Raw genomic sequence first — 56469 nt, 5'->3', positions numbered from 1 at the left:
GTTGCCGTCGGAGACGTACTCCCGCCAGGTGCCCGAGGTGATGAACCGTGGGATCGGCTCCCGCTCGTCGGTCAGCAGCGGGGTGGGCAGCAGCGGCAGCAGGGCCACCGCGAACCCGATCGCCCAGGCCAGCTCCGTCGAACGGTGCCGGGGTGGCGCGGCCCGCAACTGATCGACGGCGTACGCCAGCAGCACCCCGATCACCGGGGCCACCACCAGCGCCAGCCGGGCGGGCAGCGCGGCGTTCACCACCGGCAACTGGCCGAGGATGTCGAACGGCATGGGCAGGTCGGTACGACGTCCGTCGACCTTCGCGACCGGCCCGAAGGACAGCACCGAGAAGATCACCGCGACGGCGCCCAGCGCCCAGAGGACCGCCCGACGGCCGGGGTCGGCGCGTCGCCACAGCGCGACGAAGCAGACCACGGCCAGCACGAGCAGAGGGACGCCGAAGAACGAGTTCTCCTCGGTGGGGTTCGGCGCCAGCGCGGTGCCCAACCCCGCTTCACCGGCCAACGACCGGCGCGGAAACGCGACGAACGCGGCGATGTCCTCCGAGTGGATCACCGGGTCGAAGCCGGTGCCGTGGAACCGCTGCGGCCCCGCGAAGTGCAACCACAGCGGGTACGCCAGCAGCACGCCGGCCACCACGGCGGTCACGCCGAGCCCGCGCAGGAACGTGGGTAGCGCGGCGCGGGCCTCGGCCCGGTGGACCGGGTGCAGCGCCCAGACGGCGACGAACACGCCGAGCGCGAGGGCGGCGAAGAACAGGCCCTCGGCAGCGATCGAGAAGGCCACCGCGACCAGCGCGCCGAGGATCACCCCGTCGCGCAGCCAGTGCCCGGGCCGCCGCAGCGCGAACAGCCGCCAGATCAACAGCGGGACCAGCCAGCCCGCGGTCCAGTTCAGGTGCGCGTTGGCGTGCGAGACCATGCCGGGGGAGTAGGCGATGAAGAGGCCACCCACGGCGGCGGCGAGCCGGCTGCGTACGAGGTGCCGCGAGAGCAGCCAGTACCAGGCCAGCGCGGTGGCGAACAGGTTCAGGGTGAGGATCACGAGGAACGTCACCGGCGGCCCGACGAGGTAGGTGAGCGGGGCGAAGACCACCGCGTACACCGTGATCGAGGTGTTGACCGCGAGGTTGACGCCGTCCGGGACGTTGATCAGGTACGTGAAGAAGGGGTTCTCCCCGTGGGTGACCGCGTGCCCCCCGAAGGCCAGCAGCCACTCGAAGAGCGCCTGGTCGCTGGAGTTGACGGTGATCGTGCGGACGTTCGGGTCCCGCCAGAGCCCACTGGTCACCCAGACGGCGAGCGCCAGCGCCACCAGCGCGACGGTCAGGTCGGCCCGGAGGTCCCGACGGGTACGCGGTGACGACGCTGGTGCGGGCCCGGTGGCCAGCGACGGGGAGGACGGCACGCAGCGGACGTTACCAATCGGACCTGGACGAGCCGGTCAGACCGGCGGTTGTCGTCAGCTCCGGTGCGGCTGCGGCGGGAGGAGTTCGGCGTACACAACGGCTGTCGTGAATGTGTGAACGCGCCCCATATCGGGTCGGCGACACACCGTCGTAACGTCTCGGCAACTTGACCGTGACCCAGTTCACAGTCTGCCCCCTCAGGAGGCCGTCGTGCGCCGCTCCTCGTCCACCCTCACCCGGCTGATCGGCGCGGTCGCCGGGCTCGTCCTCGCTCTGGCGGGCGCGATCACCCTCGCCGCGCCCGCCCAGGCCGCCACCCTCACCCAGGTCACCGGGTTCGGCTCGAACCCGGGCAACCTCGCCATGTACGCCTACCGGCCGGACAACCTGCCGGCCAACTCACCGGCCGTGGTGCTGCTGCACGGATGCGTCCAGAACGCCTCCGGCTACTTCGCCAACTCTGGTTGGCAGAAATACGCGGACCTCTGGAAGTTCACGCTGATCGTCGCCCAGCAGCCCTCCGGCAACAACGCCAACTCCTGCTTCAACTTCTTCGAGACCGGCGACACGGCCCGGGGCCAGGGCGAGGCGCTGTCGATCAAGCAGATGGTCGACCACGCCAAGGCGAACTACGCGGTCGACGGCTCGCGGGTCTACGTCAGCGGCCTCTCCGCGGGCGGCGCGATGAGCGCCGTCATGCTGGCCACCTACCCGGACGTCTTCGCCGCCGGATCGATCATCGCGGGCATCCCGTACCGCTGCGCCACCAGCATGGTCAACGCGTTCAGCTGCATGAACCCGGGCACGGACAAGACGCCGGCGGCCTGGGGCGACCTGGTCCGTGGCGCCTACTCCGGCTACACCGGCCCGCGTCCCCGGGTCGCCATCTGGCACGGCACCTCGGACACCACGGTCACCCCGCTGAACGGCACCGAGTCCCGCGACCAGTGGACCAACGTGCGCGGGATCTCGCAGACGCCGACCAGCACGTCGTCGCTGCCGGGCAACACCAGCCTCGAGGTGTACGGCAACGACGAGGTACGCCTCTACCGCGTCTCCGGCATGGGCCACGGGACGCCCGTCGACCCGGGCTCCGGCACGGACCAGTGCGGCACCGCCGCCGCCTACTTCCTGGACACGATCTGCTCGACGTACCGCGACGCGCTCTTCTTCGGCCTGAGCACCGGCGGCACCACCCCCACGACCCCGCCGGCCACCTCGACTCCGTCGCCCACCCCCACCGCGACGCCCACGGCGAGCCCGACCCCGACCGCGTCGCCGACCTGCGTGACGGCGACCAACTACGCCCACGTGACGGCCGGGCGGGCGTACCAGTCCGGCGGTTACGCCTACGCCAACGGCTCGAACCAGCGCATGGGCCTCTACAACACCTTCTACACGAGCACCCTCAAGCAGACCGCCCCGAACTACTGGGTGATCGGCTGCTGACCCCCCACCCACCCCTCACCCCCACACCCACCCACCGAACGTCCCGGTGATCAAGAGGTTTGCGTCAGAATCCGGCCTCCGGATGACGCGAACCTCTTGATCAACTGGGGCATTCGGTGGGGGTCAGTCCTGCAGGGCTGCCATCAGGGCTTCGGGGAGGGTGGGGTGGACGTAGGGGTAGGCGGCCTCGGTCAGCACTCTGGGGTGGACTCTCGTGCTGGTCAGGGCTTCGTGGGCGAAGCCGCCCAGGGCCACCTTGAGCGCCAGGGCGGGGATCGGGATGATCGCCGGGCGGTGTAGTTGCCGGGCCAGCTCGCGGGTGAACTCGGCGTTCGTCACCGGGTTCGGGCCCACCACGTTGACCGGGCCGGCGATCTCGTCGTGCGTCAGCAGGAAGAGCGTCGAGTCCAGCCAGTCCCGCATGGAGATCCACGGCAGCCACTGCCGGCCACTGCCCAGCCGCCCGGCGATGCCCAACTTGAACGGCAGCAACTGCGGCTTCAGCAGACCCCCGTCGCGGTGCAGCGGCAGGCCGGTGCGGAGCCGGACCACGCGTACCCCGGCGTCCTCGGCCGGCCGGGTCGCGGCCTCCCACACCCGGCAGACGTCGGCCAGGAAACCCTCGCCGGCAGGCGCGTCCTCCTCGACCACCCGGTCGCCCGTGTTGCCGTACCAACCGACGGCGGACGAGTTGAGCAGCGCCCGGGGTCGATCGCTGTCGGGGAGGCCGGCGATCGTCGTCGCGAGCGTGGTGGTGCTGTCCACCCGGCTGGTGCGGATCAACCGCCGGTAGTCGTCGTCCCAGCGCTTGTCGCCGACGCCCGTGCCGGCCAGGTTGATGACCGCGTCCGACTCGGCGACCACGGCCGGGTCGAGCTGACTGGCCGCCGGGTCCCACTGCCGCTCGTGGGGGTCGCGCGGCGCGCGTCGCACGAGTCGGGTGACCTGGTGCCCGTCGGCGACGAGCCGGTCGCCCAGTCGGGTGCCGAGGAAGCCGGACGCGCCGGCCATGAGGATCCGCATGCCGTTATCTTCGTCGAAAACCCCTTCCCCGGACGCGCCCCGCCTCCACTCCTCGTCGATCTTGCACATTCTGTCGTCGTTATGTCGGGCCAGACCCGTTTCGTCGCCACCGAAACTGCAAGATCGACGAGGTCAGGGGGTGGCGCGTAGGTCCGCTAGGAATTTCTCCACCTTCTGGTACGCGTCTGGGGGGAGGGGGCTTAGGTTCAGGGTTGCTAGGTTCTCGTTGGCTTGGGCCACTGTGCGCAGGCCGGGGATCGGCACCGTACGTGGGCTGCGGGCCAGCAGCCAGCCGAGCGCGCCCTGGGCGAGGGTCCGTCCGTCGGCGGTGAGCGCCGCGCGGACCTGCTCGACCCGTGCCGCCCACTCCGGCGTCGGACGACCGTCGGTGTACCACCGCAACCACTCGGGCGCGCGGCCGCGTACGTCGTCCGCGCCGACCGCCCGGGTCGAGCCGGTGAGAAGCCCCATCGCCAGTGGGCCCCGGTTGAGGCTCGCCAGGTCGTGACGGTCGCAGACGGCGAGGACCGCCGCGTTGTCGCTCAGCACCGACTCGTCGTGCTGGATGGCGGCGCAGTGCGCTCCGGCGGCCGCGAACGCCTCCGCCGAGGCCGCGTTGTCGGTGCTCCAGCCGTACGCCCGGATCTTGCCCTGGTCGACGAGACCCTCGAGGGTGTCGACCAGGTCGAGCGCGGCGGACACCGGCAGTTCGTTGATGTGCAGTTGGTAGAGGTCGACGTGGTCGGTGCCGAGGCGGCGCAGCGAGTCCTCCAGGCTGCGCACGGCGAACGTTCCGCTGGCGTCGGTGCCGAGCCACCGTCGGGTGTCCTCGTCGCTGACGTTGCCGAACTTGGTGGCGATCACCGCCTCGGACCGGCGCCCGGCGAGGGCCCGGCCGAGGATGCGCTCGCTGTGCCCCGCGCCGTAGTTGCTGGCCGTGTCGAAGAGGGTCACGCCGAGGTCGAGAGCCCGGTGGATCGTACGGATCGACTCGTCGTCGTCGACCTCGCCCCAACCGAACGGCTGCCCGCCGTCACCCCAGAGCGGACCGCCGATCGCCCAGCAGCCCATCCCGATCGCGCTCACCTCGATGCCGCTGCGTCCCAGCGTGCGTGTCGTCGTCATGCGGACCAGCCTCCAACCTGGAGTGCGCTCCAGGTCAAGGGGTGGCTAGCATCCGGGGGCATGACCGGTTACGCCCCCGCCGAGGCCGCCCGGCGCAGCGGCTTCAGCCTGGACACGCTGCGGTACTACGAGAAGATCGGCCTGCTGGCCGACGTGGGTCGTACGTCGGGCGGTCGGCGCGTCTTCACCGACGACGACCTGAGCTGGCTGCTGCTGTTCCGCTGCCTGCGGGACACCGGGATGCCGATCGCCCAGATGTGCCGGTACGCGTCGCTGGCCCGCGCGGGTGAGCACACCGTCGACGAACGGCGTGAGCTGCTGCAACGGCACGCCGCGCAGGTCGAGGAGCAGATGCGCCTGCTCCAGCGCCAGTACGACCATCTGCGGGAGAAGATCCGCTTCTACGAGCGGCTGCCGGGCCCTCCCGCTGCCGACGAAGGCCGGTGATCGCGGGGGAGCGAGCACCGGCGACGCGTGGCTCAGCTCGGCGCGGTCAGGCCGAGCAGCTGCTCGGCTGTCCCTGGTCGGCCGGCGAGCGCGTTCAACGCGCTGACCAGCCGCTTCTCCTCGTAGCGGAAGTGTGTCTCCAGCAGGGCGGCCAACCCGTCCAGCTCGGCGCGTACCTGAGCGGTCGGCAGCGGCCGGTCGTCGCCGAGCAGTTCCTCGACCCGGGTGAGAATCCCCGCCACCACCTCGTGGTCGACGATCAGGTTGGCCAGGACCGGGCGTAGCTCGGGCACCTCGTCGGCCAGGACCTGGAACGCGCCCGCGTCCTCACCGGTGTGGTGGCGGCCGAGCGCGGCACAGAAGCTCAGGCAGTGGGCCCGCAGGTCCCGCGAGGGGGTGTCGAGGTCGGCCCGGAGGCGGGTCAGTTCCGCGCGGAGCCAGAGGTGGATCTCGATCATCTGGTTGCCGACGGCGGCGAGCCGATCGGCCGGTGAAGCGGTTGGGTGCACGTCTGTCCTCATGCTGTCCCCGCGCCTCCATGCCCTCGGCGGCCATCGTGCCGGGTACACCGCGACGCTGTCCGCAGTCTAGACGGGCGTCGTTACGGGGTGGTCGGCTCGTCGGGCTCCCGGAGGTCGTGCCAGCGGGCACGCCACGCCGCCTCGTGGGCCTCGTGCGTCGTGCGTTCCTGGAACACGGCGGCCCGCAGCGCGTGCCGGGAGTCCGCCATCACCAGCACCTCGACGGCCACCAGCCCGACGCAGATCACGGTCGCCAGGGTGAGCGCGCCCAGCACCGGCAGGTACAGGCCGATGGGCAGGGCCACCGTGAGCGCCACGATGACGCCCACCCGGGCCCAGGTGGCGGTGTGCAGGGTGCGTAGTTGGAACAGCATGTTGACGGCGAAGTAGGTGATCAACCCGCCGAACAGCATCGGCACCGCCGGCCCCTCGATCCGCTCCGCGATGCCGCCGGCCGGATCGGTGATCTTGTGCAGGATCTCCTCGTTGCCGATCGAGAAGAGGATCACCCCGGCGATCATCGGCAGGTAGAGGTACGCGTACGCGTCGCGGGCCATGGCCACCCGGGGAGCGCCCTCCGCCGCGTGCAGGGCGATCCGGGCGGCAGGGCCGACGAAGTCGAAGTGCGCCCACCAGAGCGCGGCGGTGATCACGATGCCGAGGGCAGCGGCGGCCACCGCCGGCCAGGTCACGGGTTTGCCGAGCAGGTTGCCGCCCACTCCGGTGGAGATGATCGACTCGCCGAGCGCGATGATCAGGATGAGGTCGTAGCGCTCGGTCCAGTGCTCCGCGCTGGTCACCCCCCAGCCCCAGGTGCCGACGATGAAGCCGGTGGCGTACTGCACCACCACCACGGCGATCCACAGACAGTCGCGGACCAGGGCGGCCCGGTCGGGGTCGGTGATCTGCGGCGGGATCAGCGCGGCGGCGAGCAGCAGGAGGATGCTCACCGCCAGCTCCGGGGCGAACCGTCGGAGTTGGCGTCGCTCCTGCGGGCTGTCCCGCACCACGTGCTGGTACAGGACCATGTGCACGGCGCGCACCACGACGTAGCTGATGGCCACCAGCATCGGGCCGGCGGCGCTGCCCTTCGGGTCGCTGAACGCCTGCGGCAGCCCCAGCGCGAACGCGAACAGCGCGACCATGGAGACCACCATGAGCGCCGGTACGTAGCCCTCGCCGAGCCGGACCCGGGTGGCGACCAGGCTGTGCACCACCCAGATCCACCAGAGCACGGCGAGCACCAGGGCGGCGTGCAGCAGTTGGCGACCGGAGATGTTCGCGGCCGTCGCGCGGGTGATGATGAAGAACGAGAACACGAAGACCAGGTCGAAGAAGACCTCGAACTTGTCCACCCGGGCGCCGGGAGCGATGGGGACGGCCGGTCCCAGTTGTCCACGCCGCCGGTTACCGCCCACGGTCCCACTCTGGCAGCGTCCGGCCTGGTGGGAGGACGGAACGGGTCAGCCCGCGGCGCGCGAGCGCAGCCCGTCCATCAGCAGGTCGAGCAGCCGGTCGGCCTGGGCGGGCTCGCCGGCGGCCAGCGAGATGCCACTGAGGCCGGCCAGTACGTCGCCGGCGGCGACGTCGGCCCGGACGGCGCCCGCCGCGACGCCCGCGGCCAGCAACTGGCCGAGCGCTGCGAGCAGCAGGTCCCGGCTCTGCGCGTAGGGGTTCGCGCCGGACGCGATGACGAGGCGCAGCGCGTCGGCCATGCCCCGCTTGGTGGCGAGGTAGTCGATGAAGAGGGACATCCACTCCCGCAGCGCCCGTTCGGGCGACAACCGGTCGAGGAGCTGCGGCGCGGCGTCGCAGAGCCGGGCCAGCTCGTTGCGGTACGCCGCCTCGACCAGCGCCTCCCGGGTGGGGAAGTGGCGGTACAGGGTGCCGATGCCCACCCCTGCCTCGCGGGCGATGGCGTCGAGCGTTACCTCCGGCCCGGGGCGGGAAAAAGCCTGGACCGCGACCCGAAGCAGGCGTTCGCGGTTGCGCAGCGCGTCCGCCCGCAGTGGGCGGGGGCTGGACTCCGGCACCGTCTCCTCCTCGCTGGGCGGGTGTAACGCACAGGACATGGCAAGCGGAGGGAACTCCGGTTAGTCTCGACCGCAGCGGAGGATCCTCCGCTTCCATCGTACCGGCGGGCCGACCGGCCCGCCCCAGCCTGGACAAGGATGGATCATGACGACGAGCAACCCGATCACCACGTCGTTCGCTCACGACTCCACCGCCATGGACGTGATCCGGGGCGTGGACCTGGTCGGCCGACGGGCGATCGTCACCGGCGGGTCGTCCGGCATCGGCGTGGAGACCGCCCGTGCCCTGGCCAGCGCCGGCGCGGAGGTCACCCTGGCCGTCCGCAACCCCGACGCCGGCCAGAAGGCCGCCGACGACATCACCGGCACCACCGGCAACGACCGCGTCCTGGTCGCCCCGCTCGACCTCGCCGACCAGGGTTCGGTCGCCGACTTCGTCGCCAACTGGGACGGCCCCCTGCACATCCTGGTCAACAACGCCGGCATCATGGCCGCGCCCCTGAGCCGCACCCCGCAGGGCTGGGAGATGCAGTTCGCCACCAACCACCTCGGGCACTTCGCGCTCGCCACCGGGCTGCGCCCGGCGCTCGCCGCCGCCGACGGGGCCCGCATCGTCTCGGTCAGCTCCGCCGCCCACCTGCGCTCACCGGTGGTCTTCGAGGACATCCAGTACGACCGCCGCGAGTACGAGCCCTGGCAGGCGTACGGGCAGTCGAAGACGGCAAACGTGCTCTTCGCCGTGGAGGCGACCCGCCGCTGGGCCGACGACGGCATCTACGCCAACTCGCTGATGCCCGGCGCGATCCGCACCAACCTCCAGCGCTACGTCAGCGAGGAGGAGCTGAACCGCCTGCGCGCCGGCAACGCGGCGGCGTGGAAGACCGTCGAGCAGGGCGCCGCCACGTCGGTGCTGGTGGCCGCGTCCCCGTTGCTCGACGAGGTCGGCGGACGCTACTTCGAGGACTGCCAGCAGGCTGCCCCGGCCCGACCCGACACGCGGACGGGCGTCGCGGACTACGCGCTGGACCCGGAGGCGGCCGAGCGACTCTGGAAGGTCTCGACCGACCTGCTCAAGGGCTGAGCGGCCACCGGGCCTGTTTCCCAAGACCCGGCTCGACCGCCCTTGTGAAACAGGCCCAGACGAAGGGGCGCCCCGGTCGACGACCGGGGCACCCCTTTCGGTGTTGCGGCGGATCAGGCCAGGCCCAGCTCCGACTCGAAGTTGCCGCCCTCCAGGCGCTCCTTGACCGAGGTCAGGAAGCGGGCCGCGTCGGCGCCGTCGATCAGGCGGTGGTCGTACGACATGGCCAGGTAGACCATCGACCGGACCGCGATGACCTCGCCCAGGTCCGGGTCGTTGACCACGACCGGACGCTTCACCACGGCGCCCGTGCCGAGCATCGCCGACTGCGGCGACGGGACGATCGGCGTGTCGAAGAGCGCGCCCCGGCTGCCCGTGTTGGTCAGCGTGAACGTCGCCCCGGCCATCTCGTCTGGGGTGATCTTGTTGTTCCGGGTGCGCTCGGCGAGGTCGGCGATCCGCTTGGCGATGCCACCCATGTTGAGGTCACCGGCGTTGTGGATGACCGGCACGAGCAGCCCGCGCTCGGTGTCCACGGCGATGCCGAGGTGCTCGGCGGCCGGGTACGTGATCGTGCCGCCGTCCAGGTCCATGCTGGCCTGGATGATCGGGTGGGTCTGGAGTGCCTCGATGGCGGCGAGGGCGAAGAACGGCAGGAAGGACAGCTTCACGCCGTGCTTGGCCAGGAACGAGTCCTTGGCCTGGGCCCGCAGCTTGGCGACCTTGGTGACGTCGACCTCGACGACCGTGGTCAGCTGTGCCGTCTCGTGCAGCGACTGCTGCATCCGCTTGGCGATGGTCGCCCGGATCCGCGGCAGCTTCTCCGTGGTGCCCCGCTTCGCGCTGGGCTGCGGCTTGGCGGCCGGCTTCGGCGCGGCAGCCGACGGCGCGGCGGCCGGCTGTGCCGCCGGAGCCGGCGCGGCGGCAGCGGCCTTGGCCTTCTCGGCCGCGTCGAGGACGTCCTGCTTGCGGATCCGGCCACCCACACCGGTGCCGTTGAGCGCGGCCAGGTCCACACCGTGCTCGTTGGCCAGCTTGCGGACCAGCGGCGTGACGTACCCGGCCGCCTCCTCGCCACCCTGAGCCGGCGCGGACGGACGCTGCGGCGCGGCGGTCGGCGCGGACGGCTGGGCCGCCTGCTCGGTCTTCGCCGGCTGCGCCGACGTCTCCGCCTCGGCGGACGGCTCGTTGTACGACATGCCCGGGGTCGGCTCCTCGACCTTGGGCTCCGGCTTCGGCTCGGCCTTGGGGGCCGGCGCGGCCTCCGCCTTCGGCTCGGGCTTCGACTCGGTCTCCGCCTGGGCCGGGGCCCCACCGGCGACGCCGATGACCACGAGGTCGGCGCCGACCGCGGCGGTCTCGTCCTCGGCGACCTTGATCTCCAGCACGGTGCCGGCGACCGGGGACGGGATCTCCGTGTCCACCTTGTCGGTGGACACCTCCAGCAGCGCCTCGTCCACCTCGACGGTGTCGCCGACCTGCTTGAGCCAGCGGGTGACCGTACCCTCGGTGACGCTCTCGCCCAGTGCCGGCATCTTGACCGCGGTGCCCTCGCCCGACGATGCGGCGGCCGGAGCCGGCGCCTCGGCCGGGGCCTCGTCCTGCGCCACCTGGTCGGCGGTGCCCTCGGCGGCGGCGGTGGGCTCGGCGGCGGCCTCGACCGACTCGGCCGGCGCCTGCTGCTGCTCCTGCGGCGCGGCCTCGCCGCCGCCGGTCGACTCGCCCTCACCGGCGATGACGGCCAGCTCGCTGCCGACCTCGGCGGTCTCGTCCTCGCCGACCACGATGCGGCTCAGCACACCCGCCGCGGGCGACGGGATCTCGGTGTCGACCTTGTCGGTCGAGACCTCGAGCAGGGGCTCGTCGACCTCGACCGTGTCGCCCTCCTGCTTGAGCCAGCGCGTGACGGTGCCCTCGGTGACGCTTTCGCCGAGCCGGGGCATGGTGACCGATACCGGCATGTTCTCCAGACTCCTTCATTCCCCTAGGGGATCTTCGCCCGTCGCCGGACGCCGCGGTTTGGGTGATCAGGCGTGCGCGTGCAGCGGCTTGCCGGCGAGGGCCAGGTGCGCCTCGCCCAGGGCCTCGTTCTGGGTCGGGTGGGCGTGCACGAGCTGGGCGACCTCCGCCGGGTAGGCCTCCCAGTTGTAGATGAGCTGCGCCTCACCGATCAGCTCACCCACCCGGGCGCCGACCATGTGGACGCCGACCACCGGCCCGTCCTCGACGCGGACCAGCTTCACGAAGCCGGTCGTCTTGAGGATCTGGCTCTTGCCGTTGCCACCCAGGTTGTAGTTGTAGGTCTTGACCTTGTCGGCGCCGTACTGCTCCTTGGCCTTCGCCTCGGTCAGGCCCACCGACGCCAGCTCCGGGTCGCAGTAGGTGACGCGCGGGATGCCCACCTCGTCGATGACGGCCGGGGTCTGGCCGGCGATCTCCTCGGCGACGAAGATGCCCTGCTGGAAGCCCCGGTGCGCGAGCTGGAGGCCGGGAACGATGTCGCCGACGGCGTAGACGTTCGGCACGCTCGTGCGCAGCCGCTCGTCGGTCAGCACGTAGCCGCGGTCCATCTTGACGCCCTGCTCCTCGTACCCGAGGTTGGCGGTGCTCGGACCGCGACCAACGGCGACCAGCAGCAGCTCGGCCTCGACGGTCTCGCCGCCGGAGATGGTCAGCTTGACGCCGTTGTCGGTCTTCTCGACCTTCTCGAACGGCTTGCCGACCTTGAAGTTGATCTTGCGCTTGCGGAACGCCCGCTCCAACGCCTTCGACGACTCCTCGTCCTCGGCGGCGACCAGCCGGGGCAGCGCCTCGACGATCGTCACGTCCACGCCGAAGGACTTCCACACGCTGGCGAACTCGACGCCGATCACGCCACCGCCGAGCACGATCGCCGACGAGGGGATCCGGTCCAGGGTGAGGGCGTGGTCGCTCGTGATGATCCGCTCGCCGTCGACCTCCAGGCCGGGCAGGCTCTTCGCGTACGAGCCGGAGGCCAGCACGATGTTGCGCCCGGTGTAACGCTTGCCGTCGACCTCGACGGTGTTCGGGCCGACCAGCTTGCCGGCGCCCTGCACGACGGTGATGTTCTTCGAACCGCCGATGAGGCCCTGCAGGCCCTTGTACAGGCGGGAGATCACCCCGTCCTTGTACGAGTTGACCCCCGCCATGTCGACGCCGACCAGCTCGGCCTTCACACCGAACTGCTCCGACTCGCGGGTCTGGTCGGCGATCTCGGCGGCGTGCAGCAGCGCCTTCGTCGGGATGCAGCCGTTGTGCAGGCAGGTGCCCCCGAGCTTGCCCTTCTCGACCAGCGCGACCTTCAGGTCCAGCTGGGCGGCGCGCAGCGCCGCCGCGTAGCCGCCGCTGCCACCTCCGAGGATGACGATGTCGAAGGTCGCTTCGTTCGGCTCGCTCACGTCCAACTCCCAGGTCGCGTCACTGCATCGGGGGTCACGGAGGTGTAACACGGACACACCCCACCTCGGTCATCTTGTCACCACCGGGCACAGGGTGCGTAGTGAGGTGCCCAACGACACGTCATCGACACGTACCCTTGGCACCGTTGTCGATGACGTGTCGTTGGGGGAGAGGTCCGGTGGGGTTGTTCCGGCGTCGCAAACAGGCGCGTGTGGCGAGCCACGATCGTGCGGCCGATCGTGGCGATCTGGCCCATCTGGAGAGCTTCATCCAGAGCCGGCGAGGTGTCGAGGCGTTCATCGAACCCCGGACGACGGTCACCGAGACCACCGTCATCCTCATCGCCGACGACGGGGAGTGGACCCGCCGCCGCATCGACGGACCGGACGGCGCGCGCCGCTTCGCGTACCGGATGGGCATCCCGGTGTACGACGTCCGGCTGATGGGCTACCCGCAGCGGATGCGCGACTTCAACGAGCGCCGCAAGCGCCGCCCCGAGCTCTACTGACGGCGGGAGCCCCCGGTGTCGACCGAGGGCTCCCGCCGTCCGGGTGTGTCTCAGCCGTTGGCGGCGACGTCCTCGACGAGCTGCACCAGGGTGCGGACCGGCACGCCGGTGCCGCCCTTGGTCCAGTAGCCGGTCGGCTCGCCCGAGTGGTAGCCGGGACCGGCGATGTCGATGTGCGCCCACGCCACGTCGTCGGTCACGAACTCCCGCAGGAACACGCCGCCCTGCAGCATGTGCCCGGCCCGGTCCATCCCGGCGTTGACCTGCGAGATGTCCGCCACGTCGGAGTCCATGCCCTTGCGCACGTCGTCCGGCAGCGGCATCGGCCAGGCCGGCTCGCCGACCGAGTCGCCGACCGTGCGGACCCGCTCGCACAGCTCGGGCGTACCCATGACGCCGGCGACCCGCTTGCCCAGCGCGATCACCTGACCGCCGGTCAGCGTGGAGGTCTCGAACAGGTAGTCCGTGCCGTCGGCGCAGGCGCGCGCGATGGCGTCGGCCAGCACCATCCGGCCCTCGGCGTCGGTGTTGAGCACCTCCACCTTCTTGCCGCTGAACATGCTGATCACGTCGCCGGGCCGGTAGCTGGTGCCGGACGGCATGTTCTCGGCCATCGGCAGGTACGCGCTGACCGCCACGGACGGCTTCAGCGCGGCGATCGCCAGCATCGCCGCACCCACCGCGGCGGCGCCCGCCATGTCGGACTTCATCTCCCACATGCCCTGCGCCGGCTTGATCGAGATGCCGCCGGTGTCGAAGGTGATGCCCTTGCCGACCAGCGCGACCCGCTTGCCGTTACCGGCGTCCTGCGGCGTGTAGGTGAGCTTCACCAGCCGCGGCGGGGCCTCCGAACCCTGCCCGACCGCGATGATGCCGCCGTACCCGCCGGCGGCCAGCGCCGCCTCGTCCAGCACCTCGACGCCGAGGCCGGCGTCCCGTGCGGCGGTGGCCACGGCGTCGGCGAACGACGGGGGACGCAGCTCGTTCGGGGCGGTGTTCACCCAGTCCCGGCTGGTCCGGACCGCACCGGCGACCGCCTGTGCGCGGGTGATCTCCGCCTGGGCGCCCGTGTCGGCGGCGTCCGGAACGGCGACGAGCACCTCGGCCACCGGCTCCCGTCGGGCCGGCTGCGGCCGGGTCTTGTAGCCGGCGAACCGGTAGCCGCCGAGCAGCGCGCCCTCGGCGACCGCACGCAGCGCCGCCAACGCGTCCGCGTCGTCGGGCAACGGCAGGCTGAGCGCCACCTTCGGCGCGCCCGCCAGGGCCCGCACCGCCGCGCCGGCCGCGCGGCGCAGCGTCTCCGGCGCGGGGGCGGCGCCCGTCGGCTCCGGGCCGAGCCCGACCGCGACGACCAGCGGAGCCGTGACGGTGCCCAGCGTGGCCAGCTTGATCACCTCGCCCGGGCCACCGGTCGCGCCGAGCAGCGCCAGCGTCTCGGTCAGCTTGCCGTCGAACGCGGCGGCGATGCTCTCCGCGCCGCTGCCGAGCAGCAGGGTGCCGGCGAGGCCGCTGGTGGCGTCCTGCTCTCCGGTCTGGTTGTGCAGGCCGATCACGATCGCGTCGACGGCGAGCTCCGCCGGGTCGGTGTCGACCAGGCTCAGGGTGGTCGTGCGGGGGGCTGTCACTGAAGCTACTCCGGGCGGGCCGGGCCGGTCGCGTCGTCGCGTACCAGCGGTGGAGGTCTCCGGCGGAACCTACCCGCCGGACGTCAGGGCTGTCCCGTCGATCACACCAACGGGGTCCCGCCGATGCTAACCAGCGGTGTAACCCCCGGTAAGTTGCCACCCATGACCGACGTGACCTCCGCCGCCGCCGAGACCCGGCTGCGACGTTCCCCGCTGCACGAGCGGCACACCGCCGCCGGCGCCAAGTTCGCCCCCTTCGGGGGCTGGGAGATGCCGCTGGAGTACGCCGGCGGCGGAGTGCTCAAGGAGCACACCGCGGTGCGTACGGCGGTGGGGGTCTTCGACGTGTCGCACCTGGGCAAGGTCCGGGTGACCGGTCCCGGGGCGGCCGAATTCGTCAACTCGTGCCTCAGCAACGACCTGGGCCGCATCGGGCCCGGCCGCGCCCAGTACACGCTGTGCTGCGACGACGCCACCGGCGGCGTGGTCGACGACATCATCGCCTACCTGTACGCCGACGACCACGTCTTCCTCATCCCGAACGCCGCGAACACCGCCGAGGTCGTACGCCGGTTGCGCGCCGCCGCGCCGGAACGGATCACCGTCACCGACGAGCACGAGGCGTACGCGGTGCTGGCCGTGCAGGGCCCTCGCTCGGCCGAGCTGCTCGCCGTCCTCGACCTGCCCACCGAGCACGGCTACATGAGCTTCGACGCCGCCAGCCTCGCCGCCGTGGAGCTGAGCGTCTGCCGTACCGGCTACACGGGCGAGCTGGGCTACGAGCTGGTGGTGCCGGCGGAGCACGCGGTGACCGTGTGGGACGCGCTGTTCGCCGCCGGCGAGGCGTTCGAGCTGCGCGCCTGCGGCCTCGCCGCCCGGGACACGCTGCGCACCGAGATGGGGTACCCGCTGCACGGGCAGGACCTCTCGCTGGACATCACCCCGGTGCAGGCCCGCTCCGGTTGGGCGGTCGGCTGGGACAAGCCGGCGTTCTGGGGCCGTGACGCCCTGCGCGCCGAGAAGGCCGCCGGCCCCCGCCGTACGCTGCGTGGCCTGGTGGCCGTCGACCGCGCCATTCCGCGCCCCGGCATGACCCTGCACGTGGGCGACCGGCAGGTGGGTGTGGTGACGAGCGGCACGTTCAGCCCCACGAGGAAGCAGGGCATCGCCCTGGCCCTGGTCGACACGGACGCCAACCTCCCCGAAGGCGCCGAGGTCGAGATCGACATCCGCGGCCGCCGCGCCCCCCTGACCGTGACCAAACCCCCCTTCGTAACCCCCTCAACCCACTAACCCCACCCCCGCCCGTCCCCGGCGAACCCCGCCCGTCCTCGTTGATCAAGAGGTTCGCGTCAAAATTCCGCCGGAAACTGACGCGAACCTCTTGATCACCGGGGCGGAGCGGGGTGGGACCTGGGGACCCGGGGACCCGGGACCGGGGGACGGTGGGGGCGCGGGGGTGGGTCAGGGGGTGGGGGGTTCGCCGGAGTCCAGGACGGCCTGGGTCCAGCCGCCTTCGATGACTCCTGTCGCGTCCAGGACCGCCCAGTCGACGACGTCGGTGGACTCCACCACCACCGGGGCGCCGATCCGGACGCTCTCGTCGGTCGCCGCGTCGCTGGCGCTGACGCCGACGATCCGCTCCGGCGTCTCCCACGAGGTGACGCCCGCCCAGACGTACTCCGGGCCGTCGTCGCCCGGCAGGCCGTACTTGACGACCAGCTGCGACTCGGCCGGTAGCCGGCCGGCGACGAAGCGGGCCCGCGCGTCGCCCAGCGCGGCGCGGGCGGTGGCCACCGCCCGGCTCATCGCGTCACCGGAGCGGGCGTAGCGCACGTCCGGCTGGATGCCGGAGAACAGGGTCGCGCAGGCGGCGGCGTAGTAGCGCCCGTCCGGGCCGGGGTGCCCGGCCGGTGGGCGCAGGCTCAGGAACGAGTCGGCCTCCGGATCGGTGGCCGGGTCCAGCTCCAGGCGCAGCAGCACCGGGGCGGTCGCGCCGTGCTGCTCCGGGTTGCCGTACGCCACGGCGATGTCGTGCCCGGTGACCGTGGCGAGCACCGGTAGCTGCACGAACGCCGGCACCTCCTCGCCGTTGAGGCCGTCGGTCCAGTCCCGCAGCAGTCGGCGGGCCGCGCCGGTCATCACCGCGCCCCAGGCGCGGGTGAGATGGTCGGGCACCCCCTGGGTCTGCAACTCCAGCAGCCCGAAGCGCCGCAGGCCCTTCGTGGTGAACCACAGTCCCTCGGCGTCCGACGAGTACGGCACCAGCACCCAGTCGACCAGCCGGATCCGGCCCTGCTCGTCGGGGAGCGAGCGCAGCGCGGTCGCCGGGTCGAGGAACTGGAGACCGAAGACGTCGACCACGTCACTGTCGACGGACTCGGCGACCGCCGCCGCCACCGCCCGTGCCGCCCACTCGTGCGCCGGGGGCCAACCGGGCCGGTACTCGGCCTGCACCACCACCAGGTGCGTCGCCGCCGCCAGCCGGGCCAACTGCTCCTCGGTCGCGCCGAACGCGGTGAGCAGATCCGGCGGCAGCGCGGGGAACTCGGTGATCGGCCGGGTGTCCACGCTCATCAGCGGGCTGTCCAGCATCTGGGTGGCGAGCCCGTGCACCGGGTCGGCCAGTCGCCCGGCCAGTGCCGCCACCGCCGTCTTCGCGCTGACCTTGGGCAGCCCTGCCATCGGCACCAGGTAGGTCGCGCTGAGCGACTCCGGGACCGGTACGGGCAGGAAGTCGTCCGTGATGAGCATTTTTCGTTCCCCCGGTGGCCGCGCCGGTGTTGTCGAGCCGAACGCTACCCGGCCGCCCGTGCCGGCTTCAGCCGGACAGCACCACACCCAGGTAGACCAGCGTGGTGACCACCTCGACGGTCGCCCCGAGCACGTCGCCGGTGACGCCGCCGAGCCGTCGTACCACGTGGGTCAGCAGCGCCGCCGCGACGGCCAGCGCGGCGACGACGGCCAGCGGCCCCTGCCACGGGCGGCCCGGCACCGCGGGCACCGCCAGCAGCACGACGGCCACCGCGCCCACGGTCAGGGCGACCGGGCCGACCGTGCCGGCCACCAGCGCGCCGAGGCCGTCCGGTCGGGCGGCGGGCACGCCCCGCCGGCACGCCACCGTGACGCCCAGGCGGCCGGCGGCGGTCGCCGCGACCACCGCCGCGAGACACGCCGGCCACGACCGCCCGGCCAGGTCGGCGAGGGCGGCGGCCTGCACCAGGAGTACGACCACCAGCGCCACGACACCGAACGGTCCGACGTCCGGCTTCTTCATGATCGCCAGTGCGGCCTCGCCCCGCCGGTACGAACCGAGCGCGTCAACTGTGTCGGCCAGCCCGTCCAAGTGCAGTCCCCGGGTCAGCAGGGCGGCGGCGGCCACCGTCACGCCGGCGGCCACCAGCGGGGGAGCGAGCAGCCCGGCCAGGAGCAGGACACCACCCAGGAGTACGCCGAGCAGCGCGCCGACGGCCGGGGCGAGCGCCATCGCCGTACCCGCCACCGGGCGGTCGATCCGTCCGGCGCGTGCCGGCAGCGTGCTGAAGGTGGTGACGGCGAGCCGGGCGCCCGCGACGAACCGCGACTCAGCCGGCACGCCAGCCCGACGCCGGCTGCTCGTCCGCCCCGGTGCGGGTGGGACCCGGCCCGGCCGGCTCCGGCTCGACGAACTCGGGGTCGGTGTAGTCGGGCCCGGTGTACGCCGGCTCGTCGTCGGCGTAGTCGGGCTCCGGCTCGTCGGTGCCGTCCGGGTCGGCGTCGCCGCCGAGCGACGGGTGGACCGGCAGGGCGGCGGCCAGTGCCAGCACCGAACGCAGCATCGGCAGCGCGACCAGGGCGTTCGCGCCCTCGCCGAGGTCCAGGCGGAGGTCGAGCAGGGGCTCGAGGCCGAGCACGTCGGCGGCCAGCCGCACCGCGGGGTGCTGGCCGTGGTCGGCCAGCAGGCACCAGTGCCGGGCCTGCCCGGCCAGGTCGCGGCTGATCATCCCGGCCGCCAAACCGACCGGCCCGTCCAGCAGCACCGGCACCCGGCGGGCGGTCGCGCCCAGCAGCACGCCGGTGGCCACCGCCACGTCGCCGCCACCCAACTCGGCCAGCACGTCCTTCGCGGAGCGCGGTGAGCGGCGGGTGCGGTGCAGGGCGTCCCGTACGGCCGCGCAGCGGACCATCCAGGCCGCGTCGTCGATCTCACCGGAGTCGGTGATCACCCGACCCAGCACCGACGGCGGTTCCGCGCCTGCGGTGGCCGCCAGCACGGCCGCCGCCGCCGCTTCGGTGCCGGCGCCGCACGCCCCCAGGACCAGCAGCTGTACGCCCGCGTCGGCCGCCTGCTCGGCCAGCCGCCAGCCGTAGCGCAGGGCCGACTCGACCTGCTCGCCGGTCAGCGCCGGCTGGGTCTCCATCGGGGCGGCGGCCGGAGTGTCCACCACCTGGAGGCTCGCGCCGGCCTCGGCGGCCAGTCGGGCCAGCGCGCCCCGGCCGGCGCGGGCCTGCGCGGCGCGGCGTGCCGACTCGCCGGCGACGGTGCCGGCGGACGCGCCGCCCGCGTGGTCGCCGTTGACCAGCAGCACCCGTACCGAACCCCAGGCGGACGGGGTCGACGTGCCCTGCGTGGCGGCGGCGAAGCCGACCACCCGGTCCAGGACTCCCAGCCCGGCGCCCGGCACGTCCAGGGAGGCCAGCCGGTCCACCGCCTGCGGGCCCGCGTACTCGTCGGGCATCGGCAGCTCCATGCCCGGCTGGATGACCAGCCCGGTGGCCACCATCGGCAGCGCCATGGTCGGCGCGGCCCACGGGTTGCGGGGCTCCTGGCTCGGCGCGACCGGCGGGGTGTGGGTCAGGACCTCGGGGAGCTGCACCTCGGGCGTGGGAGCGGTGTCGTCCAGAGTCGGGGCGGCGCTCCGGACCTGGTCGGCAGTGACGGCGTGTCGTCCGGTCGCGCTCGCCGGCGCGGACGGGGCCGAGGCGGCGACCGCTGCCGGCTTCAACCAGGCGGGCTGACCGGCGACCACCAGCGCCACGGCGTCGCAGGCGTCCGCGACCGCGCGGTTGGCCGCGCCGAGCGCGTCGGTGAACGCCCGCCCGAGCGGGGTCGTCGGCACCAGCGAAAGCCCCACCTCGGGGCTGACCAGCACCACCCGTGCCGCGCAGGCCCGGATCGCCTCGGCCAGCTCGGCGATCGTGGCCACGTCGTCGGCGGGCTGGTGCTCCGGGTCGAGCAGCACGGTCACCCAGCCGCCCAGGTCGTCCACGAGCAGCGTCTCGTTCGGCTCGGCGGACGCGAGCACGTCCGCCAACCGGCGCGGCTCCCCGGCGGTCTCCTCGGTGGTCCAGCTACCCGGGCGCCGGGCACGGTGGGTCGCCAGTCGGGTCGCCCACTCGGTGTCCTCCGGGTCGCCCTCCGGCGCGGTGGCGACGTAGCGGACCACCGGCGCGTCGGCGACCAGGGACTCGGCGAACTCGGACTTGCCGGACCGGATACCGCCGAGCACCAGGACCGTGTTCCACCCGTCAACGGACATGCCCGTACCTTAAGGCCGCCCGGGGTCGCTCTGCCTGCCGGCCCGGCGCTCACGCGACGGGTGCGGGGCCGTCGCGCTCCGGGCCGACTACGCTGGCGGGGGTTCGTCCCACCGGGACTTCAGCGGCGAGGGGAGACGCGGCATGGCGTGGAGCTGGCGGTACGAGGGCACGGACGGCCAGACGGTCGAGGGACCGGCGGAGTCGTTCGGCAGCCAGGCCGACGCCGAATCCTGGATCGGTCAGACCTGGCGTGAACTCGCGGCGTCCGGCGTCACCTCGGTCGCGCTCGTGGAGGACGACCGGGTGGAGTACCGGATGAGCCTGCTGCCCACGGCCGAGTGATGGCGTACGACCGGCCGGGCGACAAGCTGGTGCTCGGCGTGCCCAGCGCGGCGTTCCGGCCCAGCCCGGTCTTCCTCGGCCTGGTCGCGCTGTTCGCGGTCAGCGGGGTGCTGGCCTGGAACGGCTACGGCAGCGTCCGCTTCGACGTGTTCCTGTTCGTGGTCTCCGGCTGGCTGGTGTCGCTCTGCCTGCACGAGTACGCCCACGCGGTCGTCGCCTACCGGGCCGGTGACCGGGACATCGCGCACCGTGGCTACCTCACGCTCAACCCGTTCAAGTACACCCACCCGCTGCTGTCGATCGTGCTGCCGGTGGTGGTGGTGCTGCTCGGCGGCATCGGCCTGCCCGGCGGCGCGGTCTGGGTGGACCGGCACGCCATCCCCGGGCGGCTGCGGCACACCCTGGTGAGCCTCGCCGGCCCGGCGACCAACGTGCTGTTCACGTTGCTGCTGGTGCTCGCGGTACGACTCGGCGCCACCTCGGGCGGCCCGGTCGAGTTCTGGGCCGGGGTGGCGCTGCTGGCGTTCCTGCAACTCACCGCGAGTGTGCTCAACCTGCTGCCGGTGCCGGGCCTGGACGGCGGCAACATGATCCAGCCGTGGCTCAATCCACAGTGGCGCAGGATGTACGACCTGTTCGCCCCGTACGGCTTCATCCTGCTCTTCGCTCTGCTGTGGAACCCACGCCTCGGGGGTTGGTTCTTCGACGGGGTCTTCGCGGTCGGCGACCTGCTCGGTCTGCCGTCCTGGCTGTACGCCGCCGGCCTCGACCTGATCCGCTTCTGGCAGAACTGAGCTGACCGGGCCCGGTCGGCGCGCGAACCGCCGACCGGGCCGGACCACGTCAGGGCCGCTGCGCGGGGGACTCGGTCTTCGCCGCGTCCCGCTCCACGACCGGATCGACGATGTCGTCGATGGCCTTGAGCAGCTCGGCGTCGAGCTTCACGCCGGCCGCCTTCACGTTGTCGTGCACCTGCTCGGGACGCGACGCCCCGATGATCGCCGACGAGACGTTCGGGTTCTGCAGCACCCACGCCACGGCGAGCTGGGCCATGCTCAGGCCGGCCTGCTCGGCGAGCGGCTTGAGCTGCTGCACCCGGGTGAGCACGTCGTCGTTCATGAACCGGGCGATGAAGTTCGCGCCGGACTTCTCGTCCGTGGCGCGGGAGCCGGCGGGCGGCGGCTGCCCCGGCAGGTACTTGCCGGAGAGCACACCCTGCGCCATCGGCGACCAGACGATCTGACCGATGCCCAGCTCCTCGCTGGCGGGTACGACCTCGGCCTCGATGACCCGCCACAGCATCGAGTACTGCGGCTGGTTGGAGACCAGCGGGACGTGCAGCTCCCGGGCCAGCGGGTGCGCGGCGCGCAGCTGCTCGGCGGTCCACTCGGAGACGCCGATATAGTGCGCCTTGCCGGAGTGCACGACGTCGGCGAACGCCTCCATTGTCTCCTCCAGCGGCGTGCTGTAGTCGTACCGGTGGGCCTGGTAGAGGTCCACGTAGTCGGTACGCAGCCGGCGCAGCGAGCCGTTGATCGACTCCATGATGTGCTTGCGGGACAGGCCACGGTCGTTGCGACCCGGCCCGGTCGGCCAGTAGACCTTGGTGAAGATCTCCAGGCCCTCGCGACGCTCGCTCTCCAGCGCCCGGCCGAGCACGTCCTCGGCCCGGGTGCCGGCGTACACGTCGGCGGTGTCGAAGGTGGTGATCCCCGCGTCGAGGGCGGCCCGCACACACGCGAACGCCGCGTCCTCCTCGACCTGAGAACCGTGGGTGATCCAGTTGCCGTACGAGATCTCGCTGACCATCAGGCCGGAACGGCCCAGGTGTCGGAATTCCATGTCCCGACCCTAACGCCGGCCGATCACGATCGCCGAGCGGCGACTCAGAGCACGGGACTGGCGTCGGTCAACAGCCGGTCGATCTCCTCCAGCACCGCCTCGCGATCGGGATGCACCACGTCGATCAGTGACGCGCCACGACGGTCCAGCGCGCCCCACCGACCGCCGCCACTGACGAGGAACGCCACCGGGTGGATGACCACCACGGGATACGACGGCGGCACCAGCACCGTGCCCGTGCGATCCACCACCCCGCGTCGGCCGGCCACGTCGACGACCACGAGACCCTCGTCGGTGAAGCCGTCGACCGGGCCCGCGTCGGTCAACTCGGTGACGAAGGCGTGGTAGCGGGTCGGCACCACGATCCGTCCGGTCCGGTCGACCGCCCCCCAGCCCTCGCGCTTCACCGGCGCCAGCCCTCGGCGGAACGGTCGTACGTCGGCGAAGTTCGGCGGGACCTGCACCGCGCCCGTCGGGTCGATCGCCGTCCACCCGCCGTCGGTGACCACCCAGGCCAGGCCGTCACTGAACGGGCGCACCGCCCGGAACGACGGTGGGATCACCGTCGTACCCAACATGTTGATCAGCGACCACCGGTCGGTGTCCGGCCGCCGGACCCAGGCCAGCCCGTCGTGGAACGGCTGCGCCTCCGCGTACCGGGCCGGAACCGCCACGTCCCCGGCCTGGTCGGTGTAACCCCACAGTGATCCGTCGCGCTCCGGCTGCGGGGGCCGGTCGCGGTCGAGCACCTCGTCCCGACCCCGGGGGTACGGCCCGAACCCGTCCGCCGCTCGCACGGTGACCGCGTCGAGGGCCACCCGTACCCGGTCCAGCAGCTCGGCGTCGGCCGCGCCGCGCAGGTCGAGCGCCCGCTCGAAGTGGTGGCAGGCCTCCATCAGCCGGCCCTGGTCGTAACAACAGCGTCCGGCGTGCTCGTGCAGGGCGGCGCGCAACCGGTCGGGCAGCTCGACCGAGTTGGCCTCGGCGAAGAGCTGGTCGGCCTCGGCGAAGTCACCCCGCCACCGCAGGACGTGCGCCAGCCGTGCCTGCGCGAGCGCGGTCCGGCGCAGCTCACCGGTGGCCTCCGCGTACGTGAGGGCGAGACGCCCGTCGGCCAACGCGTCGTCGAGGTCACCGAGGATCCGCGAGGCCACCGCCCGGAGGCTGAGCAGCCGCGCGCGGGCCCGGTTGTCGACGGCCGTACCCAGCTTCTCGGTCAGCCGCCGCCGGATGGCCCGCATGCCGTCCGGCTCGGTCAGCTCCTCGCGCAGGGTCACCGGGTCCAGCCGCCAGCGGTACGCGGCCAGGATCTGCTCGGGGTCGCCCTCGTCGGACAGTGAGGGACCCGTCGACCCTGTCGCCGTCTCCGGCGGCGCCGACACGGGCGCGTCCGCCTCGGACGAGGGGTCACGTGGCCCGGGAATGACGGCGGCCGGTACGGCGGAGTCGGTCTCTGCCGGGACGGTCTCCGCGGGGACGGGGGTCGTAGAAGCGGGCGGGGACGCCGCTGGCGGCCCGGAGACGGGCGCGGTGGCCGCGGGTGGCCCGGACACGGGCGCGGTGGCGGCGGGTGGCGCCGAGACCGGCTCGGCGGCGGTGGGTGGCGCGGGAACGGGCTCGGTGGCGGTGGGTGGCGCGGGGACGGGTTCCGTCTCGGCCCGTGGCAGGGGAGTGGGTTCGGACGCGGCCGGTGGTGTGGTGGGTTCGGGGGCGGCGGGTGGTCCGGAGACGGGCTGGACGGCGGCGGGCGGTGCGGAGGCTGGTTCGGGCACGGTCGGCGCGGAGGTGGCTTCCGAGGCGGTTGGCCCGGCATCGGGTGTGACGGGTGCCCTGGTGGCGCTCTCCGCTGCGGCGTCCAGCGTGGGAACGGGTTCGGATGCGGCGGCGGGTGGTCCGGAGGTGGGCGGGGCGAACGCGGCCGCGGGCGCGAACGGCGGTGCCGAGACGGGCGTGGTCGGCGGTGCGGACACGGGCGTGGCCGGCGGTGCCGAGACGGGCGTGGCCGGCGGTGCGGACACGGGCGTGACCGGTGCGGGTGCCGCGACGGAGTCCGCGCCGACGGACCACTCCGTCGTGGGCCCGGGTGTCGTGGGCTCCGCCTCGGTCAGCGACGCGGGCTCCGCGTCGGTACCCGCGGCAGCGAATGAGAGGTCCGCGGGGTTCGGCCCAGCCAATGACGTCGGTCGGTCCGGCGACGCCGGTCGGTCCGGCGACGCCGGGCCGACGGTTCCGTCGACGGACGGCGTGCGTGTCGGGGCGGCCAGCTCGTCGAGGTCGTCCGCGGTGGGCCCGCTCTGCCGCTCCGGCGTCTCGCCGGAGACCGGACGGTGATCCCTGGCGGATGTCCCGTCGGCCGTCACCGGCTCGCGGTCTGCGGTATCGCCGCGCTCGTCCGACCAGGCGTGCGGGGAGACCGTGGTGGATTCCGCCGGTGGGCCGGACACGGGGTCCATTCCGGCCGGGGTCTGCTCGGCGGCGGGCGCGGCGTCGTCGACCAGCTCGTCGGCCGGCGGTCCGGTCGACGCGGTCGTGTCGCCCCCGTCGCCGGTCCCCGGCGGCCGCCCGGCCGGTACGTCGACGGGAGCCCGGTCCTCGCTCGTTCCGGCAGTCGTGACGTCGACGGTCGGCGGTGTGTCGGTTGCCGGCGAAACCTCCTGATCAGACCCGACCGGCTCGGCGGCGGAGCTGAACCAGGCGTCGGGCCCCTTCGTCGGTACCGCCGCTGGCTCCGGCACGGGTGGCACGGACGCCTCGGTGGGTGCCGGAGGCACGTAGCGACGTGGCACCCCCGGCGCGACCGGAAGCGACGGCCCGGCGTCGGGCGCGGGGGACGTCGGCGTCGCGGGCGGTTCCGGTCGCTGCCAGGTCGGCGGCGGCGCGACCGGCGGGCGGGTGTCGGGGCCGGGGTATCGCGGTGGAGTGGTCGGCCGGGCGTCCGCCGTCGGCATGGCCTCGGTTGGCCGGCGGTGCTCGGGCCGGGCTGGCGACGCCGACTGTTCGTCCGACGACGGGGGGTCCACCGGGGCGGGCAGGAACTCCACCCGGAGCCGCGCGGCCGGCGGACCGGAGACGGGAGCGTCTCCCGCGGGCGAGACCGGCAGGCCCGACACCGGCCGGTCGTACTCCGGTCGACCGGACGAGGTGGACGGTCGCCGCTCGTGCTCGGCGGGCGCGGGGGAGACGGGCGTCGCCGACAGCGGCCCCTCCCAGCCGGGTGCGGGCGACACGGGCCGGTCCCGTCCGGGAGCGGCGGGCGACACGGGCCGGTCCGGCGTCACCCGGTCGGTGCCCGGCGCGGCCGGGGAGACGGGGGTGGGCGGAACCGGGGTGGGCCGGCTGTAGGTCGGCGACGCGCTCGCGGCGGGGCGGGCCTGCCGCTCGTCGTACCGGACCGGCTCCGCCGGTGGCCGTGCGGGAGTGGTCGGCGGCCGCGACCCCACGCGCGGCTCGGTGTCGCGGTGCGGCTCGGGCCGGTAGCCCGGCTCCCGGGTGCGGTCCGGATGCACCGGCCCGGGCGCCGGCCAGGGCAGGCCGCCACCCGAGCGGGGCTCGCGGTAGGCCTCGTCGCGGCGGATCTCTTCCCGGTACGGCTCCGGTCGGGCCGTCTCGCGCGGGCGACGGTCCGGGTACGCCTCGGCGCGCACAGCCGCCTCGCGGGGTTGCTGGCGGTGCGGCTCGACGTCGGGACGGCGGCGGTCGTCGGCGCGGTGGGGCTGCTCCGGCGCATCCGGTTCGGGGCGGCGTCGCCGTCCGCCGTCGGACGTCGGCGGTGGGCCGTACATCTCGTCCGGCCGGCGCTGCCGGTCGGCGGACACACCGGGGCCAGCCTCCACCCGGGACCGCTCGTCGGCACCGCCGCGCTCCGGCCGGCGGGCGTCGTCGGGCCAGCGTTCCGACCGGCGGGTTTCGTCGGCAACGCCGCGCTCCGGCCGGCGGGCGTCGTCGGGCCAGCGTTCCGACCGGCGGGCGTCGTCGGCAACGCCGCGCTCCGCACGGCGGGCGTCGTCGTCCGGCCAGCGTTCCGAGCGGCGAGTTTCGTCCGGCCGGCGGTCGGGCTGACCGTCGGCGCGGTAGCGGGAGCGGCTGTCGATGGGCGCCCACTGGCCGGGGCCCTCGGCGGCCCAGCCCTCGGTCGGGCGGCTCTCGGGGCTCCGGGCCGGGCGGCCGCCGTACCCGTTGTCGGGTTGCCGGTCGTGGGCCGCGGCCGGTCGTTCCGATGTGCCGCGTCGACGCGGTGGCTCGTCGGGCTCGGGCACCCAGCCGGAGTCACCACGGGGCGCCGGGGAGTAGGGCCCGGGGGAGACCGGCGGGGACGTCGGGTACGCCCGGTCCCGATCGGTCGGCTCGGGTCGGCGACGGCGGCTGTCGTACCCCTCTGAAGCGGGCTGCTCGCGGTGCCACGCGGCCTCACGGTCGGGCGCCCGCTCGTCGCTGGCGCGCCGGTCGGACCAGGCGGTACGTCGGTCCGACTCGGAGGGGCGGCGCTCCTCGCGCCGGGGCGGCTCGGGAAGCGGCCGGCGGTACGGCTCATGGTCGTAGTACGCGGTCTCGGATCGGCCGTGACGTGACCCGTCGGGTGTGCGCTCGTCGCCGCGCGACCAGCCGTAGGGCTGGCCCGGTCCGTCGTCCGCCCGCCACCGGCCGTCGGGCTCGGCCGGGGGTTCGTCGGCCCAGGAGCGGCCGAGGTAGGTGCCGTCCGGGCGGGTGGGCGCGAGCGGTGGTACCTCGGCACGACCCACCGCGCTCGCCCGTCCACGGGGCGGTGGGGACTGGTGGGTGGCGCCGATGTCACCGGGGTAGCGCTGGCCGGGGAACTGGGGGTGCCATTCGGTGGTGGGTTCGGCCACCCAGGACGGTTCGTTCGGATCCCGCCACCGGTCGGTGTAGCGGCCGTTCATCCGTCGAGCCCGTCGCCACACCCGACCGCTCGGCCGCTCCCCGTCGACGGTGCGGTGACCGCGCTCCTGTCCCGCTGGCCGTTGGGCGTCCGGTCGCCGCCTGCCACGCTCCGGTGGCCGGCTCGCGTCCGCTCGCTCACGGCGTTGTCACCTCGTTGCACATTGTCGCGCTGGGGCCGCGCGTGCCGGTCGGGTCGCCCGTTCCGGCAGGGCGTGGCTGCGGATGGAGGGTAACGGCGCGGGCTCGTTCACCGCCACTGTGGCGCCGCCCACGAGCGCAAACGTTATCCGATGGTTCCGGACATTTAGGTCGATAACCGAATCTGACCTTCGACGATACCCCACCCGCCGCCCGCACGGACCGGAGCGCCGGCTCAGGGATGCTCGGTCAGGGATGCTCCATGACGAGGACGGCGAACGTGCCGGGGACCAGCGCCTCGTACCGGTGCGGCAGGTCACCGGGGAACGTCGCGTAGTCACCCGGGCCGAGGTCGACCACGTCGCTCTCGGGCCCCACCCGCAGCCGCCCGGCGGCCACCACCACGTGCTCCACGCTGTGCGGCGTGTGTCCGTCCGCCTCCCGGACCGCGCCCGGCTCCAACTCGATCAGGTAGATGTCCCGGCGTACCCGCGCCGTTCCGGCGCTGAGCAGCGTCCCGGTGAAGTCGGCCCGCTCGGAGCGGACCCGGGGCCCCTCGCCGGCACGAATCACCCGCAGGTCGTCGGCCGCCGGCTCGACGAGCCGGCTGAACGGTACGCCCAGCGCCACGCCGATCGCCCACAGCGTCTCCACGCTCGGGTCACCCGTCCCCGACTCCAGAGCCGAGAGCGTGGACTCGGGCGTCCCCGCCCGGGCGGCCAACTCGGTCAGCGAGACGCCGGCCCGCTCGCGTTCGCGGCGCAGGGCGGCGGCGACGCTGGCCGACGGTTCTCCGGGCATGCGTGTGGGCTCCACTGGATCATCGTTCGCGGTCGCGAACACGGGCGACCTGTTCACCGTGCTGGACTACGCGCACGGTACAACGAACGGCAACCGCCCGACGTCCTTTGCCACCAACGCGGCCGGAGCGGGTGTGCCGGCGAGGCGTCGCCGGGATCAGACCTTGTCGCCGAGCTTCACCGCAGGCGCCGGAGCGCGCATCCGCCGGAAGGTGATCGAGCGCATCACGGCGTAGAGGTAGAGCGAGCCCATCCGCTGGTCGGTCTTCGGGAAGCGCTCCCGGACCAGCTTGCTGATCTTGCGGCAGATGAGCACCGAATCGACGACCACGCCGAGGGCCAGCGCGCCCCAGAGCACGTTGGAGATCAACCGAACCGGGGCCGGCATGGCTGCGTTCGAGCCGATCAGCACGATCAGCGCGCCGCCGAAGAACCAGGTGCCGACGGTACGACGGGAGTCGACCACGTTGCGCGCCAGCAGCCGCTCCGGACCCCGGTCGCGGGGACCACCCTCGCGGCGGAAGTCGGCAGCGGCCTCGGCGCGCAGTTGACGACGCCGTTCCCGCTCCTCCTCCTTGGTGAGGGGGCGGCTCGGGCCGGCCGGACGCCGGCCGACCGTCGGCCGCTTCGGCGTCTCCCGGCCCTTGGCCGGGGTGTAACCCCGGGGACGCTCGGAGGTCTCCTCGGGGCTCACCGAGGAGACGGCCTCGTCGACGAGGTCGGTGGACTTGCGGCGAAAGAGCGACGGCACGCGGCAAGGGTAGCCAACCGTCCGCGCCCGGTGCACATCGCGGTGCACCGGGCCGACGGTGTGCGGGTGTTACGGGCGTTCGGCGTGCGCGCCGAGGTCGGCGAGCTTCGCCTCGAAGTCCTCGTAGCCCCGGTTGATCAGGTCGACGCCGTACACGCGGGAGGTGCCCTCGGCCGCGAGCGCCGCGATCAGGTGGCTGAAGCCGGCCCGCAGGTCCGGGATGACCAGGTCGGCGGCGTGCAGCTTGCTCGGCCCGGCGATCACCGCCGAGTGCTTGAAGTTGCGCCGGCCGAAGCGGCACGGGGTGCCGCCGAGGCAGTCCCGGTAGACCTGGATGTTGGCGCCCATCGAGTTCAGCGCCTCGGTGTAGCCGAGCCGCTGCTCGTAGACCGTCTCGTGGACGATCGACAGGCCGCGGGCCTGGGTCAGCGCCACGACCAGCGGCTGCTGCCAGTCGGTCATGAAGCCCGGGTGCACGTCGGTCTCCAGCGCCACGGCGTTCAGCTCGCCGCCCGGGTGCCAGAAGCGGATGCCGCCCTCCTGGCCCGGGTCGCCGAGCTTCGGCGCGCGGGCGTCGGTGACCTCGTACTCGCCACCGACCGAGCGGAAGATGTTCAGGAAGGTCATCATGTCGGCCTGCTGGGCGCCGAGGACCTCGACGTGACCACGGGTGGCCAGCGCGGCGGCGGCCCAGCTCGCGGCCTCGATCCGGTCCGGGATCGGCCGGTGGGTGTACCCGTGCAGCTTCGGCACGCCCTGGATCTCGATCACCCGGTCGGTGTGGACCTTGATGATCGCGCCCATCTTCTGCAGGATGCAGATCAGGTCGATGATCTCCGGCTCGACGGCGGCGTTGCGCAGCTCGGTGACGCCCTCGGCCATGACCGCGGTCAGCAGCACCTGCTCGGTGGCGCCGACGCTCGGGTACGGCAGGGCGAACTTGGTGCCGTGCAGCCCGTTCGGCGCGGACAGGTGCAGACCCTCGGGCCGCTTGTCGACGGTCGCGCCGAACTCCCGCAGCGCCTGCAGGTGGAAGTCGATCGGACGCGGACCGATGTGGCAGCCGCCCAGGTCCGGGATGAACGCGTGCCCGAGGCGGTGCAGCAGCGGCCCGCAGAACAGGATCGGGATCCGGCTCGAACCGGCGTGCACGTTGATCTGGTCGGTGCTCGCGCTCTCCACGTTCGCCGGGTCGAAGACGAGCTCACCGTCCTCGGCGCCGTCGGTCACCTTGACGCCGTGCAGACCGAGCAGACCCCGGACCACCTCGACGTCGCGGATCTTCGGCACGTCGAACAGCCGGCTCGGGCTGTCGCCCAGCAGTGCGGCGACCATCGCCTTGGAAACCAGGTTCTTCGCGCCGCGCACGCGGATCCGCCCTTCGAGCGGAGTGCCTCCATGCACGACCAGGACGTCGTCGGTCAACGCAACCTCCAGCGCTTCGGTGCTGCTGTGTTGATGGTGGGGAGCGTGAACCTTGTCGCTACCCCGGATGCGGCCACATCGAAACGGCCCGCTCGCGTCGTCGCTCCGGCAGCATAGCCCTCGGTGACGAAAAAGGACTCGGTCAGACCGGCGTGTGTGGCATTAATCGGTGATCCGGCACTTTTGCGTACCAAGGACGTCACGGATCGTGATCAAGCTCCGGGCAGGGCGAGCATCTGGTCCAGCGCCACCCGCGCGTGGTGGGCGGTGTCGGCGTCCACCGTGATCTGGTTGACCACCCGGCCCGCGACCAGCTCCTCCAGGGCCCACACCAGGTGCGGCAGGTCGATCCGGTTCATCGTCGAGCAGTAGCAGACCGCCTTGTCGAGGAACATGATCTGCTTGTCCGGGTGGGCGAGGGCCAGTCGGCGGACCAGGTTGAGTTCGGTGCCCAGCGCCCACGCCGAGCCGGCCGGCGCCGCCTCGATGGTCTTGATGATGTACTCGGTCGAGCCGACGTGATCGGCGGCGGTGACCACCTCGTGCCGGCACTCCGGGTGGACCAGCACGTTGACGCCCGGCACCCGCTCCCGTACCTCGTTGACGCTGTCCAGCGTGAACCGACCGTGCACCGAGCAGTGCCCCCGCCAGAGGATCATCTTGGCGTCCCGCAGCTGCTCGGGGGTCAGCCCGCCCCCGGGCTTGTGCGGGTCGTAGAGCACGCAGTCGTCAAGCGACAGGCCCATCTCCAGCACCGCCGTGTTGCGGCCCAGGTGCTGGTCCGGAAGGAAGAGCACCTTCTGACCCTGCTCGAACGCCCAGTCCAGGGCGCGCCTGGCGTTGGACGAGGTGCAGACCACCCCACCGTTGCGGCCCACGAACCCCTTGATGTCCGCCGAGGAGTTCATGTACGTCACCGGCACGGTCTCACCCGCGATGCCCAGCTCGGTCAGCGTGTCCCAGGCGGCCTCGACCTTACCCAGCACGGCCATGTCCGCCATCGAGCAGCCGGCAGCCAGGTCGGGCAGGATCACCCGCTGGGCGTCGGTGGTGAGGATGTCGGCGCTCTCGGCCATGAAGTGCACGCCGCAGAAGACGATGTACTCCGCCTCCGGGCGGGCCGCCGCCTCCCGGGCCAACTTGAACGAGTCGCCGGTCACGTCGGCGAACTGGATCACCTCGTCGCGCTGGTAGTGGTGCCCCAGCACGAAGACCTTGCTGCCCAGCTTCGCCTTCGCCGCCGTGGCGCGGGCCACCAGGTCGGGATCGCTGGGCGCCGGCAGGTCGCCCGGACACTCGACGCCGCGCTCGGTGTCGGGGTCGCTGCCCCGCCCGAGCAGCAGCAGAGCCGTCGCCGTGTTGGAGGGTTCCACCCAGGTCGAAGTCACGTACCCCATGGTCCCACAGCGCGAGCGCGCCGCAGCTCCGCTCGGTGTGTGCTGCCACACTGCTCCGCATGCGCGTGCTGCTCTGCCCGGACAAGTTCGCCGGCACCCTCCCCGCACCGGAGGTCGCCGCGGCGGTGGCCGCCGGTTGGCGCAGCGTCACCGACGGCGACGACCTGCTGATCCGGCCCCTCGCCGACGGCGGGCCGGGCTTCGTCCAGGTGCTCGCCGACGCGCTCGGCGGCCGGCGGCTGCCGGTGTCGACGGTCGATCCGCTGGGCCGTCCGGTGGCGGGTGAGATCCTGCTCACCGCCGACGGCACGACCGCCTACCTGGAGAGCGCCCAGGCGTGCGGGCTGCACCTGCTCACCGACGCTGAGCGCGACCCGAAGGCGACCACCTCGTACGGGCTGGGTCTGCTCGTGACCGCCGCCGTGGAGAGCGGGGCCCGCACGGTCGTGATCGGGCTGGGCGGCTCCGCCACCAACGACGCCGGCGCCGGCATGTTCGCCGCGCTGGGCGTGACACCGCTGGACGCCGCCGGCGCCGCCCTGCCGTACGGGGGCGCCGCCCTGGCCGCGGTCGACGCCCTGGACGGCGTACCCCGGCTGCGGGACGTCCGGCTGGTCGCCGCCACCGACGTGGACAACCCGCTGCTCGGCCTGCACGGCGCGAGCAACGTCTTCGGTCCGCAGAAGGGCGCCGACCGGGCCGACGTGCTGCTGCTCGACGCCGCTCTGGACCGCTTCGCGGCGGTGCTGGAACGGGATCTGCCCGGCTGCCCGGCGGGACTGGGCGCGCTGCCCGGAGGTGGGGCCGCCGGCGGCCTGGGCGCGGCCGTCCTCGCGCTCGGCGGCGCCTTCGAGTCCGGCATCGGCCTGGTCACCCGCGCCACCCGGCTGGACGCCGCTCTGGACACCGCCGACCTGGTGATCACCGGCGAGGGGTCGTTCGACCACCAGTCGCTGCGCGGCAAGGTCGTGGCGGGCGTGGCCGGGGCCGCCCGCGACCGTGGGGTTCCCTGCGTGGTGGTCGCCGGCCAGGTCAGCACCGGCCGGCGGGAGGCCGCCTCGGCCGGGGTGACCGACGCGTACAGCCTGGTGGAGCACTTCGGCGGCGAGGCGGCCGGCGGGCTCGACGCCGCGCTGAGCCGTCCCGCCGACGGGCTGCGCGAACTGGGCGCCCGGCTGGCCCGGCAGTGGAGCCGCTGAGCGCTCGCCGCCGTCCCACCTGGGGCGGGGGACCCGCCACCCGGGTACGCGCGGCCGGGGCGGCGTACCATCGGAACCGGACCACAATCGGGAATCACTGGACGGCGCGCGGCGTTGGCCAGTGCGTCCGGACCCAAAACCGCGCAGGGAGACTTCCACGTGACCACGCCAGCGCAGACCGAGTCGACCGAGGCCCAGGCCCCTACTTCCGTCGTCCTCACCGACGTCGCGGCGCAGAAGGTCAAGGCCCTGATCGAGCAGGAGGGCCGCGACGACCTGCGGCTCCGGGTCGCGGTGCAGCCGGGCGGCTGCTCCGGCCTGCGGTACCAGCTGTTCTTCGACGAGCGCTCGCTCGACGGTGACGTCGTCACCGACTTCGGTGGCGTCGAGGTCGTCGTCGACCGCATGAGCGCCCCCTACCTGGCCGGCGCGACGATCGACTTCGCCGACCGGATCGACGCCCAGGGCTTCACCATCGACAACCCCAACGCGGGCAACTCCTGCGCCTGCGGCGACTCGTTCAACTGAGTCACGCACCACACCAGCGATGACGGGCCGTCCTTCGGGGCGGCCCTTCGTCGTGGCGGTCGTGACGCGCTCGTGACGAGCTGGTTGCCGATGCCTGACGGACCGATCACGTCCCGGTTACCGGGCCGGTAGGCTGACCGCGCCCTGCTCCCGACCCTGAGGGTTGACATGAAGATCGCCGTGACCGGCTCGATCGCCACCGATCACCTGATGAGCTTCCCGGGTCGCTTCGCCGACCAGCTCATCGCCGATCAACTGCACAAGGTTTCGCTCTCCTTCCTGGTGGACGACCTGGTGCTCCGCCGCGGTGGGGTGGCGGCGAACATCTCCTTCGGCATGGGGCAGCTCGGGCTGCGCCCGGTGCTGCTGGGGGCGGTCGGCGCGGACTTCGCCGACTACCGCTCCTGGCTGGAGCGGCACGGCGTGGACTGCGACTCCGTACACGTCAGTGAGGTGGCGCACACCGCCCGGTTCGTCTGCACCACCGACACCGACATGTGCCAGATCGCCTCGTTCTACGCGGGCGCCATGAGCGAGGCGCGCAACATCGAACTGGCCCCGGTCGCCGACCGGCTCGGCGGGCTGGACCTGGTGCTGGTCAGCGCCAACGACCCGGCGGCGATGCTGCGGCACTCCGCCGAGTGCCGCAGCCGCGGGTACGCGTTCGCCGCCGACCCCTCCCAGCAGCTCGCCCGGATGCCCGGCGAGGACGTGGTGGCGCTGATCGAGGGCGCCGAGTACCTCATGACCAACGACTACGAGAAGTCGCTGCTGCAGAGCAAGGCGCAGCTCAGCGACGACCAGTTGCTGGACCTGGTGAAGGTGCGGGTCACCACGCTGGGCAAGGACGGCGTCGAGATCGCCGGCCGGGGCATCGACCCCATCCACGTACCCATCGCCCGGGAGATCCGGGCCGTCGACCCCACGGGTGTCGGCGACGGTTTCCGGGCCGGTTTCTTCACCGCGCTCTCCTGGGGCCTCGGCCTGGAACGGGCCGCCCAGGTCGGCTCGTTGCTGGCCACGCTCGTCCTGGAGACGGTCGGCACCCAGGAGTACGACGTACGCCGCGACCTGTTCGTCAAGCGCCTCGCCGAGTCCTACGGCGACGTGGCAGCAGAAGAAGTCCGCCCCCACCTCCTCCCGTAACCCCTACGGTCTTCTCGCCGATCTTGCACTTTGTGTTGTCGTTTCGCGGCTTGTGTCCGCTCTTGTCGCCACACAAAGTGCAAGATCGCGGGGGAGAGCGGGTGGGGTGGGGAGGGCGGGCTGGTTAGTGGGTGCGGCGGATGTCGTAGGCGGGGCCTTCTGGGCCGGTCAGGGCGCCGAGGTACTCGTGGCCGCGCATCCGGCACCAGGCCGGGATGTCGACGGCCGCTGCGGGGTCGTCGGCTAGTACCCGGACGACCGTGCCGACCGGCACCTGCGGCATCCGCCGGGCCGCCGCGATCACCGGCAGCGGGCAGCGCTGCCCCCGGCAGTCGATCACCTCGTCCGGCATCGTCACAGCCCGACCACCCCGGCGTCGGCCCGCAGCCCGGCGACGATCCCGGGCAGCTCGGCGAGGAAGCGCTCGACGTCCTCCTCCGTCGTGTCCCGGTGAAGACTGACCCGGACGTTGCCGTGCGAGAGCACCCCCATCGCCTCCAGCACGTGCGACGGCCGCAGCGTGGACGACGTGCAGGACGAGCCGGACGACACCGCGAACCCCCGCCGGTCCAGCGCGTGCAGCAGCGTCTCGCCGTCCACGTACAGGCAGGAGAACGTCACCAGGTGCGGCAGGCGTAGCACCGGGTCGCCGACCACCTCGACGTCGGGCACCTCCGCCGCCACCCGCGCCCGGATCCGGTCCACCAGCGGGGACAGCCGGGCCTGCTCGGCGGCCGCGTCGGCCGCCGCCGCGCGCAGGCTCGCCGCCGCCGCCACCACCGCGGGCAGGTTCACCACCCCGGGGGTACGACCCCCCTCCCGCTCGTCGGCCGGCCACGGCGACTCCCAGCGGGTGCCCTTGCGCACCGCCAGCAACCCCACCCCGGGTGGCCCGCCCCACTTGTGGGCGCTGGCGCTGAGCACCGACCAGCCGGCCGGCAGGGGCACCCGTCCGACCGACTGCGCCGCGTCGACGTACAGCGGCACGCCGACCTCCGCGCACACCGCCGCCGCCTCGGCGACCGGCTGCACGGTGCCCACCTCGTGACTGGCGCTGATCAGCGCGGCCAGCGCGACCCCGGGCGCACGGACGGCGTCCGACCAGCCGCTCAGGTCCAGTCGGCCAGTCCGGTCGACCGGTACGGCGGTGGCGGCGCCACCGGCCGCGACGTGCCGCTCGGCGGCGTGCAGGACGGCGGAGTGCTCGATGGCCGAGTGCACCAGGGTCGCCCCGACCCGACGCCGTCCCGCCAGCGCGCCGAGCACCGCGCCGTGCGCTGCGGTCGTACCGCTGGGGGTGAAGGACAGCTCGTCGGCGCGGACGCCGAGCGTCTGCGCGGCGGCCTCGCGGGCGGCGTCGAGCAGTTGCCGTGCGCGGCGTGCCTGGCCGTAGAGCTTTCCCGGGTCGGCCCAGCCGTCCTCCAGGGCCGCCAGCAGCGCCTGCCGGGCGACCGGATGCAGCGGCGCGGCTGTCGCCGCGTCCAGGTAGACCGGGGATGCGCTCACGGGTCCCCACGCTGATGCGCTCACGGGTCCCCACGCTATCGCGACGTTATGCCCAGGATCCCCCCGATGGGGGCGGACAGTGACCCCACCACGGTCGAGTCCGTCATGGTCGAGTAATCTGCGACCGTCGGTGACGCCTTTGCCGCCGGTGCTGACGAACGACGCACCGCGGCGCGCTAGGGAGGCAGGACCAGGTGGTCGCAAGGAGTTCGGAGGTACGGCCGTCGGCCGTACGGCACGGTGCTGCCCCACGGGTCGGTGGACGCCGGGGACGTGGTGCCGGTCGGTTGGCCGGGCTCGGTCTCGGGGGCGTGGCGCTGCTGGTTCTGCTCACGGGCTGTGACGTCGGCAAGACGTTCGACGGCTTCGGTTGGCCCCAGGGCGGCATCACCCCGGAGTCGCACCGGATGTACGACCTGTGGATCGCCTCCTGCGTCGCCGCGCTGGCGGTCGGCGTCTTCGTGTGGGGCCTGATCTTCTGGTGCGTCGTGCGGTACCGCAAGCGTGGCAACGCGCTGCCGGTGCAGACCCGCTACAACCTGCCGATGGAGTTCCTCTACACCATCGCGCCCATCCTGATCGTCTCCGTGCTCTTCTACTACACGGCGATCGTGCAGACCGACGTCGACAAGCTGTCGAAGAACCCCGACGTGACGGTCGAGGTCGTCGCGTTCAAGTGGAACTGGCAGTTCAACTACCGCGACGGGCAGGGCCCGGAGGCCAAGACCACCGCGTCGACGCTCGGCACCAGCGAGGTCATCCCGGTGCTCGTGCTGCCGACCAACCGGTCGATCCGGTTCGAGGAGACGAGCCGCGACGTCATCCACTCCTTCTGGGTGCCGGAGCTGCTGTTCAAGCGGGACGTCATGCCGGGCAAGATCCGCAACGTCTTCGAGGTCTCCAGCCTCGACGCCGAGGGCGCCTACGTCGGCCGCTGCGCCGAGCTGTGCGGCAGCTACCACGCGTTCATGAACTTCGAGCTGCGGGTCGTCTCGCCGGAGAAGTACGACCAGTTCCTCGCGGCCAAGCAGGGTGGCAAGTCCACCCAGGAGGCGCTGGCTCAGATCGGCGAGGAGCCGTACGCGCAGACCACGAAGCCGTTCGACACCCGACGGACGCAGAGCAACTTCAACCCGGACAGCGCTCCGGCCGGTACGGGAAGCTGAGGCAGCCGCATGAAGACCGAGTGGCGTATCTTCCTGATCATCGCCGGGTTCCTCTTCGGCGCCACCATCCTCTACGGCGCCTGGACGCACGGTGAGTCGGGCGACATCGAGTGGGTGGGCACCGTCGCCCTGGCGCTGTCGTTCCTGCTCTGCTCGATGTGCGGTGGCTTCTTCTGGTTCGTCTCCCGCCGTATCGACCTGCGCCCCGAGGACCGGGCCGACGCCGAGATCTCCGACGGCGCCGGGGAGGTCGGCTTCTTCAGCCCGGGCAGCTACTGGCCGTTCGGTCTGGCACTGGCCGCCGCGGTCGCCGCGCTGGGCATGGTGTTCTGGCAGTTCTGGCTGATCGGCCTCGGCCTGGTGGCGGTCGTCTTCGCCGCCTGTGGCCTGCTGTTCGAGTACTACACCGGTACCCGGCGCACCGCCGAGCACTGATCGACCGATCGCGTACCGCCGAAGGCCCGCACCCCGCCCGGGGGAGCGGGCCTTCGGCGTTGATCGACTCGGTTTCCTGGGATCCGGGGTGTCCGGGCGCCCGGACACCCCGCCTTCCGTGATGTCGAGTGGTTCTTGCAGGGTCGCGGCGTGCGCGGAGATTTGTCGGACCCGAGTGGGAAACTACAGGCGAGTAGTTCTCCGCTTCCGGTGTGCGCCGTTGTCGCATTCGGGAGCGGGCCGCCCGGAGTGAAGAGGAGACGCCCCGATGTCGCACCGCGATCTCTACTGCGACGTGTGCGAGGGCGCGACGCTGTTCGAGGCGCCGCCCTGCGCCGACGGTCACGGCAGCGACTGTCCCGAGCTGGTCTGCACCGGTTGCGGCGCGGCCGTGGTGATCGCCACGTTCGTCGCGCCCGTCACCCGGCTGGCCGAGCGCCGACGCCGCCAGCCCACCCGCCGCCACGCGGCCTGACCCGCGCGGTTCTCGACCTGCGCGGCTTTCGATCCGCGCGGCTCTCGGCGCGTGCGGCTCTCGATCCGCGCGGCCCTCGACCTGCGCGGTTCTCGACCTGTGCGGCTCTCGGCGCGTGCGGTTCTCGACCTGTGCGGCCCTCGACCTGCGCGGTTCTCGACCTGTGCGGCTCTCGGCGCGTGCGGTTCTCGACCTGTGCGGCCCTCGACCTGCGCGGTTCTCGACCTGTGCGGCCCTCGGCGCGTGCGGTTCTCGACCTGTGCGGCCCTCGGCGCGTGCGGCTCTCGAGCGGTCAGGCGGGGGTCGCGGCCGCGGTGGTGGTCGCGGTCTCGATCCAGCGCTCCAGGACACCGGCCGCCGCGCCCGAGTCGATCGACTCGGCGGCACGGTCCAGGCCGGCGCGCAGCGCCTCGGTCAGGTCGCCGTCGAGGGGGCCCTGCGTCGCGAGCGCCGCCGCCGCGTTGACCAGGACCGCGTCACGCACCGGGCCGGTCTCACCGGCCAACAGGCGACGGGCCACGCCGGCGTTGTACGCGGCGTCACCGCCGCGCAGGTCGCTCAGGGTGGCCCGGGGTACGCCCAGGTCGCTCGCGTCCAGCACGGCCTCCCGTACGGTGCCGTTCTGGGCTGCCCAGACGCGGGTCGGCGCGGCCGTGGTGAACTCGTCCAGCCCGTCCTCACCGCGCATCACCAGCACCGAGTCGCCACGGGCGGCGAACACGCCGGCCATCACCGGAGCCATCCGCGCGTCGAAGCAGCCGACCGCTCCGGCGCGGGGTCGGGCCGGGTTGGTCAGCGGACCGAGGAAGTTGAACACGGTCGGGACGCCCAGCTCCCGGCGGACCGGTCCGGTGTGCCGCATGCCCGGGTGGAACCGGGCGGCGAAGCAGAAGCCGATGCCGGCCTCGGTGACGCAGCGCACGATGGCGTCGGGGTCGAGGTCGAGCGGGACGCCGAGGAACTCCAGCAGGTCGGCGGTGCCACAGGAGGAGGACGCGGCCCGGTTGCCGTGCTTGACCACGCGGACACCCGCGCCCGCGACGACCAGCGCGGCCATGGTGGAGATGTTGACCGTGTGGGCGAGGTCACCGCCCGTGCCCACGACGTCCAACGCGGTGGAACGCAGCTCGTCGGGCAGGTCGACGGGGACGGCCCGACTCAACATCGTCTCCACCAGGCCGGCCAGCTCGGCCGAGGTCTCACCCTTGGCCCGCAGCGCCACCGCGAAGCCGGCCACCTGCGCCGCGCCCGCCGAGCCGGCCATGATCTCGCCCATGGCCCAGGCGGTGTCGCCGGTGGACAGCTCCTCGCCGCGCAGCAGCGAGTTGAGCAGGTGCGGCCAGGTCCGATCGCCCATGGCGGGCCTCCCGAGCGTACGAAGTGCGGGTGGGCTGGAACCGGCGCAGGCTCGGCCGGCGCCGTGTCGGTGCCGGTTGGTGTGGGGACGTCAGGCGGGTGCGTGCGTCCGCAGCAACTCGGCCACCGTGCTGCCGGTGGTCACCGGGTCGAGCGGGTGCACCAGCGTCGCGTCGACCTCGGCGTACGCGGCGAGCCATCGGTCCGCGGCGCGGGCGATCACGAGGCAGGTGGGAGGCGCGTCGTCCCGGTCGTCCTTGATCTGCCGGGCGATGCCGATGCCGCCGCCGGGGCTCGCCTCGCCGTCGAGGAGCAGCAGGTCGATCTCGTAGTCGTCGACCAGCCGGATGGTCTCGGCGTAGGTCGACGCGTCGACGAACTCGATCCGCAGGCCGGGCGCGGGCCGGGTGCCCACGGCGAGCCGCATCCGGTCACGGACCTGCGGGTCGTCGCTGTAGAGCAGGACGGTGCACAGACGCTCACTCATGCCGACACTCCGCTTCCAACCTCGTAGCTGCCCGCCGATCGTACCGGCCGACGTGACGTACCTGACACGCCGCCCGCTTCCCGCGCGTCGGGCGTGCCGTCTGCGCAGCTCAGGCTGTCGCGGCGTCGGCGGCGCGGTCGCGGGCCTCCTGGCGGTCCAGCTCGCGGTCGACGCGGCGGGCCTCCCGCTCGGACTGCTTGACCCACTGCACGACCAGCACCGCGAGCATGGTGACGCTGACGAACTCGCCGCCGGCCCAGAGGATGCCTCCGGCGACGACCTGGTCGGCCTTGGGGTCGGACCAGCTCAGGTTGAGCGACGGGTACCAGTCGCCGCCGAAGAGCGTGGTGCTCTGCATGATGGTGAGACCGAGCACGGTGTGGAACGGTACGGAGAGCAGCATCAGCAGCGCTCGCGCCGGGTACGGCCACCGGCCGGGCAGCGGGTCGAGGCCGAGCAGCGGCCAGAAGAACACGCAGCCGGTCATGATGAAGTGCGCGTGTACCAGCTCGTGCGCCCAGGCGTGCTCCAGCGTGAAGCGGTACAGGTCGCTGAAGTACAGCGCGAACGGGTTGACCACGAAGATGGCGAACGCCACCAGCGGGAAGCTGTAGACCCGGGCGATCCGACTGTGCACGATCGCCAGGAGGCGTTTGCGCGGCCGGACCGGCAGGGTCCGCAGGGCCAGCGTCATCGGCGCGCCCAGCGCCAGGAAGATCGGCGACACCATGGAGAGCACCATGTGCTGAACCATGTGCACCGACAGCAGCGCGGTGTCGTAGGCGTGCAGCCCGCTGACCGTGACCAGCGCGATGCCGCCGAGCCCGGGCCCGAGGAAGAAGACGGTACGGGCGACCGGCCAGCGGTCGCCGCGGATGCGCAGCCGGTGTACCCCGTACAGGTAGAGACCGGCGGCGAGCACCAGGCCGAGGGCCAGCCAGCTGTCCAGGCGGGTCTCGGTCAGCACCGCGCCGATGGTGAACGGTGGCGGGGTCGCCTCGGTACCGGCGGCCAGCGTCGACGGGCCCGCCGAGGTGGCCGCGAGCACATCGGCCGGGATGGCCGAGGTGGCGGCGAGGATGGGATCGACGTGCAGCACGCTTTTCAGGCTAGGCCAGGCGAACCGGACCCTGACGCCCGGGCCACGGAAGGCGCAGGTTTGCCACCCCGCTGATCGCCGGCCCCGGTCAGGGGCAATAATGACGGCGTGACTGCGGCCCCAGCCATTGACAAGAGCCGGATCCACTCTCTGACGCGACCCAACATGGTCAGCGTGGGGACGATCGTGTGGCTCTCCAGCGAACTCATGTTCTTCGCGGCGCTCTTCGCGATGTACTTCTCGATCCGCGCGGCTGCGCCGGAGCAGTGGGAGAAGCACACCGAGTCGCTGAACATCCCGTACGCGACCACCTTCACGGTGATCCTGGTGCTGTCCTCGGTGACCTGCCAGCTCGGCGTCTTCGCGGCGGAGAAGGGTGACGTGCACGCGCTGCGCCGCTGGTTCACCGTCACCTTCGTGATGGGCCTGATCTTCGTACTCGGCCAGTTGAACGAGTACCGCCACCTGGTGGAGGACGGCGTCAAGATCAACGCCGACGGCTACGGCTCGATGTTCTACCTGACGACCGGCTTCCACGGCCTGCACGTGACCGGCGGTCTCATCGCCTTCATCATCTTCATGGTCCGCACGACCATGGGCCGGTTCACCCCGGCGCAGGCGACCTCGGCGATCGTCGTGTCGTACTACTGGCACTTCGTCGACGTCGTGTGGATCGGCCTGTACGCCATGATCTACTGGCTTCAGTGATCTTGGCGCGTCACGAACCGCGCCGCTGCTCCGTCCCCTGAGACAAGGTCCAACCGGTTAAGGACACAGCTCATGACTTCTGACAACGACCGCCGACGCGGCCTGCTCGCGCGGTTGCGCGGGCGGCCCGCCGCGCGCAGCAGGGGCCGCCGCCGGCTGGGCGCCGCGGTCCGGCTGATCGCGGCGCTGATGCTCGCCGGCGGCGCCTACACCGTCTTCGCCCCCGGTGCGCAGGCGCAGGACAATCCGCCGCTCACCGGCGCCGCAGCCGAGGGCAAGGCGCTGTTCGATGTGAGCTGTGTGACCTGCCACGGACGCAACGCCCAGGGCGTCGAGGGCCGCGGGCCGAGCCTGATCGGCGTCGGCGCGGCCTCGGTCGAGTTCCAGGTCAGCTCGGGCCGTATGCCGCTGGCCCGCCAGGAGGCCCAGGCGCACCGCAAGCCCCCGGTCTTCACCGACGAGCAGACCCGTCAGCTCGCCCAGTACATCCAGGAACTCGGCGGCGGCCCGGTCGTCCCGGGCACCGAAGAGGACCTGCACGAGAACGGCAACGTCGCGGCCGGCGGCGAGCTGTTCCGGATCAACTGCTCGCAGTGCCACGCCTTCGGCGGTGGCGGCGGTGCGCTCTCCTCGGGCAAGTTCGCCCCGAGCCTGCACCCGGCGACCGACCGGCAGATCTACGCGGCGATGCTGAGCGGCCCGCAGAACATGCCGGTGTTCGGCGACAACCAGATCACGCCGGAGCAGAAGGCCGACATCATCGCCTACATCCAGGAGACGCTGAAGACCGACCAGGACCCGGGCGGGTTCAACCTCGGTCGGTACGGGCCGTCCACCGAGGGCCTGGCGATCTTCCTGGTTGGCATCGTGGCGCTCGTGTTCGCTAGCCTGTGGATTGCGGGTAAGTCGTGACCGAGCGGATCTTCAGTATCACCGCCGTGGTGCCGCTCGGCGCCACCCGTAGCGAGGTGACGGCATGAGCACGCACACCGAGCACCAGGCCCCGCAGGGCCCGGAGCCGCTCGACGTGAACGACCCCAGGCTGAGCCGATTCGACATCGTCCGCGAGGGCGCGCGTCGGGACGACATCGAGATCGTCCACTACGAGCCGCAGGTGCTGCCGGGCACCAAGGCGGAGCGTCGGCTGACCCGCGTGGTGGCCGGGTTCTTCCTGCTCACCGGCCTGGCGGCGACCGCGTTCCTGATCATCTACATCGCCTGGCCGTGGGAGTACGCGCCGGGCCGCGGCGGCGACAAGTTCTACACGCCGCTGCTGGGCGCCACCCTCGGCATCGCTCTGCTCGCCGTCGGCTTCGGCATCCTGACCTGGGGCAAGAAGTTGCTGCCCAAGGAGGTCTCGATCCAGGACCGGCACGAGGGCCAGGTCGACTCCGAGGGTCGTACCATCACCGGCCAGACCATGCTCTACCTGGCCGACGAGATGGGCATCAAGCGTCGTCCGCTGCTCGGCATCTCGCTGCTGGCCGGTCTCGCGCCGGTCGCCGCGGTCGCGGCGGCGCCGCTGGTCGGCGGCCTGATCTCGAACCCGCACAAGAACAACCAGATGTTCACCACCGGGTTCGCCCCGAAGGAGAACGGGGAGAAGATCCGCCTGGTCCGCGAGGACGGCCGCCCGGTACGCCCGGCGGACATCAGCGCGGGTGGTCAGCTGACCGTGTTCCCGGGCATCGAGCACGGCGTGAGCAACCGGCACGCCGACTCGCCGACGTTGCTGATCCACCTACGCGACGCGGACGCCCAGAAGTCCCGCGAGGCCAACGCGCGTCCGGGCGTGGAGCACCACAAGGACTACATGTGGGGCAACTACGCGGCGTTCTCCAAGATCTGCACGCACGCCGGCTGCCCCGCCAGCCTCTACGAGCAGCAGACCAACCGGCTGCTCTGCCCGTGCCACCAGTCCCAGTTCCTGATCACCGACAACGCCAAGCCCGTCTTCGGCCCGGCCAGCCGATCGCTGCCGCAGCTGCCGATCGAGTTGGACTCCGAGGGTTTCTTCGTGGCGAAGTCCGACTACACCGAGACCGTCGGGCCTGACTTCTGGGAGCGGCCATGAAGCGTCGAAAGTTTGACCTGGCGGCCACGCCGGGCAAGGCCGCGGCGGGGGTGGACGACCGCTTCGCGGTAGCCACGCCGCTGCGCAAGCTGCTGAACAAGGTCTTCCCGGACCACTGGTCGTTCCTGCTGGGCGAGATCGCGCTGTTCTCGTTCGTCGTGCTGCTGCTGACCGGTGTGTTCCTGACCTTCTTCTACGAGCCGGCGATGACCGAGGTGGTCTACGACGGCAGCTACGCGCCGTTGCAGGGCACCCCGATGTCCGCCGCGTACGCCTCCAGCCTGGACCTGTCCTTCGACGTCCGGGGCGGTCTGGTGATGCGGCAGATGCACCACTGGGCGGCGCTGCTGTTCATGGCCGCGATCGTCGTGCACATGCTGCGGGTGTTCTTCACCGGCGCCTTCCGCAAGCCGCGCGAGACCAACTGGATCATCGGTTCGCTGCTGTTCTGGGTCGGCTTCCTGGCCGGCTTCACCGGCTACTCACTGCCGGACGACGGCCTGTCCGGCACCGGTCTGCGGATCGCCTCGGCGATCATGCTGTCCATCCCGGTGGTGGGCTCGTGGCTGACGTCGTCGATCTTCGGTGGGGAGTTCCCCGGCACGATCATCATCAGCCGGTTCTTCATCGCCCACGTCCTGTTGATCCCGGGCCTGCTGCTCGCGCTGATCAGCGTCCACCTGGGCCTGGTCTTCAAGCAGAAGCACACCCAGTGGCCCGGCCCCGGCCGGACCAACAACAACGTGGTCGGCGAGCGGATGTTCCCCCGCTACGCGCTGAAGCAGGGCGGCTTCTTCATGGTCGTCTTCGGCGTCATCGCGCTGCTGGGCGGTCTGTTCCAGATCAACCCGATCTGGCTGTTCGGCCCGTACGAGGCATGGGTGGTCTCGGCCGCCAGCCAGCCCGACTGGTACGTCATGTTCCTCGACGGCTCGACGCGACTCATGCCGGCATGGGAGATCCCGATCGGCAACTACGTCATCCCGCCGCTGTTCTGGCCCACTGTCGTGCTGCCCGGCATCCTGGTCGGCCTGTCGACGATGTACCCGTTCCTGGAGGCCCGGCACCTCAAGGACCGCAAGAGCCACAACCTGCTCCAGCGGCCCCGCGACGTTCCGGCCCGTACGGCCGTGGGCGCCATGGCCGTCGCCTTCTACATCGTGCTGACGCTCTCGGGCGCCAACGACGTGATCGCCGACAAGTTCCAGATCAGCCTGAACGCGATGACCTGGGCGGGCCGGATCGGTCTGCTCGTGGTCCCGCCGCTGGCGTACTACGTCACCTACCGGCTCTGCCTGGGCCTGCAGCAGCACGACCGGGAGGTACTCGCGCACGGCGTCGAGACCGGCATCATCCGGCGCCTGCCGGACGGTCGGTTCGTCGAGGTCCACCAGCCGCTCAGCGCGTCGAACGGGCACGCGGACGGCCACGGTGAGCTGGAGTACGCCGGCTGGGTGGTACCGAAGAAGATGAACCGGCTCGGTGCCCTCGGCCCGGCGGTCCGGGGCTTCTTCTACCCGATCGAGAAGCCGGTCGAGGCGCCGGTCTCGCCGGGTCACCCGCCGGTCGAGCCCCGGGGAGAGCGTGCGGAGATCGGCAGCGGCGAGAGCCGCCGCTGACCGCCCGACAGCACCGTCACGTGACGCCCGCCGGATTTCCGGCGGGCGTCACGTCGTTTCCGGTGTCCGGTCGCCCAACCGCGCAGGAGTCGGACGGGCATGGCGGGACCGGTCGACCCCGCGCGCCGGGCGATCGCAGGAATAACCCCCGTGAGCCGGGTAACCGTGCGGTCCAACGTCTCAAGGGGGGGAAGCATGTTGGGACTCAAACGCCTCGGCCTGTTGGCCGCGCTGGTGCTGGTGGGGGTCGCGCCGGCAGCAGCCGCGCAGGCGGCGGCACAGCCGTCGACGCAGGACACCCAGTACCTGCAGGCGGTGCACCAGGTGAACCTTTTCGAGATCACCGCCGGTGACCTGGCTCAGCAGAAGGGCCAGAACCAGGGGGTCAAGGACCTGGGCGCGATGTTCAAGACCGACCACACCCAGCTGGACCAGACGGTGCAGCAGACCGCTTCGCAGCTCAACGTCCAGCTGCCGAACGAGCCCACGACCGACCAGCAGGCGGTCATCGACAAGCTGAACAACGTCAGCGGCGCGGAGTTCGACCGGCTCTGGGTGACCAGTGAGCTGGCCGGTCACGTCCAGGCCATCCAGGCCACCCAGACGGAGATCTCGCAGGGCTCCGAGCAGTCGGTGGTCCAGTTGGCCCAGACCGCCCTGCCGACGCTGCAGGCGCACTACGACGAGCTGGTCCAGCTGGCCAACCAGTTGGGCATCCCGGTCCCGCAGACCAGCGCCAGCGGCACGCCCAGCCCGGGCACCTCGTCGCCGGGTCCGGGTGGCGTCACCGAGTCGCCGGCCCCGAGTGGTGGGATCACCGAGTCGCCGGAACCGGGCCTCGGCACCACCGAGCGGCCCGCACCCAGCGAGAGCTGATCTCGCGGTAGCGCGACGGCCGGTCCACCCCGCAACGGGTGGACCGGCCGTCACGCGATCCGCCCGGCCGCCCACGCGGCCCGCGCGTCAGTCGGCGTCGGCGAGGCCGATCGCGAACGTCTCCTCAAGGTCGAGCTTCGAGTACGCCCGGAACGCGATGTGCGACTCCGTGTTCAGCACACCCGGCACCTTGGAGATGCTGCCCGCGATGACCTGCGCGATCTGGTCGAACTCGCGGACCCGGACGATGGCGATGAGATCGACGTGCCCCGCCACCGAGTAGACCTCGCTGACACCGGAGACGTTGGCCAGGGCGTCGGCCACCTCGGGGATCGCGTCGGTGGCGCAGTCGATCAGCACGATCGCGGTGATCACGGGGCATTTCTCCGTTCGTCGGCGTCGTCGCCCATGCTAGACCTGGACCGTGCCGTCGTCGCCGTAGCGGATCACGTTCCGCAGTCGCTCGTCCCCGTGCACGGTCGCGCCCGGCCAGATCACGCTGCGCCGTACGTCGCCGTCCACCCGGGCGTCCGCGCCGACGACCGACTCGACGCAGTTCCCGGCCACGGTGGCGGACTCGTCGACGAGCACGCCGCCGGCCGCCGCGTGCAGGTTGGCCGCCAGGTAGTCAGCCGGCGTCCCGGTGTCGAAGAAGGTGCCCGTGTACGGCACCACGTCGAGCTCCCCGGCCGCCTCCGCCGGACGCCACACCGCGCGTACCAGGTCGGAGAAGACCACCGGCAGGTCGCGGACCAGTCGCCACGGCAGCAGCGAGAATCCGGTGAAGCAGTGCCCGGCGAAGGTGCCCGGCGCGTCCGGGTCGGCGGCGGGCTGCCCGAGCAGGCGTACGGAGTCCCGGTCCCAGCCGTCGAGCAGCGCGGCCAGGTCGGCGCCCGGCGCGGCGGCCGGATCGGCCAGGTACGCGTCGGCGTTGCCGACCAGGACCGGTCGGCCGTCGATCCAGTCCCGCAGGTTCGCCACTCCGCCCGCCGTGCCGAGCGGGTCGCCGGGCTCCACCGACAGGTGGGCGCGGTCGCCGACGTGCGCGACCACCTGGTCGGCGAGGTAGCAGGCGTTCACCGCGACCCGCGCGGGACTCCGCAGGCCGAGTCCGGCCAACCGATCCAGGGCCCGGTCCAGGAGCGGCACGTTGCCGACCGGGCAGAGCGCCTTGGGCACCCGTTCGGTGAGCGGGCGCAGCCGGGTGCCCTCGCCCGCGGCGAGCACGACCGCGCAGACGTCTCCCGGCCAGCTCGCCCTGGTCATGGCGCGGTGTCGGGTATCGGCGGCGGGAACTGACCGGCCAGCGGCCCGATGTCGTAGTAGGCGAGCAGCCGCGCGGTCGGCCAGGTCAGCTTGGGCAGGTCGTCCAACCGATGCCAGGCGGCCTCGAAGACCTCCCCGCCGTCCACCACCAGCTCGGTGCTGGACGCCGGCACCTCCGTCTCGAAGACCATGTCCACCCAGCCCTTGGCGTGCACGATCGCGTTCGGCACGGCGGGGCGCAGCCGGGACGGCGGCAGCCGGACGCCGGACTCCTCGAACAGTTCGCGGGCCGCGCCCACGACCGGAGGCTCACCCCGGTTCAGCAGGCCGGCGGGGAGCGACCAGCCCTTGCCGGGAGGCTGGCGCAGCATCAGCAACCGACCCGCACCCGTCGCCTCGGCGTCGCGGACCAGCGTGACCGCGCCGACGATGTACTTCGGTACGGCGAGCCGGACCAGGCGCCGGCGCACCGGCAGCGGCAGCCGGTAGAAGGCCTGGTAGAAGACGGCCCGACCGGTGGCACGGGAGCGGGGGATCATGACCCCAGGCTAGTGGTCACGAATGTCCTTCGGACGCGCTGGGGCCGTCCGGGTCACTGTCGATGGTCGACAAGGTCGATGAGCTGGCGTACCACGGCGTCCGGTTCGATCACCCGGTCGAAGACCGCGACCAGCAGGGTCTCCAGGTCGGGGTAGCCCAACTCCTCGGAGAGCCGTAGCAGCGGCAGGTCACTCGCCAGGCCCCGGTTGTGCTGGCGTAGGGCGAGACCGATGGTGGCCCGACCGAGGCGCACCTTGTCGCTGATCGTGATGCCCGGCTCGGTGTGCTCGGCGAACCACCTGTTGATCTGCATCTGCGCGTGCGGCGACTTGACGAAGCCCAGCCACTCCTTGCGCGGACCGCGCGGCGCGGCGGCGGCCTCGAAGCCGTTGTCGGCGTCGTTCTCGGTGAAGATCTCCACCACGTCGCCCTCGTCCAGCTCCGAGCTCAGCGGCGCGAGCCGACCGTTGATGCGGGCGGCGAGGCAGTGGTCACCCCGGTGACTACCCAGCTCGTACGCCAGGTCGACGGGTGTGGCTCCGGCCGGCAGCACCACCTGACGACCGTCGGCGAAGACCTGGATCTGACCCTCGGCGAGGTCGCAGCGCAGCGACTCGTAGAACTGGGCCGGATCGGCGGCCTCCGGCTCCCAGTCGAGCACACGGCGCAGCCAGTCCAACTGTTCGGCCCGGGCCGCCGCGCCGCCGCCCGAGCGCGGGAAGCGGAAGTCGGCGGCGATGCCGTACTCGGCCGAGCGGTGCATCTCCTCCGTGCGGATCAGCACCTCCACCGTACGGTCCTGCGGACCACAGACGCTGGTGTGCAGCGAGCGGTACAGGTTGTTCTTCGGGGAGGCGATGAAGTCCTTGAAACGGCCCGGCACCGGCCGCCACGTGCCGTGGATCGCGCCCAGCGCCGCGTAACAGTCGGTGGCCGGACCGTCGACCACCACCGAGATGCGGGGCAGGTCGTACGGCGCGGTGTGACCGCCGGCGACGGTGTCCTTCCAGATGGAGTAGAGGTGCCGGGGACGGGGACTCACCTCGGCGTCGACCCGGCTGCGCTTGAGCGCGACCCGGGCCCGGTTGACCACGGCGTCGAGGTAGGCCTCCCAGCCGGGCCGGTCGTGCACGTGCCGGGCCAGCCGGGCGTGCTCGTCGGGCTCCAGGTGCAGCAGCACCACGTCGTCCAGCTCACGCTTGAGTGTCTGGATGCCCAGCCGGTCGCAGAGCGGGACGAGAACCTCCTGCGTCTTGCGGGCGATCCGCTCCCGGGACGCCGCCGAGCGCACGCCGAGCGTCCGCATGTTGTGCAGCCGGTCGGCCAGCTTGATGATCAGCACCCGGACGTCCTTGGCGGCCGCGACGATCATCTTGCGGACCGTCTCCGCCTCGGCGGCCTTGCCGTAGAACGCCTTGTCGAACTTGGTCACCCCGTCGACCAGGTGGGCCACCTCGTGGCCGAAGTCCTCCGAGAGCGCCTGGAGCGTGTAGCGGGTGTCCTCGACGGTGTCGTGCAGCAGCGCCGCGACCAGCGTGGTGGTGTCCATGCCCAGCTCGGCGCAGATCTGCGCCACCGCGAGGGGATGGGTGATGTACGGCTCGCCGCTCTTGCGGAACTGCCCGCGGTGCATGTTCTCCGCGATCGTGTACGCCCGTCGCAGCACCGCCGGGTCGGCACCGGCGTGAATGCCCCGATGGGTGCGGACCAGGTGGGTGACCGGGTCGGAGTCGGCGGTCGGCCAGGTGAGCAACGACCGCAGTCGGCGGGTCAGGGGCAGCTCGCCCGACTGGGTTGGCAGGGCGCCCCCCAGGGCGGCGCCGTGTCCGGCGTCGACGTCCACGAGGGACACCTCCTCACCCCGGCTCCGCGGTCACCGGACCCGGTGATCGGGAGCAGGCCCACGAAACGGGCAGGACTGCACTTCCTTAACAGCCTAAGCGAGTCGACGTAGTCCGATCGGTCAGTTGGTCATGAGCGTTCGGTCGAGAGTTGGTGCGACGCCCCGCTCTCGGCCTTCGCCAGCAGGTCACGGAAGCGGCCCGCGCCGCCCGCCGGCGAGGACCAACCGGACGACATCTCGACCAGCCGGGTCTCCGGCCGCTCCAACCAGGACAGGATCCGCTCGGACTCCTCGGCGGTGGCCGACGGCACCGGCCCGTGCCCGCCGGACACCGTCTCGGCCGTGGCCCGGATGGCGTTCAGCGTGGGTCGTGGGTGGACGCCCGGCGGAGACACGCCGGCGCCGGCCAGCCGACCGTGGCGTACGAGGGCCAGCTCCCAGCCGCCCCGGGCCGCCGGTCGGGCCGCCGCCAGCTCGACGATCCCGGTCAGCGCCGCCAACCGCTGCATCCGCACCGTGGCGCGCAGCACCGCGGCCAGCCGGGACCGCACCACGGCGGCCTCCTCGTAACGCTGGTCGGCCGCGAGCACGTCGATCCGGGCCAGCAGCGCGTCCACCACCGGCTGCGGGTCGCTCGCGGTGGCCGTCCGGAACGGCGCGACGGCTCTGTCGTCGTACTCCTCGGGGGTGATCCGGTGCTCGCAGGGCGCCGGGCAGCGACCCAGCTCGGCCAGCGCGCACGCCGGCGTGACGGTGCGCAGGGAGAGCCGGTGCGTGCACTGGCGCAGCGGAACCGCGTCGTGGAAGCCGGCGGCGGCCAGCTCGGCGGCCCGCCGAGAGGTGAACGGCCCGAGGTAGGCGGTGTCGGTGGGGGAGATGTCGCGCACGATCGACAACCGGGGGTACGGCCCCTCGGTCAGCTTGAGCCAGACCATCCGCTCCGGGTACTTCGACCGCCTGTTGTACGGAGGGGCGTGCGCGGCGATGAGCCGCAGCTCGCGGACCTCCGCCTCCAAGGAGTGCGCGCACTCCACGGCCTCGACCCGCTCGGCCGCGGCCAGCATCTCGGAGATCCGGGCGCGCTTCTCGCCGGCGGTGAAGTAGCTGCGCACCCGGGTGGCGATGTCGCCGGAGGTGCCGACGTAGAGCGGCCGGTCGTCGGCGGCCCGGAAGATGTAGACCCCCGGGACCTTGGGCAGCCCCTCGGCCAGGTGCCGCTTGCGGCGCTGCGTCGGGGTGACCGCGCGGGCGAACTCGATGGCGTCGCCGACCGTGTCGACGCGGTGCCCGCCGAGGCGGCCGATCAGACCGTGCAACACGTCGACGGTGGCCTTGGCGTCGTCCAGGGCCCGGTGGGTGGGCTGGGTGGCGGTGCGGAAGTACGCCGCCAGGGTGCCGAGCTTGCGGTTGGGCACCTCGTCGCGGGTCAGCACCCGTCGGGCCAGCGCCGCCGTGTCCAGCACGCGGGGGTTGGGCCAGCGGTAGCCGTGCCGGGCGCAGGCGGCCTTGAGGAAACCCACGTCGTACGGGGCGTTGTGGGCCACCAGCACCGCGTCGTCGATGAATTCCAGGAAGCTGGGCAGGACCTGCTCGATCGGCGGGGCCGGCAGCAGCATGGCCTGGGTGATCCCGGTCAGCACGGTGATGAACGGCGGGATCGGTTGCCCCGGGTTGACCAGGGTGGCCAGCACCCCCAGCTCCTCGCCGCCGCGCACCTTGACCGCGCCGATCTCGGTGATCCCGCCGCCGTCCGGCGCGCCGCCGGTGGTTTCGAGGTCGACCACCACGAAGGTCGTCGCGTACAGCGGCAGGGCCGGGTCCACCCCGCCCACCGCCGGGTCGAGACCGGCCAGTGACTCCTGGACGTACTCCGCCTGTGCCATCGGCGGCACGCTAGCGTCCCGGTCCGACACTCCCGTCGCAGACGTCCCACCAGTCCCCATGGGGCTAGGATGAGAGATCGGCTCACTCACCAGGCGGTGGGCCCGCCAGCGGTGGGAGACTTGCCACATGCCCCTCACCGAGCCGCACGACGACCACCTCCCGCAGGAGGATCCGGTCGCCCGCGACGGCGCGGTGAGCGATCCGGACGCCGGTGACAATCCTACCGATTCTGGTGTCGAGCCGGAGCCCACGCTGCCCGAGCCGGTCCGCCAGCGGATCGTGGCGCTGACCGCCGCCGTGCTGCCGGGGCTCCCCGGCGACGAGGTGCCGGTGCCGCTGCGGCGGGTGGCGAAGTTCGCCCCCAACCGGCGGGCCCGTCTCGGCGCTCCGGCGATCGCCGCGCAGCTCACCGCCGACCCGTTGTTCCGGCAGCGGGTCACCGCCCGGGTGCTGGCCGACGCGGGTGACCTTGGGGCGGCCGTGGTCGAGGGCACCGCGCCGGCCGCAGCCGACCCGGTCGAGGTGGCCGCACTGGCATACCTGGCCCGGCCGCGGGGCTGGCGGGAGTTGATCGACGCCAGTGGCGCGGCGGTCCGCGCCGAGGCGGACAGCGCCGTCGTCGCCGAACTGGTCCGCGAGGCCGAGCAGCGAGCCACCCGTGCCGAGCACGACCGTGCGGTGGCCCGGGTCGAGGCCGACAAGCTCCGCGACGAGCTGGCCCGGGTCCGCGAGGAGCTGGGTCAGCTCCGGGAGGAGTCCCGTCAGCTGGCCCGCACCCTGCGCGAGACGCAGGTCCGCGAGCGCAAGGCCACCGAACTCCTCGCCACCGAACGCGGCCGGGCCGCCCGCGCCAGCGCGGACGTCGACGCCGAGCTGCGCCGCGCCCGCGCCCGGCTCGCCGAGGCGGAGGCCGCCGCCGGGGTGGCCCGGGCCAGCGCCAAGGAGGCCCGCTCGGTCGACGACGCCCGCCTCTGGCTGCTGCTGGAGACCATCGGCCAGGCCGCCGTCGGGCTGCGCCGCGAGCTGGCGCTCGACCCGGTCGACAAGCTCCCCGCCGACTTCGTCGCCGACGCGTTCGCCGAGCAGCCCGGCACCGCGCCGGCGGGGCCGGCCGCGCGCGCCCGCGACACCGACGACCCGGCCCGGCTCGACCAGCTGCTCGCCCTGCCCCGGGCGCACCTCGTGGTGGACGGCTACAACGTCACCAAGCGCGGCTTCGGCGAGATGTCGCTGGAGCAGCAGCGCAAGCGCCTCATCACCGGGCTGGGCGGCATCGCCGCGCAGACCGGTGACGAGGTCACCGTGGTGTTCGACGGGGCCGAGCGGATGCACGGGCTGCCGCCCGCACCGCGCGGCGTACGGGTGCTCTTCTCCCGTAAGGGCGAGACCGCCGACGAGCTGATCCGACGCCTGGTCCGCGCCGAGCCGTCGGGCCGTCCGGTCGTCGTGGTCTCGTCCGACCGCGAGGTCGCCGACGGTGTACGCCGGCACGGCGCGTACCCGCTGGGGGCCGACTCGCTGCTGCGCCGTCTCGCCCGCTCCTGACCGCACGCCGCAGGCGCTGCACCTGGCCGCTACCCGGAGAAGCGGTCACCGATGCGGACGCGGTCGTAGCGGGACTTCTGCCCGCACGACTTCCTGCTTCGGCCACTGTCGGTCACGTAGGTGATCCGGTAGCAGGTTCGCAGGCGGCACATCTGGCCCTTGCGGTTGCAGGCCGTCGTGGAGACCAGGTCCTTGCCGGAGACGGTTCCGTCGGTGTCGCCGCGGGCCCACGTCGCGACCACCCCGATCGCCATGGCGAGGGCACAGCCGTCACCGCCACCACCGTGACGCGGCGCGTCGCCGATCTGGTCCTCCGCCCCGGCGTCGCTCGGCGACGCCGATGCGCCGACGGAGAACGGTCATCCTCGTCAGTCACCTGACAGCCCTCGGCCGTCCTGCCCGCCCCTGCTGGTCACAACCTCACGGTAGGAGGACTTCGCAAGGCGCGGCCGGCGACGGCGTCTACCTCCGTGCGGCAGCGCCAGGCGCCGGACGAGCGGCCCGGACGTCCGGATCCGGCCGCTGGGCGTTCAGCACCAGCGGCCGGACCGCGTCTCAGACGCAGCGGGAGACCGACGGGTTCGGGTCGTGGCCGGTGTACATGTAGTCACCGGCGAGCATGCCGCTCGCGTTGCCGTAGAAGGCGTTGTACCAGACGGTGTCGCCGTTGACCGACGATCCGGTCGCCCAGCAGTTCAGGTAGACCGACTGGCCCTTCGGGATCGTCAGGATGACCGAGCACTGCGAGTTGTTCAGCCACTGGCAGTAGCGCAGGTTCAGGTCCGTCTTCGTGGTGAAGTAACCACCGGCGAACGCCGGGGTGGCGACCAGGCCGACCGCGGCGGTCACCGCGACGGCGCAGGCGGCCAGGAGACGTCGTGGATTCATGTCGTCGACCTCCGGCGGTCAGTAGGAGCAGTACGGGGAGTCCATGATGTCGATGGCGACCGCGTAGCCGTACGGCTCGAGGTAGGCCAGCTCGTCCGGCGCGATGCAGACCCAGTCGCCGTTGGAGTAGATGATCTTCGCGCCGTCGTCGTTGCGGCTGTTGTAGACCCAGTCCGCGCCCCTGCTGCGGGACCCGAGGGTCTGGTAGTAGGTGTCCTGGAACGACGCGGTCGGCGGATTGCCGTTGTACGGGTTCCCGGTCACCCAGAAGCAGACGCGGGGGTAGTTGCAGCCCAGGGCGGAGCCGGCCTGCGCCGGCGTGGCGACGAGCCCGCCCGCGGCCGTCGTGACGCCCGCGAGGAGCGCGACGGCCGAGAGCCGGGAGCGTGTGATCGAGGATGGTCCGCGCATTCGACAACCTCCGTGGTCGACGTGGGACGGCCGGCTCCACTCGGCCCCGCAGGGGCGTCGTTGGACCTTCGTGGGGCGGTGGACCAGCCGTACCGCAACGATCGCAGCGGCCACTGTCGACGGAACAGGCGCTTCACCGGCAGTTGACCGGCGACTTCGGCGGGTGCTTGCGACCGCGGGCGCGAGGTCGGCGAAGTGGGGGTGTCCGGGCGTTCGGGATACCCCGATTTCGCTGATCTGGAGTCGATCTAGCCCTCAACGGGCGGTTCTGTCGTACCCGGTGGTTAGCGTCGATGTGACCGACGGTGCTCGGGTGGCGACGACAGGGTGTCGACCGCGCATCGCGAGCGATCAGGAGGCGTGATGCTCATCGACTGCGACGGGTGCGCGAGGCGGGCCGACGGCTGTTCCGGCTGCCCGCTGACCGCCCTGTTCGACGACACGTCCCCGGCGGCCGGGCTGGTCGCCGCCGAGGTCGAGGCGATCGAGGTGCTCGCCCGGGCCGGCTTCGACGTCGAGGTGCTGGCCGCGCCCGCGCGGCCCGACGCCATCCCACGGCCCGACGCCATCCCACGGCCCGACGCCGCCGGCCGGTCCGGCGCTGCCGGGCGTCGCGCCCGCCGGGTCGCCTGACCTCTCGCCCGGCCGTCCGCCGGGCCGGTGCAGCGCGCCACCGCGCCCGAAGCGGACTTTTCGCGGGCCATAGGATGGGCGGTCACGGCGGGAGGAGCGGCGGGATGAACGGGGTACGACGCCAGCAGGGCAGGCCCGTCGGTGCCGCGTGCCCCAGCGCCGGGCCGGGCCGCGCCGCGTGCCGCAGCGCCGCTCGTCCGGATCGCAGCGCCGCTCAGCTGGGTCGCAGTGCCGCTCGTCCGGGTCGCAGTGCCGCTCGTCCGGGTCGCAGTGCCGCTCGTCCGGGTCGCAGTGCCGCTCGTCCGGGTCGCAGTGCCACGTTGCCGGGAGTGTCCCGGTGAGCCCGCGCAGCTGGGCGTTGCTGACGTTGGCCGGGTTGACGGTGGCCCTGGTGGTGACCGCCGCGGTGTTCATCCCCTGGCACCGGCCTCCAGCTCCCCGTGCCGACCAGCTCGCCGCCCTGCGGGATCTCCCGGCCGACCAGGTGGCCAGGGGGCGTGAGTTCCGCGCCGCGCTGCGCCCCGGCAGCTACGCCGCGCTCGCCGTGGGGTTGCTGATCGCTGTCGCGCTCGGGCTCACCCCGCTGGGCAGTCGCCTGGTCGAGCTGGTGGGCCGGCCGTTCGGTGGGCACTGGATCGCCCAGGCGGTGCTCGGCGGCCTCGCCGTGGTGCTCGTCGCCGACCTGCTCACCCTTCCGTTCTCCGCCTGGCGGCAGACCATCCTGACCCGCTACGGGCTCAGCACGAACTCCTGGAGCGGCTGGGCGGTCGACCTGCTCAAGTCGTACGCGGTGAGCGCCGTGATCGGTGCGGTGGCCCTCTTCGGCTTCTACCTGGTCATCCGGCTCGCGCCACGCTGGTGGTGGGCCCTCGGCGCGGCGGGCGCGGCCCTGCTGGTGGCGCTGCTGTCGTTCGTGCTGCCGGTGCTCGTGGAACCCGTGTTCAACAAGTTCACTCCGATGGAGCAGGGTCCGCTGCGTACCGAGCTGATGAGCATGGCCGCCCGGGACGGGGTTCCGG

Annotated in this window: 52 protein-coding genes (2 of these 52 cut by a window edge); 21 read left to right on the top strand and 31 right to left on the bottom strand. The window is 72.5% G+C overall.

Features of this window, described 5'->3' with window-relative positions; all coding sequences use genetic code 11:
- Nucleotides 1-1419: the 5' portion of a DUF3488 domain-containing protein gene (locus tag ACQPZK_RS23220; protein ID WP_433535008.1), read on the bottom strand. It extends 408 nt beyond the left edge of the window; only the first 1419 of its 1827 coding nucleotides appear in the window; the start codon lies at nt 1417-1419; its stop codon lies beyond the left edge, outside the window.
- A 211-nt stretch (nt 1420-1630) separates the two neighbouring features.
- On the opposite strand from ACQPZK_RS23220, the gene ACQPZK_RS23215 reads away from it, so the two are divergent.
- Nucleotides 1631-2869 carry an extracellular catalytic domain type 1 short-chain-length polyhydroxyalkanoate depolymerase gene (locus ACQPZK_RS23215; protein WP_433535007.1) on the top strand — a complete coding sequence of 413 codons (1239 nt, stop codon included), beginning with the start codon at nt 1631-1633 and terminating at the stop codon, nt 2867-2869.
- A 123-nt stretch (nt 2870-2992) separates the two neighbouring features.
- On the opposite strand, the gene ACQPZK_RS23210 is transcribed toward ACQPZK_RS23215, so the two are convergent.
- Together ACQPZK_RS23210 and ACQPZK_RS23205 are read right to left on the bottom strand one after the other, a co-directional pair.
- On the bottom strand, nt 2993-3892 hold the full coding sequence (locus tag ACQPZK_RS23210) for a TIGR01777 family oxidoreductase (RefSeq protein WP_433535006.1): 900 nt from the start codon (nt 3890-3892) through the stop codon (nt 2993-2995).
- A 132-nt stretch (nt 3893-4024) separates the two neighbouring features.
- A complete protein-coding gene (locus tag ACQPZK_RS23205) occupies nt 4025-5017 on the bottom strand; it encodes an aldo/keto reductase (protein ID WP_433535005.1) in 993 nt (330 codons plus the stop codon).
- A 60-nt stretch (nt 5018-5077) separates the two neighbouring features.
- Here ACQPZK_RS23205 and ACQPZK_RS23200 point away from each other — a divergent pair, with 60 nt between their 5' ends.
- A complete protein-coding gene (locus ACQPZK_RS23200) occupies nt 5078-5464 on the top strand; it encodes a MerR family transcriptional regulator (protein ID WP_433535004.1) in 387 nt (128 codons plus the stop codon).
- A 32-nt stretch (nt 5465-5496) separates the two neighbouring features.
- On the opposite strand, the gene ACQPZK_RS23195 is transcribed toward ACQPZK_RS23200, so the two are convergent.
- From ACQPZK_RS23195 to ACQPZK_RS23185, 3 genes are all read right to left on the bottom strand, one after another.
- Nucleotides 5497-5973 carry a hemerythrin domain-containing protein gene (locus ACQPZK_RS23195; RefSeq protein ID WP_433535003.1) on the bottom strand — a complete coding sequence of 159 codons (477 nt, stop codon included), beginning with the start codon at nt 5971-5973 and terminating at the stop codon, nt 5497-5499.
- A 92-nt stretch (nt 5974-6065) separates the two neighbouring features.
- A complete protein-coding gene (locus tag ACQPZK_RS23190) occupies nt 6066-7403 on the bottom strand; it encodes a low temperature requirement protein A (protein WP_433535002.1) in 1338 nt (445 codons plus the stop codon).
- A 45-nt stretch (nt 7404-7448) separates the two neighbouring features.
- Nucleotides 7449-8018 (bottom strand): TetR/AcrR family transcriptional regulator, encoded by a 570-nt coding sequence (locus tag ACQPZK_RS23185; protein WP_433535001.1) that lies wholly within the window; start codon nt 8016-8018, stop codon nt 7449-7451.
- 145 nt (nt 8019-8163) lie between these two features.
- Here ACQPZK_RS23185 and ACQPZK_RS23180 point away from each other — a divergent pair, with 145 nt between their 5' ends.
- Nucleotides 8164-9099: an SDR family NAD(P)-dependent oxidoreductase gene (locus ACQPZK_RS23180; protein WP_433535000.1), complete on the top strand. Its 936-nt coding sequence runs from the start codon at nt 8164-8166 to the stop codon at nt 9097-9099.
- Between the two features lie 113 nt (nt 9100-9212).
- Here ACQPZK_RS23180 and sucB read toward each other — a convergent pair whose 3' ends face one another.
- Nucleotides 9213-11060 (bottom strand): 2-oxoglutarate dehydrogenase, E2 component, dihydrolipoamide succinyltransferase, encoded by a 1848-nt coding sequence (gene sucB, locus ACQPZK_RS23175; protein ID WP_433534999.1) that lies wholly within the window; start codon nt 11058-11060, stop codon nt 9213-9215.
- Nucleotides 11061-11126: 66 nt separating this feature from the next.
- Nucleotides 11127-12518, bottom strand: coding sequence for a dihydrolipoyl dehydrogenase (gene lpdA / locus ACQPZK_RS23170; RefSeq protein ID WP_433534998.1), 1392 nt, complete (start codon nt 12516-12518; stop codon nt 11127-11129).
- A gap of 179 nt (nt 12519-12697) precedes the next feature.
- Between lpdA and ACQPZK_RS23165 the strand changes: the two genes are divergently transcribed.
- On the top strand, nt 12698-13027 hold the full coding sequence (locus tag ACQPZK_RS23165) for a hypothetical protein (RefSeq protein ID WP_433534997.1): 330 nt from the start codon (nt 12698-12700) through the stop codon (nt 13025-13027).
- Nucleotides 13028-13077: 50 nt separating this feature from the next.
- On the opposite strand, the gene ACQPZK_RS23160 is transcribed toward ACQPZK_RS23165, so the two are convergent.
- The gene (locus ACQPZK_RS23160) at nt 13078-14652 is read right to left on the bottom strand and encodes a leucyl aminopeptidase (protein ID WP_433534996.1); all 1575 of its coding nucleotides are present in this window, start codon (nt 14650-14652) and stop codon (nt 13078-13080) included.
- Nucleotides 14653-14814: 162 nt separating this feature from the next.
- Between ACQPZK_RS23160 and gcvT the strand changes: the two genes are divergently transcribed.
- Nucleotides 14815-15945, top strand: coding sequence for a glycine cleavage system aminomethyltransferase GcvT (gcvT, locus tag ACQPZK_RS23155; RefSeq protein WP_433534995.1), 1131 nt, complete (start codon nt 14815-14817; stop codon nt 15943-15945).
- A 171-nt stretch (nt 15946-16116) separates the two neighbouring features.
- Here gcvT and ACQPZK_RS23150 read toward each other — a convergent pair whose 3' ends face one another.
- The 3 genes from ACQPZK_RS23150 to ACQPZK_RS23140 all read right to left on the bottom strand — a co-directional run bounded on the left by ACQPZK_RS23150 (nt 16117) and on the right by ACQPZK_RS23140 (nt 20171).
- Entirely contained in the window at nt 16117-17406 is a 1290-nt protein-coding gene (locus ACQPZK_RS23150; RefSeq protein WP_433534994.1) for a DUF2314 domain-containing protein, read from the bottom strand.
- Between the two features lie 67 nt (nt 17407-17473).
- Complete coding sequence (locus tag ACQPZK_RS23145) at nt 17474-18247, bottom strand: adenosylcobinamide-GDP ribazoletransferase (protein ID WP_433534993.1); 774 nt, start codon at nt 18245-18247, stop codon at nt 17474-17476.
- On the bottom strand, nt 18237-20171 hold the full coding sequence (locus ACQPZK_RS23140) for a bifunctional adenosylcobinamide kinase/adenosylcobinamide-phosphate guanylyltransferase (RefSeq protein WP_433534992.1): 1935 nt from the start codon (nt 20169-20171) through the stop codon (nt 18237-18239). Before ACQPZK_RS23140 ends, ACQPZK_RS23145 begins: the two co-directional genes overlap by 11 nt.
- A 142-nt stretch (nt 20172-20313) precedes the next feature.
- Between ACQPZK_RS23140 and ACQPZK_RS23135 the strand changes: the two genes are divergently transcribed.
- Nucleotides 20314-20514, top strand: coding sequence for a hypothetical protein (locus ACQPZK_RS23135; RefSeq protein WP_030337978.1), 201 nt, complete (start codon nt 20314-20316; stop codon nt 20512-20514).
- Complete coding sequence (locus ACQPZK_RS23130; RefSeq protein WP_433534991.1) at nt 20514-21308, top strand: site-2 protease family protein; 795 nt, start codon at nt 20514-20516, stop codon at nt 21306-21308. The genes ACQPZK_RS23135 and ACQPZK_RS23130 overlap by 1 nt, the downstream gene beginning before the upstream one ends.
- Before the next feature lie 49 nt (nt 21309-21357).
- Here the strand turns inward: ACQPZK_RS23130 and ACQPZK_RS23125 are convergent, their stop codons facing one another.
- From ACQPZK_RS23125 to nadA, 6 genes are all read right to left on the bottom strand, one after another.
- Nucleotides 21358-22356: an aldo/keto reductase family protein gene (locus ACQPZK_RS23125; protein WP_433534990.1), complete on the bottom strand. Its 999-nt coding sequence runs from the start codon at nt 22354-22356 to the stop codon at nt 21358-21360.
- Between the two features lie 44 nt (nt 22357-22400).
- Complete coding sequence (locus ACQPZK_RS23120) at nt 22401-27254, bottom strand: WG repeat-containing protein (RefSeq protein WP_433534989.1); 4854 nt, start codon at nt 27252-27254, stop codon at nt 22401-22403.
- 388 nt (nt 27255-27642) lie between these two features.
- The gene (locus ACQPZK_RS23115) at nt 27643-28194 is read right to left on the bottom strand and encodes a helix-turn-helix domain-containing protein (RefSeq protein ID WP_433534988.1); all 552 of its coding nucleotides are present in this window, start codon (nt 28192-28194) and stop codon (nt 27643-27645) included.
- Between the two features lie 156 nt (nt 28195-28350).
- The gene (locus ACQPZK_RS23110) at nt 28351-28944 is read right to left on the bottom strand and encodes a DUF3043 domain-containing protein (RefSeq protein ID WP_433534987.1); all 594 of its coding nucleotides are present in this window, start codon (nt 28942-28944) and stop codon (nt 28351-28353) included.
- 69 nt (nt 28945-29013) lie between these two features.
- Nucleotides 29014-30369, bottom strand: a complete 1356-nt coding sequence (murA, locus tag ACQPZK_RS23105; protein ID WP_203177790.1) for a UDP-N-acetylglucosamine 1-carboxyvinyltransferase — start codon at nt 30367-30369, stop codon at nt 29014-29016.
- 212 nt (nt 30370-30581) lie between these two features.
- Entirely contained in the window at nt 30582-31757 is a 1176-nt protein-coding gene (gene nadA, locus ACQPZK_RS23100; protein ID WP_433534986.1) for a quinolinate synthase NadA, read from the bottom strand.
- Between the two features lie 68 nt (nt 31758-31825).
- On the opposite strand from nadA, the gene ACQPZK_RS23095 reads away from it, so the two are divergent.
- The 3 genes from ACQPZK_RS23095 (at nt 31826) to ACQPZK_RS23085 (ending at nt 34639) form a co-directional block, all read left to right on the top strand.
- The gene (locus ACQPZK_RS23095; RefSeq protein WP_433534985.1) at nt 31826-32965 is read left to right on the top strand and encodes a glycerate kinase family protein; all 1140 of its coding nucleotides are present in this window, start codon (nt 31826-31828) and stop codon (nt 32963-32965) included.
- 159 nt (nt 32966-33124) lie between these two features.
- A complete protein-coding gene (gene erpA / locus ACQPZK_RS23090) occupies nt 33125-33493 on the top strand; it encodes an iron-sulfur cluster insertion protein ErpA (RefSeq protein WP_282257478.1) in 369 nt (122 codons plus the stop codon).
- Nucleotides 33494-33661: 168 nt separating this feature from the next.
- The gene (locus ACQPZK_RS23085; RefSeq protein WP_433534984.1) at nt 33662-34639 is read left to right on the top strand and encodes a carbohydrate kinase family protein; all 978 of its coding nucleotides are present in this window, start codon (nt 33662-33664) and stop codon (nt 34637-34639) included.
- A 124-nt stretch (nt 34640-34763) separates the two neighbouring features.
- Here ACQPZK_RS23085 and ACQPZK_RS23080 read toward each other — a convergent pair whose 3' ends face one another.
- Nucleotides 34764-34997: a sulfurtransferase TusA family protein gene (locus tag ACQPZK_RS23080; RefSeq protein ID WP_433534983.1), complete on the bottom strand. Its 234-nt coding sequence runs from the start codon at nt 34995-34997 to the stop codon at nt 34764-34766.
- Nucleotides 34994-36145 (bottom strand): cysteine desulfurase family protein, encoded by a 1152-nt coding sequence (locus ACQPZK_RS23075; RefSeq protein ID WP_433534982.1) that lies wholly within the window; start codon nt 36143-36145, stop codon nt 34994-34996. Before ACQPZK_RS23075 ends, ACQPZK_RS23080 begins: the two co-directional genes overlap by 4 nt.
- Before the next feature lie 194 nt (nt 36146-36339).
- Here ACQPZK_RS23075 and ctaC point away from each other — a divergent pair, with 194 nt between their 5' ends.
- The 3 genes from ctaC to ACQPZK_RS23060 all read left to right on the top strand — a co-directional run bounded on the left by ctaC (nt 36340) and on the right by ACQPZK_RS23060 (nt 38221).
- Complete coding sequence (ctaC, locus tag ACQPZK_RS23070; RefSeq protein ID WP_433534981.1) at nt 36340-37311, top strand: aa3-type cytochrome oxidase subunit II; 972 nt, start codon at nt 36340-36342, stop codon at nt 37309-37311.
- Nucleotides 37312-37320: 9 nt separating this feature from the next.
- On the top strand, nt 37321-37746 hold the full coding sequence (locus ACQPZK_RS23065; RefSeq protein ID WP_433534980.1) for a cytochrome c oxidase subunit 4: 426 nt from the start codon (nt 37321-37323) through the stop codon (nt 37744-37746).
- A 268-nt stretch (nt 37747-38014) separates the two neighbouring features.
- Nucleotides 38015-38221 carry a hypothetical protein gene (locus ACQPZK_RS23060; protein WP_433534979.1) on the top strand — a complete coding sequence of 69 codons (207 nt, stop codon included), beginning with the start codon at nt 38015-38017 and terminating at the stop codon, nt 38219-38221.
- Between the two features lie 292 nt (nt 38222-38513).
- Here ACQPZK_RS23060 and trpD read toward each other — a convergent pair whose 3' ends face one another.
- The 3 genes from trpD to ACQPZK_RS23045 form a co-directional block, all read right to left on the bottom strand.
- Nucleotides 38514-39578, bottom strand: coding sequence for an anthranilate phosphoribosyltransferase (trpD, locus tag ACQPZK_RS23055; RefSeq protein ID WP_433534978.1), 1065 nt, complete (start codon nt 39576-39578; stop codon nt 38514-38516).
- A gap of 90 nt (nt 39579-39668) precedes the next feature.
- Complete coding sequence (locus tag ACQPZK_RS23050) at nt 39669-40064, bottom strand: hypothetical protein (RefSeq protein ID WP_355049380.1); 396 nt, start codon at nt 40062-40064, stop codon at nt 39669-39671.
- 109 nt (nt 40065-40173) lie between these two features.
- Entirely contained in the window at nt 40174-41163 is a 990-nt protein-coding gene (locus tag ACQPZK_RS23045; protein ID WP_433534977.1) for a cytochrome c oxidase assembly protein, read from the bottom strand.
- A gap of 108 nt (nt 41164-41271) precedes the next feature.
- Here ACQPZK_RS23045 and ctaE point away from each other — a divergent pair, with 108 nt between their 5' ends.
- The 5 genes from ctaE to ACQPZK_RS23020 all read left to right on the top strand — a co-directional run bounded on the left by ctaE (nt 41272) and on the right by ACQPZK_RS23020 (nt 46440).
- Nucleotides 41272-41871 carry an aa3-type cytochrome oxidase subunit III gene (gene ctaE, locus ACQPZK_RS23040; protein ID WP_433534976.1) on the top strand — a complete coding sequence of 200 codons (600 nt, stop codon included), beginning with the start codon at nt 41272-41274 and terminating at the stop codon, nt 41869-41871.
- A 72-nt stretch (nt 41872-41943) separates the two neighbouring features.
- Nucleotides 41944-42783: a cytochrome bc1 complex diheme cytochrome c subunit gene (gene qcrC, locus ACQPZK_RS23035; protein WP_425731874.1), complete on the top strand. Its 840-nt coding sequence runs from the start codon at nt 41944-41946 to the stop codon at nt 42781-42783.
- Between the two features lie 64 nt (nt 42784-42847).
- Nucleotides 42848-43945 (top strand): cytochrome bc1 complex Rieske iron-sulfur subunit, encoded by a 1098-nt coding sequence (qcrA, locus tag ACQPZK_RS23030; RefSeq protein WP_433534975.1) that lies wholly within the window; start codon nt 42848-42850, stop codon nt 43943-43945.
- Nucleotides 43942-45564 carry a cytochrome bc1 complex cytochrome b subunit gene (qcrB, locus tag ACQPZK_RS23025; protein ID WP_433534974.1) on the top strand — a complete coding sequence of 541 codons (1623 nt, stop codon included), beginning with the start codon at nt 43942-43944 and terminating at the stop codon, nt 45562-45564. Before qcrA ends, qcrB begins: the two co-directional genes overlap by 4 nt.
- A gap of 195 nt (nt 45565-45759) precedes the next feature.
- On the top strand, nt 45760-46440 hold the full coding sequence (locus ACQPZK_RS23020) for a DUF4142 domain-containing protein (RefSeq protein WP_433534973.1): 681 nt from the start codon (nt 45760-45762) through the stop codon (nt 46438-46440).
- Between the two features lie 87 nt (nt 46441-46527).
- On the opposite strand, the gene ACQPZK_RS23015 is transcribed toward ACQPZK_RS23020, so the two are convergent.
- The 5 genes from ACQPZK_RS23015 to ACQPZK_RS22995 all read right to left on the bottom strand — a co-directional run bounded on the left by ACQPZK_RS23015 (nt 46528) and on the right by ACQPZK_RS22995 (nt 51972).
- Nucleotides 46528-46815 (bottom strand): Lrp/AsnC family transcriptional regulator, encoded by a 288-nt coding sequence (locus tag ACQPZK_RS23015; RefSeq protein ID WP_422736132.1) that lies wholly within the window; start codon nt 46813-46815, stop codon nt 46528-46530.
- A 36-nt stretch (nt 46816-46851) separates the two neighbouring features.
- Entirely contained in the window at nt 46852-47706 is an 855-nt protein-coding gene (locus tag ACQPZK_RS23010) for a sugar phosphate nucleotidyltransferase (protein ID WP_433534972.1), read from the bottom strand.
- Complete coding sequence (locus ACQPZK_RS23005; RefSeq protein ID WP_433534971.1) at nt 47703-48245, bottom strand: NUDIX hydrolase; 543 nt, start codon at nt 48243-48245, stop codon at nt 47703-47705. The genes ACQPZK_RS23010 and ACQPZK_RS23005 overlap by 4 nt, the downstream gene beginning before the upstream one ends.
- Nucleotides 48246-48298: 53 nt before the next feature.
- A complete protein-coding gene (locus tag ACQPZK_RS23000) occupies nt 48299-50089 on the bottom strand; it encodes a RelA/SpoT family protein (RefSeq protein WP_433539287.1) in 1791 nt (596 codons plus the stop codon).
- 128 nt (nt 50090-50217) lie between these two features.
- Nucleotides 50218-51972: a DEDD exonuclease domain-containing protein gene (locus ACQPZK_RS22995; RefSeq protein WP_433534970.1), complete on the bottom strand. Its 1755-nt coding sequence runs from the start codon at nt 51970-51972 to the stop codon at nt 50218-50220.
- Nucleotides 51973-52099: 127 nt separating this feature from the next.
- Between ACQPZK_RS22995 and ACQPZK_RS22990 the strand changes: the two genes are divergently transcribed.
- On the top strand, nt 52100-53518 hold the full coding sequence (locus tag ACQPZK_RS22990) for an NYN domain-containing protein (RefSeq protein WP_433534969.1): 1419 nt from the start codon (nt 52100-52102) through the stop codon (nt 53516-53518).
- 29 nt (nt 53519-53547) lie between these two features.
- On the opposite strand, the gene ACQPZK_RS22985 is transcribed toward ACQPZK_RS22990, so the two are convergent.
- The 3 genes from ACQPZK_RS22985 to ACQPZK_RS22975 all read right to left on the bottom strand — a co-directional run bounded on the left by ACQPZK_RS22985 (nt 53548) and on the right by ACQPZK_RS22975 (nt 54817).
- Nucleotides 53548-53772: a hypothetical protein gene (locus ACQPZK_RS22985; protein ID WP_433534968.1), complete on the bottom strand. Its 225-nt coding sequence runs from the start codon at nt 53770-53772 to the stop codon at nt 53548-53550.
- A 301-nt stretch (nt 53773-54073) separates the two neighbouring features.
- A complete protein-coding gene (locus ACQPZK_RS22980; protein WP_433534967.1) occupies nt 54074-54406 on the bottom strand; it encodes a hypothetical protein in 333 nt (110 codons plus the stop codon).
- A gap of 18 nt (nt 54407-54424) precedes the next feature.
- Nucleotides 54425-54817, bottom strand: a complete 393-nt coding sequence (locus ACQPZK_RS22975; protein WP_433534966.1) for a hypothetical protein — start codon at nt 54815-54817, stop codon at nt 54425-54427.
- Between the two features lie 363 nt (nt 54818-55180).
- Here ACQPZK_RS22975 and ACQPZK_RS22970 point away from each other — a divergent pair, with 363 nt between their 5' ends.
- Both ACQPZK_RS22970 and ACQPZK_RS22965 read left to right on the top strand, forming a co-directional pair.
- A complete protein-coding gene (locus ACQPZK_RS22970; protein ID WP_433534965.1) occupies nt 55181-55450 on the top strand; it encodes a hypothetical protein in 270 nt (89 codons plus the stop codon).
- 337 nt (nt 55451-55787) lie between these two features.
- Nucleotides 55788-56469: the 5' portion of a M48 family metallopeptidase gene (locus ACQPZK_RS22965; RefSeq protein WP_433534964.1), read on the top strand. 578 nt of this gene lie beyond the right edge of the window; the window shows 682 of its 1260 coding nt (coding positions 1-682); the start codon lies at nt 55788-55790; the stop codon falls past the right edge of the window.

The organism is Micromonospora sp. CA-249363, from assembly GCF_050950185.1.
In the GTDB taxonomy this organism is placed as follows: Bacteria; Actinomycetota; Actinomycetes; order Mycobacteriales; family Micromonosporaceae; genus Micromonospora.
This window is presented reverse-complemented; position numbering and strand designations above follow the sequence as displayed.

Coding starts and splice junctions, on each gene's coding strand:
- ACQPZK_RS22985 (WP_433534968.1), bottom strand. CDS start 53,772: ATGGCGATCGGGGTGGTCGCGACGTGGGCCCGCGGCGACACCGACGGA.
- ACQPZK_RS23115 (WP_433534988.1), bottom strand. CDS start 28,194: ATGCCCGGAGAACCGTCGGCCAGCGTCGCCGCCGCCCTGCGCCGCGAA.
- ACQPZK_RS23130 (WP_433534991.1), top strand. CDS start 20,514: ATGGCGTACGACCGGCCGGGCGACAAGCTGGTGCTCGGCGTGCCCAGC.
- ACQPZK_RS23140 (WP_433534992.1), bottom strand. CDS start 20,171: ATGTCCGTTGACGGGTGGAACACGGTCCTGGTGCTCGGCGGTATCCGG.
- ACQPZK_RS22975 (WP_433534966.1), bottom strand. CDS start 54,817: ATGCGCGGACCATCCTCGATCACACGCTCCCGGCTCTCGGCCGTCGCG.
- gcvT (WP_433534995.1), top strand. CDS start 14,815: ATGACCGACGTGACCTCCGCCGCCGCCGAGACCCGGCTGCGACGTTCC.
- ACQPZK_RS23085 (WP_433534984.1), top strand. CDS start 33,662: ATGAAGATCGCCGTGACCGGCTCGATCGCCACCGATCACCTGATGAGC.
- ACQPZK_RS23060 (WP_433534979.1), top strand. CDS start 38,015: ATGTCGCACCGCGATCTCTACTGCGACGTGTGCGAGGGCGCGACGCTG.
- ACQPZK_RS23210 (WP_433535006.1), bottom strand. CDS start 3,892: ATGCGGATCCTCATGGCCGGCGCGTCCGGCTTCCTCGGCACCCGACTG.
- ACQPZK_RS22995 (WP_433534970.1), bottom strand. CDS start 51,972: ATGGCACAGGCGGAGTACGTCCAGGAGTCACTGGCCGGTCTCGACCCG.
- ACQPZK_RS23010 (WP_433534972.1), bottom strand. CDS start 47,706: ATGACCAGGGCGAGCTGGCCGGGAGACGTCTGCGCGGTCGTGCTCGCC.
- ACQPZK_RS23205 (WP_433535005.1), bottom strand. CDS start 5,017: ATGACGACGACACGCACGCTGGGACGCAGCGGCATCGAGGTGAGCGCG.
- ACQPZK_RS23120 (WP_433534989.1), bottom strand. CDS start 27,254: ATGAACGGCCGCTACACCGACCGGTGGCGGGATCCGAACGAACCGTCC.
- ACQPZK_RS22980 (WP_433534967.1), bottom strand. CDS start 54,406: ATGAATCCACGACGTCTCCTGGCCGCCTGCGCCGTCGCGGTGACCGCC.
- ACQPZK_RS22990 (WP_433534969.1), top strand. CDS start 52,100: ATGCCCCTCACCGAGCCGCACGACGACCACCTCCCGCAGGAGGATCCG.
- qcrB (WP_433534974.1), top strand. CDS start 43,942: ATGAAGCGTCGAAAGTTTGACCTGGCGGCCACGCCGGGCAAGGCCGCG.
- ACQPZK_RS23065 (WP_433534980.1), top strand. CDS start 37,321: ATGAAGACCGAGTGGCGTATCTTCCTGATCATCGCCGGGTTCCTCTTC.
- trpD (WP_433534978.1), bottom strand. CDS start 39,578: ATGGGCGATCGGACCTGGCCGCACCTGCTCAACTCGCTGCTGCGCGGC.
- ACQPZK_RS23135 (WP_030337978.1), top strand. CDS start 20,314: ATGGCGTGGAGCTGGCGGTACGAGGGCACGGACGGCCAGACGGTCGAG.
- ACQPZK_RS23005 (WP_433534971.1), bottom strand. CDS start 48,245: ATGATCCCCCGCTCCCGTGCCACCGGTCGGGCCGTCTTCTACCAGGCC.
- ACQPZK_RS23180 (WP_433535000.1), top strand. CDS start 8,164: ATGACGACGAGCAACCCGATCACCACGTCGTTCGCTCACGACTCCACC.
- ACQPZK_RS23050 (WP_355049380.1), bottom strand. CDS start 40,064: ATGAGTGAGCGTCTGTGCACCGTCCTGCTCTACAGCGACGACCCGCAG.
- qcrC (WP_425731874.1), top strand. CDS start 41,944: ATGACTTCTGACAACGACCGCCGACGCGGCCTGCTCGCGCGGTTGCGC.
- qcrA (WP_433534975.1), top strand. CDS start 42,848: ATGAGCACGCACACCGAGCACCAGGCCCCGCAGGGCCCGGAGCCGCTC.
- sucB (WP_433534999.1), bottom strand. CDS start 11,060: ATGCCGGTATCGGTCACCATGCCCCGGCTCGGCGAAAGCGTCACCGAG.
- ACQPZK_RS23200 (WP_433535004.1), top strand. CDS start 5,078: ATGACCGGTTACGCCCCCGCCGAGGCCGCCCGGCGCAGCGGCTTCAGC.
- ACQPZK_RS23150 (WP_433534994.1), bottom strand. CDS start 17,406: ATGCTCATCACGGACGACTTCCTGCCCGTACCGGTCCCGGAGTCGCTC.
- ACQPZK_RS23095 (WP_433534985.1), top strand. CDS start 31,826: ATGCGCGTGCTGCTCTGCCCGGACAAGTTCGCCGGCACCCTCCCCGCA.
- ACQPZK_RS23020 (WP_433534973.1), top strand. CDS start 45,760: ATGTTGGGACTCAAACGCCTCGGCCTGTTGGCCGCGCTGGTGCTGGTG.
- ACQPZK_RS22970 (WP_433534965.1), top strand. CDS start 55,181: ATGCTCATCGACTGCGACGGGTGCGCGAGGCGGGCCGACGGCTGTTCC.
- ACQPZK_RS23125 (WP_433534990.1), bottom strand. CDS start 22,356: ATGGAATTCCGACACCTGGGCCGTTCCGGCCTGATGGTCAGCGAGATC.